Here is a 54,671-nt window from a genome sequence, read left to right as displayed (position 1 = left end):
CTGGCCATCCTGCTTGACGGTCTTGAGGTGCACGCCGTCGGGCGTCTGGCGCACCAGTTCGTCGAGCAGGTACACCGGCTGGTTGCGGTCGCCTTGTAAATCTTCGACCGCCTGCTGGCGTGCTTGCAGGGCGGCGATTTCTTCCTTCAGCGTCGTGATCTCGCCGATCTTCTTGTCGAGCTCGGCGCTGGCCTGCTTGAGCACCTCGTTGCGCTGGTTCTGTACCGAAATCTGGCTGGCGTTGTAGCCGCCGACCAGCAGCACGATGCCGGCGCCGACCAGGCCGCCCAGCGCCATCAGTGCCACGAACGCCGATTGCTTCTGCTTGCGTTTTGCCTCGCGGTGAGGCAACAGGTTAATGCGGATCATCAGCCGAACCTCCGCAATGCCAGGCCGCACGCGACCAGATAGGCCGGCGCCTCCTGGCGCAGCTGGTGTTCACGCACGCCGGGGCCGAATGCCATATTGTCGAACGGCGAGGCCAGGCTGGTGGCGATGCGGGTGCGGCCGGCCACGATCTCCATGATGCCCGGCAGCAGCGCGCAGCCGCCGGCCAGGTAGATGCGATCAATCCGCGTGTACGGCGTCGACGTGTAGAAGAACTGGATTGCGCGCGTGACTTCCAGCGCCGCGTTTTCCAGAAATGGCGCGAGCAGGTCGGCGCGGTAGTTTTCCGGCAGCTCGCCCGCCTTCTTGCGCGTTTCGGCTTCTTCGAAGGCCATGCCGTAGGCGCGCACGATGTCTTGCGTGAGCGTGTTGCCGCCGAACGGCTGTTCGCGCTCGTAGACCGCTTCGCCGTTGAACAGCACCGACACGTGGGTGGCCTGGGCGCCGATCTGGAACAGCGCCACGATCTGGTCGCGCATCAGGCCGGCGGCGTTTTCCAGCGCACTGCGCGCGGCGTACGATTCGATGTCCATCACGGTGGCCAGCAGGCCGGCCCCTTCGGCGATGGCGATGCGGTCCTCGACTTTTTCGCGGCGCGCGGCGGCCAGCATCACTTCCATGTCGTCTGGCGAATTGGGCGCCGGGCCGATCACGTCGAAGTCGAGGCTGACTTCATCGAGGGCGAACGGAATGTACTGGCTGGCTTCGGACTCGACCTGCACTTCGAGCTGGTCTTCCGACAAACCGGCCGGCAGGATGATTTTCTTGGTAATCACGGCGGCCGGCGGCATGCCCAGCGCGACGTGCTTGGCGCGGGTGCCGCTCTTTTTCCAGACCCGGCGCACGGCGTCGGCGACCTGGTCCATGTTTTCGATGTTGCCGTCGACCACGGCGCCGCGCGGCAGCGATTCGGTCGCATAGCGCTCGAGACGCACGAGTCCCTTGCCGGCGTCGGCCAGCTCGACCAGGCGGACGCCGGACGTGCTGATATCCAGTCCGATCATTGGCGGACTCGACTTTCCAAACAAGGAACCCAGATTGATCACCAAAACACTCCTTGACACCGATTGGGGCAGAATCTGGCTTGTGGACGCCCTTACAAGGGTCGTTGTCGTTAACCAAACACCTGTTAATTTCTTATAAAAATCCGATACTTACGTGAAAGCACCGTCTCGGATCGTAGCAATAAAGGATGATGCGGGACAAGATATTTCTACTTGGGAACATCAGAATGCGGGGCATGCGCACCACACTTTCCCGATTCATTGCCAGCTAAATATTGCTCTGTGGTTCGATTAAGCCTCGGCCAGTATCGGGTGCCAAACTGCTGTCTTATAATGAGGCGGATCAACAAAGCGAAAGTCAGCATGAAAGAGAAACAGGCAGCACCTTCTTCCTCCTCGAAGTTCAGCCCCAAGCGCCTGATCCTCATCGCATTCGCCAGCCTGTTCGGCCTGGGTGCGATCGGCGTACTCGTGCTGGTGTTCGCCCTGGCCATGGCGTACCCGAACCTGCCGGCGCTGGACACGATCACCGATTACCGGCCCAAGATGCCACTGCGGATCTTCACGGCCGATAACGTGCTGATCGGCGAATTCGGCGAAGAGCGCCGCACGCTGGTCCACTTCAAGGACATCCCCGATGTCATGAAAAAGGCCGTGCTGTCGATTGAAGACGACCGCTTCTATGAACACAGCGGCATCGATTACCTGGGCATCATGCGCGCGGCCTTCCGCAACGCCACCGGCGGTGCGCGCCAGGGCGCCTCGACGATTACCCAGCAGGTGGCGCGCAACTTCTTCCTGTCGTCGGAACAGACCTTCAAGCGCAAGGCGTATGAAGCGATGCTGGCCTGGAAGATCGAGAAGAACCTGTCCAAGGACCAGATTCTCGAGCTCTACATGAACCAGATCTACCTGGGTCAGCGCGCCTTCGGTTTCCAGTCGGCGGCCCAGATCTATTTCGGCAAGAACCTGAGCGAGATCACCGTGGCCGAAGCGGCCATGCTGGCCGGCCTGCCGAAAGCGCCGTCGGCCTACAACCCCGTGGTCAATCCGACCCGCGCCAAGACGCGCCAGCAGTACATCCTGGTACGCATGCACCAGCTGGGCTATATCAGCGACGCCCAGTTTGCCCAGGCCAAGGTCGAACCACTGAAAATCAAGACCGACAGTGCCGCCTTCGGCGTACACGCCGAATACGTGGCCGAAATGGCGCGCCAGCTGGTCTATGAGCAGTTCAAGGAAGACACCTACACGCGCGGCCTGAACGTGTTTACCACCATCACCAAGGCCGATCAGGACGCGGCCTATCTGGCGCTGCGCCGCGGTGTGATGGACTATGAACGCCGCCGTGCCTACCGCGGCCCGGAATCGTTCATCGATCTGCCATCGGCCAAGGCGGCCGCCGACGAAGCGATCGAGGCCGAGCTGGCCGAGCATCCGGACAGCGACAACATCATCGCGGCCGTCGTGCTGCAAGCCTCGAGCACGCAAGTCCAGGCAACGATTGCGTCGGGCGAGACGATCACGCTGACGGGCCCGGGCGTGGCGTTCGCGAAAGCCTGGCTCTCGGACAAGGCTGCGCCGAACCGGCGCGTGCGCCGCGGCGCCGTGATCCGCGTGATGCAGGACGACGAATCGAAATGGCTGATCACGCAGATGCCCGAAGTGGAATCGGCCTTTGTTGCCGCCAGTACCGACGACGGCGCGATCCGCGCGCTGGTGGGCGGCTTCGACTTCAACCGCAACAAGTTCAACCACGTCACGCAAGCCTGGCGCCAGCCCGGTTCGTCGTTCAAGCCGTTCATCTATTCGGCCTCGCTCGAGCGCGGGCTGTCGCCGGCCACCATCATCAACGATGCGCCGATCAGTTTCGATGCCGGCCAGACCGGCGGCCAGGCGTGGGAACCGAAGAACTACGACAGCAAGTACGACGGTCCGATGACGATGCGGCGCGGCCTGCAGCAGTCGAAGAACATGATCTCGATCCGCATCCTGAACAAGATCGGCGCGCGCTATGGCCAGGAATACGCGGCCCGCTTCGGCTTTGATCCGGAGCGCAATCCGGCCTACCTGACGCTGGCCCTGGGCGCGGGTGCCACCAATCCGCTGCAAATGGCCGGCGCCTACGCGGTGTTTGCCAACGGCGGCTACCGCGTCAGCCCGTACCTGATCTCGAAGGTCACCGACAGCGACGGCAAAGTGCTGTCCGAAGCACGGCCGGCGCGCGCGGGCGATGAAGCGAATCGCGTGATCGATGCGCGCAATGCGTTCCTGATGGACAGCATGCTCAAGGACGTGGTCCGCCACGGCACCGCGAACAAGGCGATGGCCCTGAAGCGCACCGACCTGGCCGGCAAGACCGGCACCACCAACGACTCGATCGACGCCTGGTTCGCCGGGTATCAGCCAAAGCTGGTGGGCATTGCCTGGATGGGCTACGACAAGCCGCGCAACCTGGGCGCGCGCGAGACCGGTGGCGGCCTAGCCCTGCCGATCTGGATCGGCTACATGCAAAAGGCGCTGAAGGACCAGCCGATGGTTGAACGCGAAGTGCCGCCCGGCCTGGTGCAGTACGGGTCCGAGTACTACTACGCCGAGACGCCGCCTGGCAGAGGGGTCGAAGCGCTCGACGTCGGCCAGCCGCCGCCGGCGCAGCAACAGCAGGAACGCGACGCGGTGAGGAACGAGTTGTTCTGATCAGCAGCCGGTAAGCCATTGTTCATTGAAAGGTAGGGTGGACGGCTACGCCGTCCACGCGTTCAAACGAGGCTGGCTTCGTGGCACGGCATTGTTCGTTGAACGCGTGGACGGGATACCCGTCCCCCCTACCGGACCAAATGAAAAAGGCGGCCAATGGCCGCCTTTGTTTTATTGCGAGACTGCGTTACACCAAGGTGACTGGCGCCCCGCCCTGCTCGCTCGCATAGCGCCCGAGCGCCTCGAAGAACTCGCTGTCGTCGCGCGTGTTGCGCCATTCGTCACCCACGCGCTTGTAGTGGTAGCCGCCCGAGCGCGCGGCCAGCCACATCTCTTGCAGCGGCGCCTGACTGTTGATGATGATCTTCGTGCCGTTGTCGATGAACTCGATTTCGAGCACGTTGCCGCTGCGCTTGCACTCGACGTCGACGACGTCCTCATCGTTCAGGCGGTCAAAGGCAGTTTCGATCCGTTTCAGGGTCAGGTCGGCCAGGTCCAAAAATTCGGTTTCGGTCATGCTACACTCCAAATCTGCTAATCAAACCCTGATTCTAATCGTGAAGTCCTCCCTCGCGCTTCCTTTCGGCGCTGCGCTGCTCGCCTCCGTCGTTGCAACCTCACTTGCTGGCTGCGGTCAGACCGGCCCGCTGTACATGCCCAACCCGCCCGCCAGGCCCGTGCCGGTCGTCGTCGACCAGCCAGCCCAGCCCGTCCCGTCGAACAACGCGTCCACCCCGGCGCCGTACCGCTAACCGTCCGCTTCCACCTTAGTTTCCACCTTATGCCCCATTTCTTGTACCAGGACGGCGTGCTGCACGCCGAAGGCGCTTCCCTGTCAGCCATCGCCGACGAATTCGGCACGCCGACCTATGTGTATTCAAAGGCCACGCTGCTCGAGAACTTCAACGCCTACCAGGATGCCTGCGCCGGCCGCGACGCGCTGGTCTGCTACGCGATGAAGGCCAACTCGAACCTCGCCGTGCTCGATCTGCTGGCGCGCCAGGGCGCCGGCTTCGACATCGTCTCGGGCGGCGAACTGCTGCGCGTGATCGCTGCCGGCGGCGACCCGGGCAAGACCATTTTCTCGGGTGTGGGTAAAACCGAAGCCGAGATGACGCTGGCGCTGGAAAAAGGCATCCTGTGCTTCAACGTGGAATCGATCCCCGAACTGCACCGCCTGAACGCCGTGGCCGGCAAGCTCGGCATGCGCGCGCCGGTGTCGCTGCGCGTGAATCCGAACGTGGACGCCAAGACCCACCCGTACATCGCCACCGGCCTGAAGGCCAATAAATTCGGCGTCGCCTTCGACGAAGCGCTCGACACCTACCGCGCAGCCGCCGCTCTGGCGCACCTGGACGTGGTCGGCATCGACTGCCATATCGGCTCGCAGCTGCTGGACGACGCGCCGCTGCTCGAGGCGCTCGACAAGCTGATCGACCTGATCGACACGCTGCACGCCGAAGGCATCCATCTGCACCACCTGGACATCGGCGGCGGCATCGGCGTCGACTACGGCGTGGCCGGCGACGCGCCGCCGGTGCCGGTGGGCGACTACCTGGGCCGCCTGTTCGCGCGCATCGACGCCTGGCGCGCGGCGAAGTACGACGGCCAGCCGCTCAAGGTCATCTTCGAGCCGGGCCGCTCGATCGTCGCCGAGGCCGGCGTGCTGCTCACGCGCGTGGAATACCTGAAGCCGGGCACCGAGAAGAACTTCTGCATCATCGACGCCGCAATGAACGACATGATGCGCCCGACGCTGTACGGGGCCTGGATGGGCCTGCAGGCAGTGGCACCGCGCGAAAGCGCCGCGCTGCTGTGGGATGTCGTGGGGCCGATCTGCGAATCCGGTGACTGGCTGGCGCGCGAGCGCGAGCTGGCGTTGGAGGCGGGCGACCTGCTGGCCATGATGACGGCCGGCGCCTACGGCATGACGATGGCGTCGAACTACAACACGCGCGGCCGCGCGGCCGAAGTGATCGTCGACGGCGACACCATCCACCTGGTGCGGCGCCGCGAAACGCCAAGCGAGACCTTCGCGCTCGAGACGCTCATCAAATAAAAAAAGCCCGCGCGATGCGGGCTTTTCTTATGGGCGTACCGGTTGCGACTTGCCCCTGACATTCCACCAGACGCGCCAAGCAAGCAGCAGCGCAATGATCGACCCGAAGATGATCGGTCTGACAAAGTCGTTCTTGCCCTCTTTCATCCACCAGAAGTGCAGGATCGACAGCGGCGCGATCACGTAGATCAGGCGGTGCAGCCACTGCCAGCGCTTGCCGCCCAGCCGCTTGATCATTGCATTGGTCGAAGTTGCCGCCAGCGGAATGAGCAGCACGAAGGCGATGAAGCCGACCAGGATGAACGGCCGCTTGATGACGTCGGCCAGCATCGCCGGCACGTCGAAGAAATGGTCGAACCACAGGAATGCGGTGAAGTGCACGAGCGCATAGAAAAACATGAACAGCCCGATCATGCGGCGCAGCTTGACGAGCCAGTTCCAGCCTGTCAGGCGTCGCAGCGGCGTCACCGCCAGCGTGATGCACAGGAAGTACAGCGCCCATTCGCCGCTGCCCTTGGTGATCGCCGCCAGTGGATCCGAAAAACTGCCGCTGGCGGTGCCCCACACCAGGCGCGCGAAGGGGATCAACGCCAGCACGAACACCAGCGCCTTGACCCACCCGACCTGTTTGCTGTTCAACCCCGCCATCAGAAATAACGCTTCAGATCCAGGCCGGTATACAGCGACGACACCTGGTCGTAGCCATTGAACATCAGGGTCTTGCGTTTTGGTGCGAACAGGCCCGATTCACCGATGCGGCGCTCGCTGGCCTGCGACCAGCGCGGGTGGTCCACGTTCGGATTCACGTTCGAGAAGAACCCGTATTCGCGCGGCGCCATGTCATTCCAGGCAGTCTTCGGCTGGCGCGATAACAGGCGGATGCGCACCAGCGACTTGGCCGATTTAAAGCCGTACTTCCATGGCACGACGAGGCGCACCGGCGCGCCGTTCTGGTTCGGCAGCACCTGGCCATACATGCCCATCGTGAGCATCGTCAATGGGTGCATGGCTTCGTCGATGCGCAAGCCCTCGACGTATGGCCAATCCAGCACGCCACTACGCAGGCCCGGCATCTGCTTGGCGTCGGCCAGCGTCGTGAATTCGACGAACTTGGCGTTGCCGGTCGGTTCCACCTGCTTGAGCAGGCTCGACAGCGAATAGCCGACCCATGGAATGACCATCGACCAGCCTTCGACGCAGCGCAGGCGGTACACGCGCTCCTCTAACGGGGCGAGCTTCAGCAGGCTGTCGATGTCGAGCGTCAGGGGTTTCTTGACCTCGCCCTCGATGCGCACGGTCCAGGGCCGGGTGCGCAGCGTGTGCGCGTTCTCGGCCGGATCGTCTTTATCGAGGCCAAATTCGTAGAAGTTGTTGTAGCCGGCAGCATCCTTGAACGGGGTCTGCTTTTCGTCGGTGGACAGCGCCACGTTGGCGCGCGCCGCGAGCTTCTGGCCGGCGGTCTGGGCAAAGGCTTCGCGATTGGCCATCTCCCAGACGCCGCTGCCAACGGCGGCCGTGGCGGCCATGCGGGTGATGAACTCACGCCGACCGGTATAAATCTCTTGCGGCGTGATTTCGGATGGGTACGGAAGATCGAGTCCGTTGGGATTGCGTTTGAAGAGCATGGCTGGCCTCGCGAGCTTGGGAAGCTTCAGATTACACGAAGTTCCCTTAAGCTGGCGTTAGGGTGGATCGGCTCCGCCGTCCACGCAGTGATCGTTAGCAGCACGCTCACACGGACAGCGAGCGCCTCTGACTCATCAAAGCTCGCCGTACGAGTGCAGACCCGACAGGAACATGTTCACGCCCAGGAATGCAAACGTGGTCACCAGCAGGCCGACCACTGCCCACCAGGCCGCGACACGGCCACGCAGGCCCGTCATCAAGCGCATGTGCAGCCACGCCGCGTAGTTCAGCCACACGATCAGTGCCCACGTCTCTTTCGGATCCCACGACCAGTAGCCGCCCCAGGCTTCCGCCGCCCACAGCGCGCCGAGGATGGTGGCAACGGTGAAGAACGCAAACCCGACCGAAATCGACTTGTACATCACGTCGTCCAGCACCTCGAGCGGTGGCAGGCGGTCGACCAGCATGCCGTGCGACTTGAGCAGGTAGGCCGACGCGACCATCGCGGCCAGCGCAAAGGTGCCGTAGCCGATGAAATTGGCCGGCACGTGGATTTTCATCCACCAGCTCTGCAGTGCCGGCACGAGCGGCTGGATCTGGGCAGCGTCGCGCGAAACCGTGTACCACAGCAAGAAAGCGACGGCGGCGCCGATGATCAGCATCACGAACGGCCCCAGCTGGCGCGTGGCGTAGTGCTCTTCGTAATACAGGTGGAACAATGCTGTGATGATGGCAAACAGGATGAACACTTCGTACAGGTTCGACACCGGGATGTGGCCGACGTCCGGGCCGATCAGGTACGACTCGTACCAGCGCACCATCATGCCAACCGAACCAATCACGACCGCAGCCCAGCACAGCGAGGCGCCCACGCCGCCGCCGAACTTGCCGCGACTTAACAGGCCAACCCAGTAGAACACGGTCGAGAACACGAACAGCGCACTCATCCACAGAATGGCCGACTGGCTCGACAACATGTACTTCAGGAAGAATTTTTGCTCGGCAGCGGCCAGGTTGCCGTCGTACAGCGCGATCGCGCCGAGCGACAGCACGGCCACCAGCGGCAATAGCCAGCGCATCGGTTTCCAGTACCAGCCCAGCACGGCAAACACGGGCGCCGTGCACACCAGGATCACCTCTTCATAGATGTCCATGAAGTGACCATACCGGTTCAGTGCGAACAGCGCGGCGGCGCACAGGGCGAGCGCGTACAGCCAGTCGAGCGGACCCAGGCGGCGGAAATAGCCGGGCGCTTCCTGGTATTGGTCGGTCGAGCGCGCTGCGACGCCAGTCTTTGGTTGTGACAGTTCCATTGTTTTCTCCAAGCCCACGCAGCTTACGCCGGTTGTGGCAGCTTTACTGACAAGTCTTCGTACTCGCGCTCGAAATCGAGCGTCTTGCGTTGCGTGCTCATGGCCATCAACGCCTCGGCGCCAGCCCCGGGGTTGCCAGGCACGTCGCGCACCCAGATCCAGACGCGCCGCTCACGGATGTAGAACATCGCGAACACGCCCAGCACGAGCAGGACACAGCCGAAGTAGACCACGTTCTTGCCCGGCGAGCGCGTCAATTGCAGCACCGAGGCCTTCACTTCGGTGAAATCGTCGAGCTGCAGATAGACCGGCGCGCCGTACAGATAACTGTCCGACAACGCATTGGTGGCCAGTTGCAGGAAACGGCCATTGGCGTCGGTTGGCGCGGCCGGGGCGTCGCCATGCTTTTCGCGCGCCACTTGCCACAGTTCCCACAGGGCGCCGTTGAGCATCTTCATGAAGATGCCGGCCGCTTTTTCCTGTTCGGCTTGCGGAATTTTTTCAAGGAACTGGGCCACGCCGACGAAGCCGCCGCGGCCGTCACCGCCGGCGAAGATGCCTAGCGTGCGCGCGGCCGACTCTTGCAACTGGCCAGCAAGCTCGCTGTTGCTCTGGTTGGCGCCCAGTGCCCGCGCGGCATAGCGGCGCGCGGCCACGGTGCGCGCGTCGGGATCGGCCAGCGCCGCGCGCAGGCGCATCCAGTCGCCCACGCCAAAGCGTTCGTCGACGGGAATGCGCAGGAAGCTGAAGCTTTCCGACGGGTTCGCGCGCACGCCGGCCAGATAGACTTGCGCGCCATCCAGCAGCATCGGCTGCATGTAGTTCATGTATTCGCGCGCCTGGCCGCTGGCGTCACGCAGCTTGTATTGCACGCTGGGGCCGACGTTCTTGAGGTCTTTCGTGGCATCGAGCTTGGCGGCCGCACCCGAGGCCTTGCCCAGCGTAGCGGCGAACTGTTCGTTGAACGACGTGCCCTTGCTCACCGCGCGCACGTCATTGCCCTGGCTGATGTTCTCGACGTTGAACGGGCGGAAACCCGACCACTCGACGGCATAGGTTTCGCCGCCGATCTTCAGTTCGGTGGCGCCATTGACTTCACCTTCGATCGGGAAACTGGCGCTGCCGGTACCGTTCATCGGGAACCCCGTCAGCCGCAGTTTGCTGCCGCCATCGTCAAAGCTCGACTGGTAGACGGCGATGCCTTTGTAGATCAGCGGATGATTGACCTTGATGGTCGATTCGAACGTGTGGCCGGTTTCCAGGTCGCGCACGACCACGTCGCTGGCAAACAGTTTCGGCATGCCGGTCGAATAGAACTCGATATGGAATTTCTTGAGCTGCAGCGAGAACGGCAGCTCTTGTACCAGCACGCCCGATGGCTGGTTCAGGATCGCCGTGCGGCTGGCCTGTCCTTCGGCAATGGCCGTGTTGCCACGGAAGGTCGGGTTGCTCGTGCCCAGTCGATGCTGGGCGGGAATGTCCGCGATCACGCCGCTGCCGGTGAACGGCGTCTTGTCGAACAGCCACTGCTGAATGCGCACCGGCAAGTCGGAGTCGAGCGTGCCGCCCACCAGGATCACGATGATCGACGAGTGCGCGAAGATGTAGCCGAATTTGTTGCCGGCGCCCTTCTTGGCCGTGACCAATGTGCCGCCGTCCTTCTCGACAATCCTGGTGGCATAGCCGGCGTGGCGCAGGCGCAGTGCGCTCTGCTCGGCCAGCGCGTTTTTCGACAGCGGCGCCTGCCATTCGAGCTTGTGGTGGAAGTTGCGCAGCGAATCGAAGCGCACGTTCTCGCGCCAGCTGCGCATGTCGCGCATCATTTTCGGCGCATTGCGGATCAGGCACAGCCCGGTGGACGTGACCAGCACCACCAGGATCACGAGGAACCACCAGCTGGAGTACACGCTGTACAGGCCGAACTTGCTGAAAATTTCGAACCAGAACGGACCGAACTGGTTGACGTAATTCGACATCGGCTCGGCCTGCTTGAGCACGGTGCCGATGATCGACGAGATGGAGATGATGGTAAGAAGACTGATCGCAAAACGCATCGATGAGATCAGTTCGACCGCCTCGGCCAGACCACGGCGGCGGGTGTTCAGTTCAATTCCGGTGGTGCTCATGCTGTACGACTTTCTTCCTGCGCGGCGGGTAGCCGCTTGCAGAAAAGGGGGCAGCCCGTCGCTGCCGCCCTTCCTGCGTTCAATATTGCTTATGCGAGATCGTGGAGTCTCTTAGCGCAAGCCGGCGATATAGTCGGCCACCGCGCGCATTTCAGCCGTCGACATGCGCTGCGAGAGCGTGGTCATTTGCGGGCTGTTGGCGCGGGTGCCACTCTTGAATGCTTCAAGCTGGGCGGTCGTGTAATCCTGGTGCTGACCTGCAAGGCGCGGATATTGCGCGGGGATGCCGCTGGCGTTGGCGCCATGACAGCTGGCACAGGCCGCCACGCCACGCTCGGCGATGCCGCCGCGATAGATCTTGCGGCCCAGTTCAACGGTGTCCTTGTTCTTGGCCGTGCCCGGCTTGTGCACCTGCACTGCCAGCCAGGCCGCGATGTCTTTCTTCTCGGCGTCGGTGAGCATCTTGGCGTAGGTCGTCATGATCGGCTGCTGGCGGTTCGGGGTCGTGAAATCGACGAGTTGCTTGTGCGTGTAGCTGGCGAACTGACCCGACAGCTTGGGATTGGCAACGATGGACGAATTGCCCGCCGCGCCATGGCACGACACGCACGATGGAAGACCGCGCGCGGGATCGCCCGCATCGTACAGGGCGCCGCCCCTGGCCGGATCGGCCTTGGCGGCAGGTGCCGCTGCGGGCGCCGCTGCTGTCGCCGCCGGGAGTCCCCCGAAAACAGTTAGTGTGACCAACAATGTTTTGAGCAGGGAGGACGACAAGCGGTTCATACTAGCACCTTGAAAAAGTCAATAATTGAAGGTTCAGTGCAGCGCTCTTGATTGCTTGGGCGATGGGACCGGCAGGCAGCAATCAACCCCTTATTGTACAATAGCTTTGTTTCTCCAACGCCATTTCGTAGTCCTCTTATACCTTCTCCCCAATGTCCAGATTATGGCAAGCCCGGTTCTTTACGACCGTGAATCAGTTGCGCGACCTTCCCGACACCAGTGTGCCGGAAATCGCCTTCGCCGGGCGCTCCAACGCCGGCAAATCCACAGCGATCAATATCCTCACGAACCAGAAGGGTCTTGCCTTCGCGTCGAAGACGCCCGGTCGCACGCAGCACATCAATTATTTCTCGATCGGTGGCGCCCATGTGGGCCAGCACCGCAAAGATGCGGTCCGACTCGATGAAATCGAAGCGCTGCTGGTCGACTTGCCGGGCTACGGCTACGCCGAAGTGTCGGGCACGGCCAAGCTGCACTGGCAAAAGCTGCTGGGCGACTACGTCCAGCGCCGCGACCAGCTCGCTGCGCTCATCCTGATCATGGATTCGCGCCGTCCGTTCACCGACCTCGACGTCCAGATGCTCGAATGGTTCGCCCCCACCGGCAAGCCGATCCACTGCATCCTGACCAAGGCCGACAAGCTCAACCGCAACGAATCGACCAATGCCCTGCGCGAAGCGCGCGGCGTGCTCGAAAGCTACGTCGATGAAGATGGCGTCGGCTTCCCGTTCACGGTGCAGCTGTTCTCGGCGCTCAAGCGGATCGGCATCGAAGAAGCCGATGCCAAGATTCTGGCGCTGGCCGGGCTCGATGGCGTTGCTGGCGAGTACGAGGGTGAGGAAGACGAGCACGAAGAACCTGGCGCGCCGTCGGCGGACGACGATCAAACCTCCGCCTGATCTTGCAAGGAGCCACTCGATGAGCATCATCACTTCCGCCTATCCGGCGGCCCGGCCGCGCCGCATGCGCCGCGACCCGTTCTCCCGCGCCATGATGCGCGAGAACACGATTACCGCATCCGACCTGATCTATCCAGTGTTCGTTCTGGAAGGCCAGAACGTGCGCCAGGAAGTCGGCTCGATGCCGGGCGTGGCCCGCGTCTCGCTCGACCTGCTGCTGAAGGTGGCCGAAGAATGTGTCGCGCTCGGGATTCCGGCGCTGGCGCTGTTCCCGCTGGTCGACCAGTCGGTGAAAACCTATGACGGCATCGAAGCAACCAACCCGGACGGGCTGGTGCCGCGCGTGGTTCGCGAGCTCAAGCGTAACTTCCCGGAGCTGGGCATCATCACCGACATCGCACTCGACCCGTACACGACCCACGGCCAGGACGGCCTGCCGGACGAGAACGGCTATATCGTCAATGAAAAGACGATCGAGATGCTGGTCAAGCAAGCGCTCACCCACGCCGATGCTGGCGTGGACATCGTTGCGCCGTCGGACATGATGGACGGGCGCATCGGCGCGATCCGCACCGCGTTCGAGGCGCAGGGCCATATCCACACGCGCATCATGGCGTATTCGGCCAAGTATGCGTCCGCGTTCTACGGGCCGTTCCGCGATGCGGTGGGCTCATCGGCCAATCTCGGCAAGGCCGACAAGAACACCTACCAGATGGACCCGGCCAACAGCGACGAAGCGCTGCGCGAAGTGGCGCTGGACCTGGCTGAAGGCGCCGACATGGTGATGGTCAAGCCGGGCATGCCGTACCTGGACATCGTGCGCCGCGTAAAAGATGAGTTCAGGGTGCCAACGTTTGCCTACCAGGTCAGCGGCGAGTACGCGATGCTCAAGGCGGCCGCGCTCAATGGCTGGCTGGACCATGACAAGGTCATGATGGAATCGATGATGGCGTTCAAGCGCGCCGGCGCCGATGGGGTGCTGACCTACTTCGCGCTGGATATTGCCCGGAAATTGAAGGCAAGCTGATTCTTCCCATTCCGAAAGAAACCGTGCCATGTTGAGTGGCACGGTTTTTTTTCGCCCCGACAATATCTAGCCACATCAATGACTGGTCAATGGATGATTTTTAACATTCATTTCTATATGTTGCCTATCGCAATACTTCCAGTCACCCGTGACAAACGGCACAGCCGGGGTCAGGTCTGACATTCAGACACGACCTCAGCCTTCGCCACATCAACTGGTGCCTTGCCCAGTCTTGGCATGGCCCGCTGCCAGCTGGTTCCGACTGCACGCCTGCACGACTGCCCGACTGCCCGACTGTCGAGATCGTGTCCGAATGTCAGACCTGACCCCCGCTTTTCACGGTTTTTGAAGTTGCCTATCTGCCTGGCGGCGGCCGGTACTCCGGGAACATCTCTTTGTACAAGAACTCGGTAAGACGGGCATCGTCTGCTGGCCGCGCGCTGAGCTTGACCACGCGTCCCAGGCGGTGCGAATCCCATTCGAAGTCGCCGTTCTTTTCCTTGCGGATCAGCTCGATCATCTTTCTGATGACAGCCGTTTCGATGTCGCGCTCGCTGCCCTGCTCCACCGTCACCGCCGTCAGCCAGCGCCGCTTGAAGCTCGGGTTCCAGCCGCGGAACTTCAGGTCCATCGTGTTGAACGTCTTGTTCGACACCGAGAAGATGCCGCCCGACTCGTTGCTGTCGTCGCGGCCGCGGCCGTTGATGGCGGCGATGTTCGCCAGCGCGTTACGGTTGCCGCGCACGGCGTCGCTTTCCGGCGTTTCCACTTCACTGCCGGTCGGCGCGCCGCGGCGCTCGCGTTGGGCTTTGACGTAGGCGGCCATGTCCATGTCGGGCGGGACCTCGGTCTTCGGCTGTGGTGGCTGGGGCGGCTGTGGCCTGCGCTCGACCGGTTTTTCGTCAGGAATCGTGATCGTGTCCGGCAGGCGCTGGACGAAGACGCGCTCCGGCGGCGTCGGCCGCGGCGTTTCGCGCCGTGGTGTTGGTTTCGGCGCCGGCTTGGGCTTTTGCTCGCGCTGCGCCTTGGTCGGCTGCTGCAGCGGCTGGACAAAGAAGACGTCGGTTTCCCGGTCGGATGCCGGGCGCGCTGTCTTTTGCTCTTTTTCGGGCGGCTTGAAGATGAAGATCGCAAGCAACAGCAAGTGCAGCGCGATTGTGCCGATCAGGCCGCCGCGCTTGGAGCCCTCGCGCTCGTAGTGCGGCCCCGGGCGTACCAGTGGCTGTCCGCAGTGGGAGCAAACTTCGCTGTCCTGATCGTAGGAGTGGGGATGGTCACGCAAGGTAGATCGGTATCCTGGAAGCGACGTCTAAAAAAACAGCAGAGAGCCGCAGTCTAACCGTTTTAGAGTACCTGCGCATCACGCCAGCAAGCGGACTGCAGCGCCGCTGGCGTTGATGGTTGTTACCAAATGTTTCCAACATTAAGCATGCTGGGCAACCGGGACATCGTCGGCCTTCGCGAGCTGTTCGTCCGTCATCGGCCCCGTGCCGCTGAAACGGTCCAGGTACAGGTAGATGACCGGTGTGATGTACAGCGTAATGACTTGCGAGAAGATCAAGCCGCCGCACACCGCCAGGCCCAGTGGCTGGCGCAGCTCGGCGCCGGCGCCGATGCCCAGCGCAATGGGCAGCGCGCCCATCAGTGCCGCCAGCGTCGTCATCAGGATCGGCCGGAAGCGCAGGATGCAGGCTTCGCGGATCGCCTCTTGCGGGCTCATGCCGAGCGTGCGCTGCGCATCGAGCGCGAAGTCGATCATCATGATGGCGTTCTTCTTGACGATACCGATCAGCATCAGGATGCCGATCATCGCGATCAGCGTCAGGTCCTTGTCGAAGATCCATAGCGTCAACAGCGCGCCAACCGCTGCCGACGGCAGGCCGGCCAGAATGGTCAGCGGGTGGATATAACTTTCGTACAGCACGCCCAGCAGCACGTAGATGACGCCGATGGCCGTCAGGATCAGGATCAGCTGGCTCGACTGCGTGTCCTGGAACACCGCCGCGTCGCCCCCGTAAGTGGCAATCACCGAGGCCGGCAACTTCATCCCCGTGCGCATCTGCTCGATGGCGGCGGTGGCGTCGCCCAGCGGCACGCCCGGCGCCAGGTTGAATGACAGCGTGATCGCCTGCAATTGCCCCTGGTGATTCACTTGCAGCGGGCCGACCGTGCGGCGCACGGTGGCAATGCTCGACAGCTTGACCAGGTCGCCCGACTTGCTGCGCACCGACACGCGCGACAGCGCTTCGTCGTAGTAGCGGTCGCTGGCGGCCGCCTCCAGGATCACGTAGTAGCTGGCGGCCGTCGAGTAAATGGTCGACACCTGGCGCTCGCCGAACGACGCGTACATCACGGTGCGTATATCGTCCATTTCCAGGCCCAAGAGCGCAGCCTTGTCCCGGTCGATGTCCACCGTGGCTTGCAGCGCCTTGTTCTGCGAGTCGCTGTTGACGTCGCGGAAGCGCGCATCCTGACGCATGCCTTCCAGGAACCGTTCGGCCCAGCCGCCGATCTCGCCACCCGACACGCTTTGCAGCGTGTACTGGTAGCGCGCCTTGCTCTGGCGTCCGCCCAGTTGCAGATTCTGCTGGGGCGACATGAACACCTGCACGCCCGGCACCGCGCGCGTGGCCTTGCGCAGGTCGTCGATCACCAGGTCCATCGGTGGCCGCTCGCCGCGGGGTTTGAGCACCAGGAACATGCGGCCCGTATTGCCGCCGCCGCTGAACGAGGTCGTATCCTGCACGTACGGATTGGCGCGGACGATGTCGACCACCTTGCCCTGCAGTTCTGCCAGCGCAGCCGACGATGTGTCTTCGGACGCTTCGACGTTCACGCGGATCTGGCCGATGTCTTCTTCCGGGAAGAAGCCCTTCGGCATGGTCATGTACAGCACGGCAGTCAGCACGAAGGTGCCCAGCGCCAGCATCAACACCAGAAAGCGGTGGCGCAACGCCGTGTCGAGCGTGCGGCCATAGCTGTTGCGCACACTGGTGAACATGGCTTCGAAGCGGCGGCCGATCCACGACATGTCCTTCGGATCGACGTGGCCGCCATCCTTGAGCAGGCGCGAGCACAGCATCGGCACGAGGGTCAGCGAAACGACCGCCGACACCATCACCGCCAGACCGACAATGACGGCAAATTCGCGGAACAGCAGGCCGATCACGCCCGGCATGAAGAAGATCGGAATGAACACGGCCACCAGCGAAATCGAGATCGAGATGATGGTAAAGCCCATTTCGCGCGCGCCGACGAGCGAGGCGTGCATCGGCTTCTTGCCCATCTCCATGTGGCGTACGATGTTTTCCAGCACCACGATCGCATCGTCGACGACCAGGCCGACGGCCAGCGTGATACCCAGCAGCGAGATATTGTCGAGGCTATAGCCCAGCCAATACAACAGCGAGAGCGCGCCCAACAGCGAAATCGGCACCGTCACCGCCGGGATGAACGTGGCGGCCGCGCGATGCAGGAACAGGAAGATCACCAGGATCACCAGCATCACCGTGCCCAGCAAGGTCAGGTTGACGTCGTGGATCGCTTCGCGGATCGACAGCGAACGGTCGTTGACGAGTTCGATCTTGATCGAGGCCGGCAATTGCCCTTCGAAGCGCGGGATCAGCGCGCGCACGGCGTCGACCACTTCGACCGTATTAGCGTTCGGCTGGCGCTGCACCATCAGCGAGATCGAGCGCTCGCCGTTCAGGCTACCCATGGCCTTGACCGACTGGTAGCTGTCCTGTACGTCGGCGATGTCTCGCAGGCGCACCGGCATGCCTTCGCGCGTGGCGACGATCAGGTTGGCAAAATCGGCCGCCTTCATCAGCTGGCCGCCGCCCTGGATCGTCAGCGCCTGCGTTGGGCCATCGAGGATGCCCAGCGGGGTGTTCGAGTTGGCCGCACGCAACGCTGCCGCCAGCTCGTCCATGGAGATATTGCGCGCGTTCATCAGGTCGGACTTGGCGCGCACGCGCACGGCGAAGCGCTTGCCGCCGTTGATCGAGACTTGCGAGACGCCCTGCACGGTCGAAATCGCCGGCGAAATCAGATTCTCTGCGTAATCGTTCAGCTCCGACAAATCCATCGACGGCGACGTCAGGTGCATGAACAGGATCGGGGCGTCGGCCGGGTTGACCTTGCGGTAGGCCGGCAATTCCGTCATCTCGAGCGGCAGCCGGCGCTGCGCGACCAGCAGCGCCGCCTGGACGTCGACCGCGGCCTTGTCGACATCGATCGCGGTGTCGAATTCAAGGGTGATATTGGTGTCGCCTTGGGTGCTGCTCGACGTGATCAGCTTGATGCCGGCAATGGTCGAGAATTGTTTCTCGAGCGGCAGCGCGACCGACGAGGCCATCGTCTCGGGACTTGCGCCCGGCAGATTGGCCGAGACGTTGATGACCGGCGTGTTATAGCTCGGCAGCGCAGCGACCGGGATCTTCATGTACGACAGGATGCCCACCAGCACGAGGCTGATCGACAGCAGCACCACCATCACCGGCCGGCGGATACACAGTTCGGACAGGTTCATGCCTGTTCACCCTGCTTCGGTTGCGGTGCGACGGCAGGCTTGGCCGCCTGGGCCAGGCGTACCTTGCCACCGGGGCGCAGGTTCTGCTTGCCTTCGGTAATCACTTGCTCGGCCCCGCTCAAGCCCGTAACGGCGGCTTGATCGCCAAATGCATACACGCGCTTGACCGGCACCTGGCGGGCCGAATTGCCTTCAGCCAGCACGTAGACAAAAGTGCCGTTGGTCGACGTGATGATCGCCGTTTGCGGGATCACGACGGCGTCCTTGAGCGTTTGCACGACCACACGCGCGGTGACGTACTGGCCTGGCCACAGGTTGGTGTCGTTGTTGGAGAACTCACCCTTGACGCGAATGGTGCCGGCCTGTGCATCGACGGCGTTGTCGATGAAGCTCAGGCGCCCGGCAACCGGCTTGGCGTCGGCGCCGCTTGTCACGTGCACGTCGACGTTCCCGGCTTTCTGGGCGCCGAGCAGCGCGCCGAGGGTCGATTCCGGCAGCGTAAACGAGACATTGATCGGGTCGAGCTGGGTCACGGTGGTGAGCGACGTCGTCATCTGCACCAGCGCGCCCGGATGGACGTCGATGGCGCCCACGCGGCCTGACATCGGCGCGCGGATCGACGTATAGCTGGCGCTGACCTGCGTGGCGCGCATCGCGGCCTGGTTCGACTGCACCAGCGCGCGCTGGGCTTCCACCTGGCTCAGCAGGGAGTCGAGCGCGCTCTGGGCCAGGAAGTTCTGCGACACCAGTTCCTGGCTGCGCTTGTACTGGCGGTCGAGGTCGGCCAGCGTGGCACGGTCGCGCGCCACCTGCGCCTGGGCCTGCGCGACATTGGCCAGGTCGGCGCGGTCGTCGAGCGAGAACATCAATTCGCCTTCCTTGACGAACTGGCCTTCGCGGATATGGACCTTGCGGATGGTGGTGACGGTCTGCGGATGCAGGTTCACGGTGCGCAGCGGGGTGACGGTGCCGTTGGCAAACAGCTCGACGCCGACATCGCGCCGCTCGGGCTTGACGACATTGACGGTGACCGGTGGCTGGCCGCCGCCGGCCCCTTTGGCGCCCGGCGCCTGTGCCTTGGCCTCATGACCCTGATTGAAGTACCAGCCGCCGGCGACGACCAGCGCCGCCACGACGGCGATGACGCCGACATTCTTCTTGTTCATGCTTGTCCCTTGCCGCCAGTGCCGACGGCTCTTTCCAGTGAGGCTGCTTGTTGATGTGGCCATTGCGCGCGCGCATTGTCCCACACTGTCATTACGGCTTTGTTTTTGCTTGTTGGTTTTTTTCGCTATTTGTTCGGGTAGTACGTCGGCAGCATCAGCGTCACTTCCAGCCCGCCTTCGGGATGGTTGGCCAGGCTGATGCTGCCGCCGTGCTGCTCCGTGATATTGCGTGCGATCGTCAGGCCCAGGCCCGTGCCGCCCGATTCGCGCGAGCGCGATGTCTCTATGCGGTAGAACGGATCGAACACGCGTACCAGCTCGCTGCGCGGAATGCCCGGCCCGCTGTCGCGGATGCGGATGCGTGCGGTGCCGTTGGTGCGGTCGACGCAGACGCGCGCATCGCGCCCGTACTTGACCGCGTTGTCGATCAGGTTGACCAGGCAGCGGCGCATGTCGATCGGCCGACCCAGCACCGCGATCGAGGCCTTGCCGGCGAGCGTCACGGTTTGGCCGGCATCGGTCGCATCGGCGCACACGGCCTCGAGCAGCGAATCGAGATCGAGCATCTGCATCGTCTCGGTCGTGTCCATGCTGCGCGCCAGTAACAGGCCTTCGCGCACCATTTCCTGCATCGCCGACAGGTCGCCGATCAGGCGGTCCTGCAGTTCGGTGTCGCCCACCTTTTCGAGCCGAAGGCGCATGCGCGTGAGCGGCGTTTGCAGGTCGTGCGTAATCGCGGCGAGCATCTGCGTGCGCTGGAAGATGTACTGGCGGATACGCGCCTGCATCGCATTGAAGGCGGCGCTGGCCTGGCGGATCTCGATCGCGCCGACCAGGTCGAGTGGCGGGCGGTTGATGTCCTGGCCCAGGTCTTGCGCGGCTTGCGCGAGCTGCTTGAACGGGAGCGCGGTCATGCGCGCCACGAAGTAGGCCAGCACGGCGATGCTGACCAGGAACATGCCGACGATGATGCTGGTGTCGACATCTTTGCCGGAAAAGCGCGGCGGCAGCACCGACAGTTGCAGCTCGGCGCCATCGCGCAGCCGCACGTCGATGGACTCGCAGGCTCCTTCCCACTTCATGCTCAGCAAGCCGTACATCACCGGCTGCGATTGCACGACGCCGCAGGCCGTCGGGCGCGTGCTGCGTGACGTGACGACATAGCCCTTGCCCAGGCGCTTGGCCAGCGACGCGGCAAACGGCGTCAGGGGCGCCGCTTGCCGCAACATGTCGCCCACCTCGAGCTGCAGGCCGGGCCGGTTGGCGACATCGAGGTAGATCGAGCGGGCCGATGCCGGCACGATCTCGGTGGCCATGATGAGTTGCTCGGCGCGTTCGAGCACGTGCGCATCGCGCTGGGTTTCAAAGTCGCGCAGGCGCTGGTAGTCGGCTGCCAGTTGGGTGAGCGCCGCCGAGGTCAGAATGCCCAGCAGCAGCGTGAGGAACACGCGCCCGGTCATCGACCCGAAGAACGCTTTCACGCCGCCGGCTCCACGGTGACCTGGCCGGCCAGCACGTAGCCGCCGTTGCGCACGGTTTTGATGATCTGCGGCATGCGCGCGTCTTCGCCGAGCTTCTGGCGCAGGCGACTGATCTGGATGTCGATCGAGCGGTCGAATGGATCGGCGTCGCGGCCCTGCGTGAGGTTGAGCAGCTGGTCGCGATTGAGCACGCGGTTCGGGTGTTCGAGGAACACGCGCAGCAGGCGGAACTCGGCGCCCGAGAGCATGATGACGATGCCGTCCGGGTTGAGCAGGTGGCGCGCGGTCAGGTCGAGCGTCCAGCCTGAAAAGCGCATCTGCTGCACGTTTTCGGACGGCGTGTTCGACGGCATCGCGTGCGAGCGGCGCAGCACGCTGCGAATGCGCGCCAGCAGCTCGCGCGGCTCGAACGGTTTCGGCAGGTAGTCGTCGGCGCCCATTTCCAGGCCCAGGATGCGGTCGAGCGGCTCGTTGCGGGCGGTGAGCATGATGACGGGCAGGCTCGAGGTGGCGCGCAGCTTGCGGCACAGCGTCAGGCCGTCGTCGCCAGGCATGTTCAGGTCGAGCACGATGAGGTCGGGACGCGTTTCGTCGAGCGTCTTCCACATCGCGGTGCCGTCGGCGGCGCCGAGCGTCCGGTAGCTGTTGGACTCGAGGTAGTCGGCCAGCAGCGTGCGAATGTCGCGGTCGTCGTCGACGATCAGAATCGTAGAGGGATTATCCATAACCGCAATTATCCGAATTTATGACAAGCCCGGAGGAAGTATTTGTATCGCTGTGTATATGCCGATGGGCGCGAAACATATGGATACAAAGTGTCCGGCAGGGGAAATCCCATGGTTACAGTTTTGACTCAGCATGGGTCCTGTGCAGCGAGCGTTTCGGATGCACAGCCACCAGACTCTCACACAAAGGATTTATCATGAACACCCTTCGCAAACACCTTGTGATCGCTTTCACCGCCGCCGGCCTGTTCGGCGCCACCGTCGGGGCCCAGGCCCAGAGCGCCGCGCCGGTCGAGGGCCGCCAGGCGTCGACGCTGACTGCCGAACAACGCCTGGCCAAGAAGGCCGAGTGGCAAGCCAAGGCAGGCGAGCGCCATGCCAAGATGGCGCAAAAGCGCGCCGAACATCAGGCCAAATTGCAGGCGTCGCTGAATCTGACGGCCCAACAGAAGCCAGCCTGGGATGCATTCGTGGCCAGCCGGGCACCCGTAAAACATGGTGAGCGCGCCGGCCGTGGCGACCGCGCAGCCTGGGCCAGCCTGAGCGCGCCGCAGCGCATGGAAAAGCAGATCGCCATGCAGAAAGCGCGCACCGCGCACATGGAATCGCGCCTCACCGCCCTGAACAGTTTTTACGCGGTGCTCACGCCAGAGCAGCGCAAGACGTTCGATGCGCAGGCCCAGCACCGCAAGGGCGGGCGTCATCATCAGCAGCATCGCGCCAATGCGTAACTGATTGACTCGCCTGGCGTCGGCGGCCAGGCCGCCGGCGTTCATTTGGCCAGCCGCTCCAGCGACGTCGAAAACTTTTCTGCATTCTGGTAGCCGATCACCCGGCTATCGACAATCTCCTTGCCTTGAGCGTCAAACAGGATGATGCCTGGCGGGCCAAACAGGCCGAAGCGCTTGAGCATCGCCTTGTCGGCCGCATCGTTGGCGGTTACGTCGACCTGCAGCAGCGCGGTGTTGGCCAACTTTGCCTGCACCTTTGGATCCACAAACGTGAACTTCTCCATTTCCTTGCACGACACGCACCAGTCGGCATAGAAGTCGAGCATGACGGTCTTGCCGGCATTGGCGGCCAATGCGGCGTCGAGCTGGTCGACTGTCTTGATGCGGGTGAACACCAGCCCGTGGTGCTGCGGCGTGCCGCTCAGGTGCGCCAGTGGTGCGAATGCATCGCGCCCGCCGCTGGCAACACCGACCAGCTGCATGCCGCCCATCAGCGCAAACGCCGCGCCGAAGGCCATCGAGGCCCAGTGACGCGTGTGGCGCAGCAGATAAAAACCATAACCCAGCAGCAGTGCGGCCCACAGCAGCATCTGCGCGACCGCCGGGATGACGGGCGAGACCAGCCAGATCGCCATCGCGAGCATCAGCACGCCAAACAGACGCTTGACCGACTCCATCCATGCCCCCACGCGCGGCAGCAGCGAGCCGGCCGAGATGCCCACCAACAGCAGCGGAATGCTCATGCCCACCGCCATCGAGAACAGCGCGGCGCCACCCAGGAACACGTCGCGCGTCTGGCTGATGTAGACGAGCGCGCCAGCCAGCGGGGCGGCCACGCAGGGCCCGACGATCAGGGCCGAGATGGCGCCCATCGCAAATACGCCGGCCAGCTTGCCGGACTGCTGGCGGTTCGACACATTGCTCAGACTGGTCTGCAATGCGCCTGGAAGTTGTAACTGATAGAAACCGAACATCGACAGCGACATCGTCACGATCAGTAATGCGAAGGTGCCGAGCACCCAGGGATTCTGCAGCGCTGCGGCCAGGCCTTCGCCGGCCAGGCCTGCTCCCACGCCCAGCATTGTGTAGACGATCGCCATGCCCAGCGAGTACGTCACCGACAGCAGGAAGCCGCGCGCACGGCTGACGTTCTTGCCTTCACCCACGATGATTGACGACAGAATCGGCACCATCGGCAGCACGCATGGCGTGAAAGCCAGGCCCAGGCCCAACAGGATGAATGCTGGCACGATGGCCAGCAGGCTGCCGCCGCCCAGGATGCCGGCGATGTTGGAGAGGTCGGATTGGGCTTGCGGTGCTGTCGGAGTGGCGGGCGCTGCCGACGTCGCCAGGGTGGCAGGGGCTGACTGCGCGCTGTCGGCCATTGGCGAGGATGACAGCGGCGTCGACATGCCCCCCTGCGGCGCTGCAGCGCCGATCGGCAGCGCCGGTGCGGCGCCACCCTTGCCCGCGCTCAGGCTGGCGGTGTGATCCTGCGGCGGGTAGCACAGGCCGGCGTCGGCGCAGCCCTGGCTGGTGGCCGTCAACGTGAACGCGCCGTCACCCTCGACCGGAATGCGGATCGTCAATGCGCCCTTGTAGGTTTCCACGTCCTTCTCGAACGTCTGGTCATACTTCACGGTCCCGGGCGGGATCGCCGGGGTACCCAACTTGACCGCCGGGTTGCTCGACTTGAAGGCAAAGCGCTCGCGGTACATATAGTACCTCGGCGCGATGGTGAAGGTCACTTCGGCCGTCTGCGGATCGGCCATGCGCGCTTCGAACTTGAAGGCGATGGCCGGATCGAGAAATTCCTCGGCAGCGCGGCCTGGCGCGGTAACGAACAGCGTGAAGATGGCAAACAGCGTCAGGCAGGCAGCAAGCCAGTGCCGTGCGGGGAGTCGGAGCATGGAGGTCAAGTCAGTTGTAATAAGGCACGGGCATGGTACACCGGCTGCCCGAGCCGCGCTGAGCACGCTCGATCGCCAGACGAAAAAAAACCAGGCCGAAGCCTGGTCTTTTCTACGACAGTCGATTACTCGGCGGTCGGTGCTTCTTCTTCCGAAGTCACTTCTGGACGATCCAGCAGTTCAACGTAAGCCATTGGTGCATTGTCGCCAACGCGGAAACCCATCTTCAGGATACGCAGGTAGCCGCCGTTGCGGTTTGCGTAGCGTGGACCCAGCTCAGCGAACAGCTTCAGGACCATTTCGCGGTCGCGCAGGCGAGCGAAGGCCAGGCGCTTGTTTGCCAGGGTGTCGGTCTTGCCCAGGGTCAGGATCGGTTCGATGACGCGACGCAGTTCCTTGGCTTTTGGGACGGTGGTCTTGATGGCTTCATGACGCAGCAGCGAAACAGTCATGTTGCGCAGCATTGCCAGACGGTGGGACGAGGTACGATTCAGCTTACGAAGGCCGTGACGGTGACGCATGGTAATTCCTTTCGGGTGTTTTCAATGCCAGTTCTTCGATCGTTCGTGCCCTGTTGCCAAGGCATGTCCGCGGACCGGTTCAGTTAGGGTTGTTTTACTACGCTTTTTCATCCAAGAAAGATCTGGCTCTGCCAGTCCTTTTTGGCTGTTCCACCCGAAAGTAGGTGTGTACTTTCGGGTGAATATTCTTACTTTTCCAGACCGGCTGGTGGCCAGTTTTCGAGCTTCATGCCCAGGGTCAAGCCACGCGAAGCAAGGACTTCCTTGATTTCGTTGAGCGACTTGCGGCCCAGGTTTGGCGTCTTGAGCAGTTCGTTTTCCGAACGCTGGATCAGGTCGCCGATGTAGTAGATGTTTTCTGCTTTCAGGCAGTTGGCCGAACGGACGGTCAGTTCCAGGTCGTCGACTGGACGCAGCAGGATCGGATCGACCAGCGGTGCGCGCGATGGCGCTTCCGCGGCGGCTTCGGTGCCTTCCAGAGCAGCGAACACGTTGAGCTGATCGACCAGGACGCGGGCCGACTGGCGGATCGCTTCTTCTGGCGTGATGACGCCGTTCGTTTCGATGTTGATGATCAGCTTGTCCAGGTCGGTACGCTGTTCGACACGGGCCGATTCAACAGCGTACGACACGCGGCGAACTGGCGAGAACGATGCGTCCAGGATGATGCGGCCGATGGTCTTGTTGGTGTCTTCCGACAGGCGACGGACGTTGCCCGGCACGTAGCCACGGCCTTTTTCGACCTTGATCTGCATGTCCAGCTTGCCACCGGCGGTCAGGTGAGCGATCACGTGATCCGGGTTAACCAGCTCAACGTCGTGCGGCAGGTCGATGTCCGATGCCAGGACTGGGCCTTCGCCTTCCTTTTTCAGGGTCAGGTTGACCGAGTCACGGTTGTGGACTTTGAAGACCACGCCCTTCAGGTTCAGCAGCAGGTCGACGACGTCTTCCTGAACGCCATCGAGCGACGAGTATTCATGCACGACACCAGCGATCGTCACTTCGGTTGGCGCGTAGCCAACCATCGACGACAGCAGCACGCGACGCAGTGCGTTGCCGAGGGTGTGGCCATAGCCACGCTCGAACGGCTCCATCACGACTTTCGCGTGGCCGGCGCCCAGTGCTTCGACGTCGATGATACGTGGCTTCAACAAACTATTTTGCATGAACGTAGTCCTTTTCAATACCCTCGGCTCGTTACACCGATAAGGCTGATGGCTTGATGGAAAACGCCTGCTAGAGCAGGCGGTAAAACGAATTGGGTTACGACAGTGATGAGGAAACTTTGATTCCGGGGAATTCGCTGTTCTTTGCAAGTGCCGATCCTGGATCGCTGCGCTTGCACAACCACCACGTCGTCGCCGCGCAGGTGGGACCAGGTTTTGCGATGCTGCATGCCCAACCGGAATCCCGCCTGCGCGGACACGACCGTCAGGCGCCGAACTTGTCGACGCCGTCGCGATCGATTAACGCGAGTACAGTTCGACGATCAGCGCTTCGTTGACGTCAGCAGCGATTTCGTTACGCTCTGGGAACGAACGGAAGGTGCCTTCCAGCTTCTTGGCATCGACCGACACCCAGCTTGGGAAACCGATTTGCTCAGCCAGCGACAGGGCTTCAGCGATACGCACTTGCTTCTTGGCTTTTTCGCGCACAGCGACGACGTCGCCGGTCTTGACCTGGTACGAAGCGATGTTCACGACCTGGCCGTTGACGGTGAAGGCTTTGTGGCTGACCAGCTGACGTGCTTCAGCGCGGGTCGAACCGAAACCCATGCGGTACGTCACGTTGTCCAGACGCGCTTCCAGCAGCTTCAGCAGCGTTTCGCCGGTGTTACCCTTGCGACGCGAAGCTTCTGCGAAGTAGCGACGGAACTGGCGTTCCAGGATGCCGTACATGCGCTTGACTTTTTGCTTTTCGCGCAGTTGGTTACCGTAGTCCGAGGTGCGGGCACCCGACTTGACACCGTGCTGACCTGGCTTGATGTCCAGTTTGCACTTCGAGTCGAGCGAGCGACGTGCGCTCTTGAGGAACAGGTCAGTGCCTTCACGGCGCGACAGTTTTGCTTTTGGTCCGATGTAACGTGCCACGTTAGATTCCTTTAATAATTGATCACGCCCCAGAGTGCAAAAGCACCCAGGCGCTAGTCCAGCTCTGGAAAGTCAGGCCGGACGTGGCTTGCATCGCCCACCGCTAGAGCGCCAGGCGACAAGAGCCGGGCAGTATATCCCATTTATGGGCAACTGCACCGGCTTTTCTTGAAAACACAACGGGGCTACGCGCCCCGAGCATCGATTACCAAGTACATGGGCTGACGGCAAGCCGCCCTCCCCTGCAACTTAGATACGGCGACGCTTTGGTGGACGGCAACCGTTGTGTGGAACTGGGGTGACGTCCTGGATCTCGGTGATCTTGATGCCGAGGTTGTTCAGTGCGCGCACAGCCGATTCACGGCCTGGGCCTGGGCCCTTGATACGCACTTCCAGATTCTTCACGCCCGATTCCTGAGCGACCTTGCCAGCAGCTTCGGCAGCAACCTGCGCTGCGAACGGGGTCGATTTGCGCGAACCCTTGAAGCCGGCGCCGCCGGAAGTTGCCCACGACAGAGCATTGCCCTGACGATCGGTGATCGTGATGATCGTGTTGTTGAAGGACGCGTGCACGTGGGCGATGCCCTCGGCAACGTTCTTCTTGACTTTCTTGCGGACGCGCGCTGCTGCGGCGCTGCTTTGTTGCTTGGCCATAGTCGGTTCCTAGATTATTTCTTGAGCGATTGTGCTGCCTTGCGCGGACCCTTACGGGTACGAGCATTGGTGCGGGTACGCTGACCGCGGACCGGCAGGCCCTTACGGTGACGCATGCCGCGGTAGCAGCCCAAGTCCATCAGTCGCTTGATGTTCATGGACAGTTCGCGGCGCAGATCGCCTTCCACGACAAACTTCGCGACTTCGTCACGCAGCTTCTCGAGTTCGTTATCGTCCAGGTCCTTGACTTTTTTGCTTGTCGCGATACCGGTTGCATCGCAGATTTTCTGCGAACGCGGACGGCCAACACCGTAGATCGCCGTCAGGCCGATAACAGTGTGCTGATGATTTGGGATGTTAACCCCTGCAATACGTGCCATTCGTTATTCCTCGAAATTAACCTTGACGCTGCTTGTGACGCGGCTCGACGCAGATCACACGGACCACGCCCTTGCGCTTGATGATCTTGCAGTTGCGGCAGATCCGCTTGACTGAAGCGTTAACTTTCATTTTGCACTCTCTTCGGTTCGTTTACTTGATGATGTGTTTTTACTTGGTGCCGAATACGATGCGGGCCCGGGACCACGACAACGGGGTCAACTTCACCGTTACCGGGTCACGCGGGCAGAAGCGAACACGCATTCTACCCGAGATCGACCCCAGGCTCACATTTCGTTTTCCAGCTTCACGCGGAACGTCGCGTTTGGGAGATCCTTTCGAACCTCCCCTTGCATTCGGATGACATCGTCTTCTGCCATTCGCGCCATGCACCCGACTACTTATCGCGTCGGGACGCCACCCTTGAAGTTCGCCTTGCGCAGCAGTGAATCATATTGCTGCGACATGACGTAGTTCTGCACTTGTGCCATGAAGTCCATCGTCACCACAACGATGATCAGGAGCGACGTGCCACCGAAGTAGAAGGGAACCTTCCACTGGGCGGTCATGAACTCCGGCACCAGGCACACCAGGGTGATGTAGACAGCACCAGCCAGGGTCAGGCGCATCAGGATCTTGTCGATATAGCGAGCGGTTTGATCACCCGGACGGATGCCCGGAACAAACGCGCCACTTTTCTTCAAGTTGTCCGCCGTTTCCTTGCTGTTAAATACCAGCGCGGTATAGAAGAAGCAGAAGAACACGATCGCCACCGCATACAGCAACGCGTGGATTGGTTCGCCCGGCGCCATCGACGCCGCCAGATCCTTCAGGAACCCGATCACCGGGCCGCTGGAATCCTTGCCACGGGTGAACCAGTCGACAATCGTCGCCGGGAACAGAATGATCGACGACGCGAAGATCGGCGGGATCACGCCTGCCATGTTCAGCTTCAAGGGCAGGTGGCTGGTTTGGCCACCGTAGATCTTGTTGCCGACCTGGCGTTTCGCGTAATTCACCAAAATCTTGCGCTGTCCGCGTTCCACGAACACCACCGCATACGTCACCGCAGCAATCAGCAGAACGATCAGGATGGCCGAGAAGCTGCCGATCGAACCGTTTGACACCAGGGTGAACAAGCCACCCAGCGCCGACGGCAAACCTGCTGCGATACCGGCAAAGATGATGATCGAAATGCCATTGCCAAGACCACGCTCGGTAATTTGCTCGCCCAGCCACATCAGGAACATGGTGCCGGTCAAGAGGGTCACGATGGTGACGAAACGGAAGCCGAGGCCAGGGTCGATGACCAGGCCAGGCTGCGCTTCGAGCGCGACAGCGATACCGAACGCCTGGAACAGTGCCAGTGCAACCGTGAAATACCGGGTGTACTGGGTGATCTTGCGGCGGCCGGACTCGCCCTCTTTCTTCAACGCCTCGAGTTGCGGCGAAACGATCGATGCGAGCTGCATGATGATCGAAGCCGAAATATAAGGCATGATGCCGAGCGCGAACACGGTAAAGCGGGACAAGGCGCCACCCGAGAACATGTTGAACATGCCCAGGATGCCGCCTTCGTTCTGCTTGAACAGCGCAGCGAGCTGCACCGGGTCAATCCCGGGGACCGGAATATGAGCACCGATGCGGTACACGACCAATGCGCCAAGCAAAAACCACAGCCGGGCCCATGGGAATCCGGAAGCGGCGCTTTTACCAAGTTGTGAATTAGTCGCCAATTTTTGCTCCGATCAGGCAGCGATCGCTTTACGCGACCGAGCCGCCAGCTGCTTCGATTGCCGCTTTAGCGCCGGCGCTCACTTTCAGGCCTTTGAGGTTCACCGCTTTGGTGATCTCGCCGGACAGGATGACGCGCACGTCACGTGCCAGAACCGACAGGACGCCAGCCGCTTTGAGCACCAGGATGTCGACTTCGCCGACGGCCAGGTTGTTCAGATCGGACAGACGCACTTCAGCCTTGAACGTTGCGTTCAGCGATTTGAAACCACGCTTTGGCAGACGACGCTGCAGAGGCATTTGACCGCCTTCGAAGCCGACTTTGTGGAAGCCGCCCGAACGCGACTTTTGACCCTTGTGACCACGGCCGGCAGTTTTGCCGATGCCGGAGCCGATACCGCGGCCGACGCGACGCTTGTAGTGCTTGGCGCCGTCAGCTGGTTGAATGGTATTGAGTTCCATTGATTTCTCCGTTCGCAAGCCCGAGGGCTTACGAAACCACTTTCACGAGGTACGATACTTTGTTGATCATGCCACGCACGGACGGGGTGTCTTGCAACTCGGAGACCGAGTTGACGCGACGCAGACCCAGACCGCGCACGGTGGCACGGTGATCCTGACGGGTACCGATCAGGCCCTTGACGAGCTGAACTTTAACGGTGTTAGCCATGTGATTTCCCCTTAACCCAGGATGTCTTCGACCGACTTGCCGCGCTTGGCGGCGATGTCGGAAGCAGTGCTCATTTTCGACAGACCGTCGAGAGTTGCGCGCACCAGGTTGTATGGATTCGACGAGCCGGTCGACTTAGCGACCACGTCCGTCACACCCATCACTTCGAAGATAGCGCGCATTGCGCCACCAGCGATCACGCCGGTACCAGGCTTAGCTGGCATCATCATGACGCGCGAGGCGCCGTGACGACCGGACACGGTGTGATGCAGGGTACCGTTCTTCAGTGGCACCTTGATCAGGTTGCGGCGGGCTTCTTCCATCGCTTTTTGCACGCCGACTGGAACTTCCTTCGACTTGCCTTTGCCCATGCCGATGCGGCCATCGCCGTCACCGACAACGGTCAGCGCTGCAAAACCCATGATACGACCACCCTTGACCACTTTGGTCACGCGGTTGATCGCGATCATTTTCTCGCGCATGCCATCATCCGGCTTGTCGCTTGCCATTTTCGCTTGCATTTTTGCCATGACGATTCTTCCTTAGAACTTCAGACCGGCTTCACGCGCGGCTTCCGCCAGCGCCTTCACCCGACCGTGGTAACGGAAACCGGAGCGATCGAACGCGACTTCGGTGATTCCTGCTTTCAGTGCTTTTTCTGCGACGCGCTTGCCGACCAGAGCGGCTGCAGCAGCGTTGCCGCCGGCGCCAGTCTGACCTGCCAGCTCGGCGCGCACTTCAGCTTCCAGAGTCGAAGCCGACACCAGTACTTTTGCGTCCGGGCTGATCAGGTTCGCATAGATATGCAGGTTGGTGCGGTGAACCGACAAACGGTTCACGCCAAGCTGCGAGATCTTGATGCGGGTCTGACGTCCACGACGCAGACGTGATTCTTTCTTGTCCATGTCAGCTCCGATTATTTCTTCTTGGTTTCTTTAAGCTTCACCACTTCGTCCGAATAACGGACACCCTTGCCTTTGTAAGGCTCAGGCGAGCGGTAAGCGCGAACTTCAGCGGCAACCTGGCCGACCTTTTGACGATCGATACCTTTGATCAGGATCTCGGTCGGGGTCGGAGTTGCTGCAGTAACGCCTTCTGGCATTGCGTGCAGCACCGGGTGCGAGAAGCCCAGCGACAGGTTCAGGGCATTGCCCTGCACTGCTGCCTTGTAGCCCACGCCGACCAGGTTCAGCTTCTTCTCGAAGCCCTTGGTCACGCCGGTTACCATGTTGTTGACCAGAGCACGCAGGGTGCCGGACATGGCGTTCGATTCACGCGAATCATCGACTACGTCGAAGGTCAGCGTGCCATTGTTGTTTTCCACTTTGACCAGGCCGTTCAGGGCCTGGGTCAGGGAGCCCAGCGGGCCCTTGACGGTGATCGACGACGCGTTGATCGCGACTTCGGCACCGGCAGGGACGGCGATAGGCATCTTAGCTACTCGAGACATCGTCTACTCCTTAAGCCACGTAGCAAATCACTTCGCCACCGACACCGGTAGCGCGCGCTTTGCGATCAGTCATGACGCCTTGCGGAGTCGACACGATTGCCACGCCCAGGCCGTTCATGACGGTTGGGATTTCGTCTTTGCCTTTGTAGATACGCAGGCCTGGACGGGACACGCGCTCAAGGCGCTCGATGACCGGACGGCCAGTGTAATACTTCAAACCGATTTTCAGTTCCGCTTTACCACCTTCGGAGGTGACAGCGAAATCCTCAATGTAACCCTCGTCCTTCAGGACGTTGGCAATGGCAACCTTGACTTTTGACGACGGCATTGCGACCGTGGTTTTCTGAACAACTTGTGCGTTGCGAATGCGGGTCAGCATATCGGCGATAGGATCGCTCATACTCATTGCATATTCTCCTATTACCAGCTTGCTTTGGTCATACCAGGAATTTCGCCCTTCATGGCGAATTCGCGGACTTTGGTACGTGCCAGACCGAATTTACGGAATGTGCCACGTGGACGGCCAGTGATGGCGCAGCGGTTACGCTGACGGGTCGGCGCCGAGTTGCGCGGCAGAGCCTGCAGCTTCAGACGCGCTTCGTAGCGTTCTTCTTCCGTCTTCGACTGGTCGTCGATGATCGCTTTCAGAGCGGCACGCTTCGGGGCGAATTTCTCCACCAGGTCTGCACGCTTCTTTTCGCGGTTAATCAGTGAAAGTTTTGCCATTGCTCTTAGTTCCTGAACGGGAATTTGAAGGCGGCGAGCAGCGCTTTGGCTTCTTCGTCGGTCTTAGCAGTCGTGGTGATCGAGATGTTCATGCCACGCAGTGCATCGATCTTGTCGTAGTCGATCTCTGGGAAGATGATCTGTTCCTTGACACCGATGTTGTAGTTGCCGCGACCATCGAACGATTTGCCATTGACACCGCGGAAGTCACGCACGCGCGGCAGAGCCACGGTGATGAAACGGTCCAGGAATTCGTACATGCGGGCGCCGCGCAGGGTCACCATCGTGCCGATCGGGTAGCCTTCGCGGATCTTGAAACCAGCGATTGCCTTGCGTGCCTTCGTGATCACTGGCTTCTGGCCGGCGATCTTCGTCAGGTCGCCAGTGGCGTGCTCGATGATCTTCTTGTCAGCGACTGCTTCCGACAGACCCATGTTCAGGGTGATCTTGGTCAGACGTGGCACTTCCATCACCGACTTGTAACCGAATTTCTCGGTCAGTTCGGCGACGACTTTTTCTTTGTAAATTGCTTGGAGACGGGCCATTTATTCTTACCCCTTCACTACTTCGCCGCTCGACTTGAAGACGCGGACTTTTTTACCGTCCTGGTCTTTGAAGCCAACGCGGTCTGCCTTGCCGGTCGCTGCATTGAACAGCGCGACATTCGACACGTGAATCGGCATTGTCTTGTCGACGATACCACCAGTAACACCGGTCATCGGGTTAGGCTTGGTCGCTTTTTTAGCGACGTTGATGCCTTCGACGATGACGTGTTCAGCGTCTACACGCTGTTGAACGACACCGCGCTTGCCCTTGTCTTTCCCGGCCAGAACGATGACTTCGTCGTTTTTACGAATCTTATCCATGTCGTATCCTTACAGAACTTCAGGTGCCAGCGACACGATCTTCATGAACTTTTCAGTGCGCAGCTCGCGCGTCACTGGTCCGAAGATACGGGTACCGATTGGCTCCAGCTTGGCGTTCAGCAGGACAGCGGCATTGCCGTCGAACTTGACCAGGGAACCATCCGGGCGGCGCACACCTTTAGCGGTGCGCACAACCACGGCATTGTAAATTTCACCTTTTTTGACGCGACCACGAGGGGCTGCGACTTTAACGGTGACCTTGATGATGTCGCCAATGCTCGCGTAACGGCGCTTCGAGCCGCCCAACACCTTGATGCACAGAACTTCCTTTGCACCCGTGTTGTCGGCTACTTCGAGCCGGCTTTCGGTTTGAATCATAGTATTTTCTTTCCCAACTTAAGCCGAAGAAACCCCACAATTTGTGGGCCTGCGGTCAGTCTTGGTCCCGCCGTAACGCCCCTGCTGGAGCACCACGATTGGGTGATTGGACTTTCCAATAACGCTTTCGTTACAGGCCGCACTTGCCGAGGGGGACAAACTGCGGCAACACATGAACGAAGCCCGCTAGTATCTCAGATACCAGCGGGCCACGCAAGACAAATTTTTAAAGCTTAGAGGACTGGTGCTACCAACAGCACCTGGGTGACCGTCCAGGCTTTCGTCTTCGAGATCGGGCGACCTTCTGCGATCTCGACGGTGTCGCCAATTTTCGCTTCATTCGCTTCGTCGTGCGCGTGATACTTGTTCGAGCGCACGATGATCTTGCCGTACAGCGGATGCTTGACGTGACGTTCGATCAGTACGGTTACCGTCTTGTCCATTTTGTCGGACACGACTTTACCGACCAGCGTACGCTTCAGCGCCGTTTTAGTGGTGTCGTTCATTTGGCTTCCTTCGTGTTCATCACAGTCTTCACACGCGCGATATCGCGACGTACTTTCTTGAGCTGCGAGGTATTCCCGAGCTGCTGGGTGGCGACTTGCATGCGCAGACCGAATTGGGCCTTGAGCAGCTCGTTCAGCTCCTTCTGCAGCGCGTCCTGGTCCTTGCCGCGGAGTTCCGATGCTTTCATATACAACTCCTGTTATTGACCGACCTGGCGAACCACGAACGTGGTTGCCAGTGGCAGTTTGGCAGCGGCCAGGCGGAATGCTTCGCGCGCCAGGGTTTCATCAACGCCGTCCATCTCATACAGGACTTTGCCTGGCTGGATTTCAGCGACGTAGTATTCTGGGTTACCTTTACCGTTACCCATACGAACTTCAGCTGGCTTGTTCGAAATCGGCTTGTCCGGGAAGATACGGATCCAGATACGACCGCCACGCTTGATGTGACGGGTCATGGCACGACGTGCCGCTTCGATCTGACGTGCCGTGATACGGCCGCGGGCAATTGCCTTCAGACCGAATTCACCGAACGAGACCGCGGTGCCGCGGGTGTGCGAAATGCCGGTGTTACGGCCTTTCTGCTCTTTACGATACTTCCTGCGCGATGGTTGCAGCATGCTTATTCTCCTGCTTTCTCAGCTGGGGCAGCAGCAGGTGCAGCGGCAGCCGGGGTCGCCAGCTTGACAGCTGGACGAGCGCGGACTACTGGCGCTGCGGCTGGACGTGCGCCGCCTGCTGGGCGTGGGCCGCGCGATGGCTTGCCATCGTCACGACGTGGGCCGCGTGGCTTCTTGTCGTCCGGCGGGGTGTCGATGACTGGTGCTTCGCCGGTGACCGAACGGTCGCCCTTGTAGACCCAGACCTTGACGCCGATGATGCCGTACGTGGTCGATGCTTCGCTGGTGCCGTAGTCGATATCGGCGCGCAGGGTGTGAAGTGGCACGCGACCTTCGCGGTACCATTCGGTACGTGCGATTTCGATGCCGTTCAGACGACCCGACGACATGATCTTGATGCCGACAGCGCCCAGACGCATTGCATTTTGCATCGCGCGCTTCATTGCACGACGGAACATGATGCGCTTTTCGAGCTGTTGCGAGATCGAATCGGCGATCAGCTGCGAATCGATCTCAGGCTTGCGGATCTCTTCGATATTGACGTGCACTGGCACGCCCATGATCTTCGCCAGCGACGACTTCAGCACTTCGATGTCTTCGCCTTTTTTACCGATCACGACACCAGGACGCGACGAGTAAATGGTGAAACGCGCGTTCTTGGCAGGACGCTCGATGACGATGCGACCGACCGAAGCGTTCTTCAGCTTCTTTTTCAGGAAAGCGCGTGCTTCCAAGTCTTCCAGCAGCATGGCTGCGAAGTTGCCGTTACCAGCATACCAACGCGACGACCAGTTACGGGTGACCGCCAGGCGGAAGCCGGTTGGGTGGATTTTCTGACCCATTCTGTGACTCCTTAGTTACCGACAGTCACGTAAATGTGACAGGATTGTTTAGAAATACGATCGCCGCGGCCTTTTGCACGTGCCGTGAAACGCTTCAGGATCGGGCCCTTTTCGACATAGATCTGAACGATTTTCAGTTCATCGATGTCCGCGCCATCATTGTGTTCCGCGTTGGCGATTGCCGACTCGAGAACCTTCTTGATGATCGTCGCGCCCTTTTTAGGGCTGAATTGCAGAATGTTGAGTGCTGCGTCAACTTTCTTGCCGCGGATCAGATCGGCCACCAGGCGGCCTTTTTGTTCCGACAGGCGCACGCCTTTGAGGATAGCTTTAGTTTCCATTATTTTTTCGCCTTCTTGTCAGCGGCGTGGCCCTTGAACGTACGGGTCAGCGCGAACTCGCCGAGCTTGTGGCCGACCATGTTCTCCGACACATACACAGGAACGTGCAGCTTGCCGTTGTGAACAGCGATCGTCAGACCGATGAAGTCTGGGGAGATCGTCGAGCGGCGCGACCAGGTTTTGACTGGCTTTTTGTCTTTGTTCGCTTGCGCGGCTTCGACTTTTTTCACCAGGTGGGCGTCAATAAACGGCCCTTTTTTCAATGAACGAGTCATTTTTTATCCTTATTTCTTGCCGCGGCGCGAAACGATCATCGACGAAGTACGCTTGTTCGAACGCGTCTTCTTACCCTTGGTCTGCTGGCCCCATGGGGACACTGGGTGACGACCGGCTGCAGTTTTACCTTCACCACCACCGTGCGGGTGATCGACAGGGTTCATGACCACACCGCGAACGGTTGGACGAACACCACGCCAGCGCATCGCGCCAGCTTTACCGATCTTGCGCAGGCTGTGTTCGGCATTACCGACTTCGCCAACGGTCGCACGGCACTCGATGTGCACGCGACGCACTTCACCCGAGCGCAGGCGAACCTGAGCGTAGGTGCCGTCACGGGCCATCAGCACGACGCCGGCGCCGGCGGTACGGGCCATCTGGGCACCCTTACCTGGCAGCATTTCGACGCAGTTCATGACGGTACCGACCGGGATGTTGCGGATCGGCAGGCAGTTACCGGCCTTGATCGGCGCTTCCGAGCCGTTCATGACGCTATCGCCGACAGCCATGTTCTTGGTGGCGATGACATACTGACGCTCACCGTCCGCGTAGCACAGCAGTGCAATGTGCGCGGTGCGGTTTGGATCGTATTCGATACGCTCGACCTTGGCAGGGATGCCGTCCTTCTGGCGCTTGAAGTCGACCAGACGGTAATGCTGCTTGTGACCGCCGCCCATGTGACGGGTGGTGATGTGACCGTTGTTGTTACGGCCGGCAGTTTTCGATTTCTTTTCAACCAGGGCTGCGAATGGACGACCTTTGTACAGGCCTTCAGTCACAACCTTCACCATGCCGCGACGGCCTGGGGAGGTTGGCTTCATCTTAACGAGTGCCATTATTTAGCCTCCTCGACAAAATTGATTTCCTGGCCTGGCTTCAGGCACACGAAAGCACGCTTGGTGTGGTTGCGACGACCGTTGAAACGGCCCGAACGCTTCTGCTTGCCTTCACGGTTCAGGGTCTGGACCGATTCGACCTCGACCTTGAACAGCAGTTCGACAGCAGCCTTGATTTCTGGCTTGGTCGCGTCAGGCATGACCTTGAACACGATCTGCTCGTTCTTTTCCGCGACGAAGGTAGCCTTCTCGGAAATGATCGGAGCCAGCAGCACCTTCATCAGGCGCTCTTCGCTAAATTTGATTGCGGCGCTCATGCGTACATCTCCTCGATCTTGGCCAGAGCAGCTTTCGTGACCAGGATTTTCTTGTAGAACACCAGCGACATCGGGTCAGCGTGCTTAGGCTCAACGACCAGAACGTGCGGCAGATTGCGCGATGCCAGCTCGAGGTTTTCATCGATGGTATCGGTGATCACCAGGACCGAGTCCAGACCCATGCCCAGCAGTTTCTGCGACAGCAGCTTGGTCTTTGGTGCTTCGATCGACAGGTTCTCGACGACACTCAGACGGCCTTCGCGGGCCAGTTGCGAGAAGATTGAGCAGATACCTGCGCGGAACATCTTCTTGTTAACTTTGTGCGTGAAGTTTTCTTCTGGGCTGTTCGGGAAGATACGACCACCGCCGCGCCACAGTGGCGACGACGACATACCAGCACGAGCACGGCCGGTACCTTTTTGGCGCCATGGCTTCTTGGTCGTGTGGTGGACTTCTTCACGATCTTTCTGCTTGCGGTTACCGCCACGTGCGTTAGCAGCGTAGGCGACGACGACTTGGTGAATCAGGGCTTCGTTGTATTCACGACCGAACACTTCATCGGCGGCTGCAACGTTTGCGCCGTCTTGACCTTGCTCATTCAGGAGCTTCAGTTCCATGGCTTACGCTCCTTTCTTGAGTTTGGTTTTGACAGCAGGCTTGACGACCACTTGGCCGTTCTTCGCGCCAGGTACGGCACCTTTGATCAGCAGCAGCTGACGTTCGGTGTCGATGCGAGCCACTTCCAGGTTCTGGGTGGTGACGGTGACGTCGCCCATGTGACCGGTCATGCGCTTGCCTGGGAACACGCGGCCTGGATCCTGGGCCATACCGATCGAGCCAGGAACATTGTGCGAACGCGAGTTACCGTGGGTAGCACGGCCAGATGCGAAGTTGTGACGCTTGATGGTACCGGCGAAGCCTTTACCGATCGAGGTGCCTTGCACGTCGATTTTCTGGCCCACTTCGAACAGCGAAGCAGCGATGATGTCACCGGCTTTGAGTTCGGCGGCTTTGGTGGAATCGATGCGGAATTCTTTCAGCATCGTACCGGCTTCGACGCCAGCTTTGGCGTAGTGACCGGCAGCGGCTTTCGTCACGCGCGAAGCACGACGTTGACCGTAGACGACCTGAACTGCGGTGTAGCCATCAGTTTCAGGGGTTTTGATTTGTGCGACACGGTTGTTCGACACATCCAGCACGGTGACAGGGATTGAATCACCCTCGTCCGTGAAGATACGCATCATGCCAACCTTGCGACCGAGAAGGCCCAAGCTCATTTTTTCTCCATTCCCACCTACGATTGGGCGGGGGTAGTTGAACTACTAAATAATACGGGCAATAAAAGACGCACCCGTACCGAAGCCGGCTAGTATAGCGCGCAAACGGCAACGGCGCAACAGGAAAGATCGGCATCGAAACCGGTCCTGTTGCGCTTTTCGCAGTATCTGGAGAATGAAGAATCCGTTCGAGCTGAACGGCACAGACAGGCACAGCATCGTGCACCTTGTCTCTACAGGCATCAACCATTGCTGGGAGCCTGCGACTTGAATTTCTGGTGGGCGGTGCAGGATTCGAACCTGCGACCCCTTGGATGTCGACCAAGTATTCTAACCAACTGAACTAACCGCCCGGGGAGCCGAATTATACGAGGCATGCCGGAACTTTTGCAATAGCTTTTTTCGGCGATTCAACTTTCCGACAGAACATTGGCATGCAGCAAACGGCGGCCGTAGCGAGCTGCCGGTTGTCATCGCTGCCTCAAAATGCTATCGTGCAAATGTATTTCGAGGACTGGCTTCGTCGTGTGCACCTTGCGCACGTGATCTCCGGCAACCATGCCGGCGCTCCCTGTCCTCCTCCGCCTGGCGGCTCCGGCCCTGTCGAACGCGCAATTTTTAGTACAACAAAGCACGCTTCACGCCGTCCGCCTTTCCCCGGCCCGCGCGCCTCCCCGGCGACTTCGCGGGCCCCGACCTGCGCCGTCAGTCCACACCTGGTCTGCTGGCGGCCGCATTGCTGCAAGGATTTACCCATGTCTGTCATTGATACACAACGCTGGCCGCGCCTGCTCGACCCTTCCCGCCTTGTCCTCGCTACCGATCTCGACGGCACGCTGCTGGCCGGCACCCACGAAGCGCGGCGCCGTATCCGCGAACTGTTCTCCGGTGCCCTGCCCGGCGCCAGACTGGTCTTCGTCACCGGCCGTGGCCTCGAAACCGTCATTCCGCTGCTGAGCGATCCGACCGTCCCGCGCCCCCATTACATCATTGCCGACGTTGGTGCGACAGTGGTCGACGCCGACCTGCGCCCGGTCGAGCCGATCGCGCACCAGATCGCTGCCACCTGGCCCGGTACCCATGAGGTGCTGCGCGCGCTCAGGGGCTTTGCGCAACTGGTGCGCCAGCTCGTGCCGCAGGAGCGGCGCTGCTCGTTCTATGCGAGCGAGTCCGCGATCACGCCGGCACTGCGCGCTGCGGTCGACGCCCTCGGCTGCGACCTGCTGTTCTCGGCCGGGCAATACCTGGACGTGCTGCCGCGCGGCGTCGGCAAGGGCGCCGCCGTGCGCCGCCTGGCCGAGGTGGCCGGGTTCGATCCGGCCCATATCCTGGTGGCGGGCGACACGCTGAACGACCTGTCGATGTTCGAGGCGGGCTTTCGCGGCGTGGTCGTGGGCGCGGCCGAACCGGCACTGGTCGAAGCCGTGCGCAAGTTGCCGCGCGTGGTCGTGGCCGACGCCGCCGGCTGCGGCGGCATCCTCGAAGCCTTTGGCCGCCATGGCCTGCGCTTCGATGGCGATGACGGCCCCGCCGCTGCCCCGGCCTGCGGCGACGCCGAGCTGGTGATGGTGTATCACCGGCTGCCGTACGATGAAGTGCTCGAGGATGGCGTCACGCACGCGCGGCGCCCGAAAAGCCCGAACGGCATCATGCCCACGCTGCTCAGCTTTTTCGCCGGTGGGCGCAAGGGGTCATGGGTTGCGTGGTCGCAGCAGGACCGCCGCACGCCGCCTGGCTTCGTCCCGCACGTCGCGGTCGATCCGGCCCACTACCCGCACCTGAAAGCGGCCCGCATCGCGCTCACGCCGGACGACATCGACCAGTTCTACAAAAAGTTCTCGAAAGAGGCGTTCTGGCCAATCATCTTTTCGTTCCCCGACAAGGCCGTGTTCCGCCAGGACCACTGGGAACGCTACCTCGAGATCAACCGCCTGTTCGCCGAGCAGACCGCGCGCGAAGCGGCGCATGGCGCCACCGCCTGGATCCACGACTACAACCTGTGGATGGTGCCGGCCTTCCTGCGCCCGCTGCGCCCCGACCTGAAGATCGCCTTTTTCCACCACACTGCCTTCCCGTCGAGCGATGTCTTTAACATCCTGCCCTGGCGGCGCGACATCATCGGCAGCCTGCTGCAGTGCGACTACGTGGGCTTTCATATCCCGCGCTACGTCGAAAACTTCGTCGACGCTGCCCGTTCGTGTGCGCCGGTGCAGATCGTCGAGGGCGTGGGCTGCGCGCCGCGCTTCCTGACCTTCGGCTGCGCGCTGGGGGTCGATCACATGACCACCGCGCTCGCGGTGAATGGGCGCCGGGTCGCGCTGGGCGCGCATCCGGTCGGCACCAACACGGACCTGATCAGCGCGCTGGTCGAGACCGACTCCGTGCAACAGCAGATCACCGACATCGATGCCTACCTGGGCGACACGACCGGGATCGTCTCGATCGAGCGCCTCGACTACGTGAAAGGCTCGCTGGAAAAGCTGCAGGCCTATGAACGCATGCTGGAACAGCACCCGGAATTGCTGGGCAAGGTCACGCTGCTGAACATCGTCACGCCGGCCGCCAGCGGCATGGATATCTATGACAGCCTGCGCGAAGACCTGGACCGCATCGTCGGGCGCATCAACGGGCGCTTTTCCACGATGGACTGGGTGCCGGTGCGCTACTTCTACCGCAGCCTGCCGTTCGAGCAGGTGGTCGCCCACTACGCCGCCTGCGACATCGCCTGGATCACGCCGCTGCGCGATGGCCTGAACCTGGTGGCCAAGGAATACGTCGCCACGCGCCACGCGACGGGCCGGCCCGGCACGCTGGTGCTGTCCGAATTCGCCGGCGCTGCCGTCGAACTGCATGGCGCGCTGCTGGTCAACCCGTACGACGCCCATGCCATGAGCGCCACGCTGTACGACGCGCTGACGATGGGCGCCGACGAAGTAGCGTACCGCGCCGGGCGCATGGCGGCGATCGTGCGCGGTCACGACGTGAACCGCTGGGGCGACGACTTCCTGGCCGCGCTGGCGGCATTGCCGGCGCCGGGTAACGAACAACCGATCGAAGAACGCGCCGCGGCCTGACATGAACTACATCATCCTTGCCAATCCTGTCGCCGACTGGCTGATCGCCCTGGCGGCCATGGCGGCCGTGACCATCGGCCTGGACGCCCTCAAGTCGATCGTCGCGCGGCGCCTGGATGCGGGGGCCACGCAGACCGAACCGGGCACGCCCGCACTCCTGCAAAGCATTGCTGCTGCCACGCTACGCTCGACGAAGCTGGTGGTGCTGGGTGGCGGCCAGCCTGGGTATCGGCGGTATCGCCATCGCGCTGGCGGTGCAGAGCATCCTGGGCGACCTGTTCGCGTCGCTCTCGATCGTACTCGACAAGCCGTTCGTCGTGGGTGACTTCATCATCGTCGACACGATGCTCGGCACGGTCGAGAAGATCGGCCTGAAGACCACCCGCGTGCGCAGCCTGGGCGGCGAGCAGATCGTGTTCTCGAACAACGACCGGCTCAAGAGCCGCATCCAGAACCTGCGCCGGATGGCATCGCGCCGCATCGTGTTCGGGTTCGGCGTGTCGCACCGCACGCCCGAACCGATCCTGCGCGCGCTGCCACAGGTACGCTTCGACCGCGCCCACCTGAGCGGCCTGGCCGCGCCGAGCTTCAACTACGAAGTCGTGTATTGCGTCGATAACACCGACTACACGATCTACATGGATATCCAGCAGGAGATCTACCTGCGCATCGTGGCGCTGCTGCAGGCGCAGGACGTGGCGCTGGCCTTGCCGGTGCAGACCGTGCAGCTGACGCGTGAAGCGCGGCCGCACAACAGCGCGCAGGCAGGCAATGACGCCAATTCATCGCTCGGGAAGGCTGCCTGACGCGGCATCCTCGCGTTACACTTGGCGCATGCACACGCCACTTCTCGCCAGCGTCCTGCGCTACGCAGCCCTCCAGGCCGACCATGACGGCAGAGCGCCCACGCCGATCGCCGGCCTGGTCGCGATCCGCGCGAACGGGCGCAGCGCCTTGAACAGCCAGATCGCCCGCCCGCTGGCCTGCCTGGTCCTCCAAGGCAGCAAGCAGGTCAGCACGGGCGGGCAAACGCTCACGTTCCATGCGGGCGATTCTCTCCTGATCATGGCCGACGTGCCCACCGTCAGCCAGATCACGCAGGCCAGCAGCGCGGCGCCCTATTGCTCACTCGTGCTCGACCTGAATCCGGCCGTGATTGCCGATCTGGCCACCGACATGGCGACGATCGAAGAAGCCGCCGGCGCGCCGGTGCGCAGCGCGCCGACCGATGCGCACCTGACAGACACCGCCCTGCGCCTGATGGGGCTGATCGAGCGGCCCGCCGCGCTGCCGGTACTGCAGGCCGCGCTGGTGCGTGAATTTCATTACTGGCTGCTGGCCGGCCGCCATGGGGCGGCGGTGCGGCGCCTTGGCCTGCCCGACAGTCACGTGCGGCGCGTGGCGCGCGCCGTCGCGCTGCTGCGCACCGACTATGCACGCCGGCTCCCGGTGGAACAGCTGGCCGGCCTGGCCGGCATGAGTCCTTCATCGTTTCACCAGCACTTTCGCGCGGTGACCTCGCTCACGCCGCTGCAATTTCAGAAGCAGCTGCGCCTGATCGAGGCGCGCCGCCTGATGCTCGCCGAAGGCATCAACGCCAGCACGGCTTCCCATGCGGTCGGCTATGAGAGCGTGCAGCAATTCACGCGCGAGTACGGGCGCATGTTCGGGCTGCCGCCGGTGCGCGACGTGTGCGCCGCGCACGAGCGCCTGCACGCCGCCTGAGATCAAACCCTCAAATCGCCTGCCCGCCCGAGACTTCGATGCGCTGGGCGTTGATCCAGCGGTTGTCCTGCCCCAGCAGGTTGGCGATCATCGGCCCGATGTCGTCCGGCACCCCGACCCGGCCCAGCGCCGTCATCCCGGCAAACACACCGTTCAGGTCCGGTGTATCGCGCACCGCGCCGCCCAGGAAATCCGTCTCGATCGCACCGGGCGCCACGGTATTGACCGCGATGCCGCGCCCGCCCAGTTCCTTGGCGAGATAGAGGCTCAGGATCTCGACCGCGCCCTTGACGGCCGCATACGCACCGAAGCCCGGGAGCGCGAAACGGGTCAGGCCGGACGACAGGTTCACGATGCGCCCACCATCGGCCAGCAGCGGCAGCAGCACCTGGGTCAGGAAGAACACGCCCTTGAAGTGGACATCGACCAGGTGATCGAACTGCGCCACGGTAGTGTCGGCGATGGACGCCATCGCGCCGTGGCCGGCATTGTTGACGAGGTGGTCGAACTGCTCGCGCCCCCAGGTAGTGGCCAGCGCCGTGCGCAGGCTGACGGCAAACGCGGGGAAGCTGGCGACGTCGCCCACATCGAGCTGCAGCGCCAGCGCCTGGCGGCCCAATGCGCGTACCTCGTCGACCACGGCCAGGGCCTCGGCTTCGCGGCTCTGGTAGGTGATGATCACGTCGCCGCCGCGGCGGGCGATGTGCAGTGCGGTGTTGCGTCCCAGGCCGCGGCTGGCGCCGGTAACGAGAGCGATCGTGGTCATGATGGTGAATCCTTGTCTGTTGGAGAGAGCAGCCAGTATGTGGGCCGGTCCACCCGCGCCGTTGCCGGAAGCTGGCCGGTGTTTGCCTGATCCTCCAGAACACAATGCCGCCTGGCGAGCGTGACTTTTGTTGCCGCAAGTACGTACATCCTCCTATGAAAACGGTTGAAATCGGCGCGCCGTGGCCCCATGTACAATTGATCAATTAACGCCTATATTGGCGAGACCATCCACGAAGGTTCGCCAGTTCAGCGGCGGCCAGTCAACCCTCAACGGAATTAGGAGTTCGTATGGCAATCAGTCTGCAAAAAGGCGGCAACGTCAACCTGAGCAAGGAAGCACCGGGCCTCACCAAGGTCATCATCGGCCTGGGCTGGGATCCCCGCTCGACCGACGGTTCCGCCTTCGATCTGGACGGCAGCGCCTTCCTGCTCAAGACCGACGCCAAAGTGCGCGGCGATACCGACTTCATCTTCTACAACAACCTCAAGTCCACCGACGGTTCGGTCGTCCACGCAGGCGACAACACCACGGGCCAGGGCGAAGGCGACGACGAAAAGATCGCCGTTGAACTGAACCGCGTGCCGGCCGACATCGACAAGATCTCGTTCTGCGTCACCATCCACGATGCCGAGGCGCGCCGCCAGAGCTTCGGCCAGGTCGGCAAGGCGTATATCCGCTGCCTGAACGCTGCCGGCGAAGCCGAGATTGCGCGCTACGACCTGTCCGAAGACAGCTCGACCGAAACCGCAATGATCTTCGGTGAACTGTACCGCCACGGCAGCGAATGGAAATTTCGCGCCGTCGGCCAGGGCTTCAAGGGCGGCCTGGGTCCTCTGGCCCGCTCGTTCGGCGTCAACGTCTGAGTCGTTCGCCTCGTCGCACACCATGTCGTCCCCCGGGCCCGCGCCACATGCGGGCCCTTTCTGCAACAATTTCAGGAACTAGCGCATGCGCGTTTGGTACAACAGGACTTTTTCGTCCGTCAATGCTGCGATCAAGCTGATTCGCGAGGCCGACACCGACGGCCGTTTCACCATCGTTCACAGCAACGCCAATCGCCATGCACCTGCTGCGCGCCTGGCCCACGAATTCCATATCGAGCCGGTCGGCCTGAAAAGCGAGGCCTATATCGACTGGTGCCTCGCCTTCTGCCGCGAGCAAAAGATCGACATCTTCGTGCCCGGCCGCGAAGCGACGCTGCTGGCATCCGAGCTGGGGCGCTTTGCCGAGGTTGGCACGCGCGTGCTGTCGGCCGCGCCGCCGGCCGAACTCAAACGCATCCACGACAAGGCCGACTTCTACGCCGAGACCGTGCTGCCCGACGCGCCAGTGGCCGAGTTTCGCGTCTTTGAAAACATCGCCCAATTCGACGCCGCCTGGGCCGAACTGCGCCCGCGCCATGCCAAGCTGTGCGTCAAGCCGTCGCATTCGATCTATGGTCTGGGCTTTGCCATCGTCGATGAAGCGCGCAGCAGCGCCGCGCTGCTGCTGGCCGGCGCCGAATACCACGTCGGCTACGACGACCTGCGCCGCGGCCTGGCCGAGATGGGCGAATTTCGCACGATGCTCCTGATGGAGTTCCTCGAAGGCCCCGAATACAGCGTCGACTGCGTCGGCGACAACGGCCGCCTGGTGGCCGCCGTCGTGCGCCGCAAACTGCCACAAGCGGGCAGCGGCCAGTTGATCGACATGCGTCAGGACATATTGGACGCCACCACGCGCCTGTGCGCCGACTACCGCCTCAATGGCGTGTTCAACGCCCAGTTCCGCGAAGGCGGCGGCCGCCCGCGCCTGCTGGAGATCAACCCGCGCATGTCGGGCGGGATTGCCATGGCGTGCCTGGCCGGCCCTAACCTGCCGTACATCGCGCTACGCTGCTTCGCCGACGGCTTTGACAGCGTCACCGTACCGCCAGTGGCTAACGGCATGCGCGTGGCCGAAGTCAGCGTCGCAACGGAACTGGCATGACCATGTCGTCGCCTTCATCCGGCCTGCAGCGTATCGAACTGCCCACCGGCACGCTCGAATTGCGCATCGACAGCGGCGCGCCCGAGCTCAATGACCTGCTTGGCTTTGCCGCGCGCGCCAATGCCAAGCGCGGGTTCCTCTTTTTGAGCAAGGTGCTGGGCAAGCACTGGCCGGCGTCGCCCCGCGCGATGCTGGCCGTGCATGAGCGCCTGGCGGCCACCGTGCCGCCGGTCGACGGGCCGGTGGTCTTCATTGCGATGGCTGAAACCGCGATTGGCCTGGGCCAGGGCGTGTTCGAAGCCTGGCTGCGCGCGCATCCGGCGCAGCAGGCGCTGTTCCTGTACACCACGCGCTACCGCGTGGGCGCCGGGCCGCTGATCGAATTTTCCGAGGCGCACAGCCACGCACCGCGCCAGTTCCTGCACGAGCCCACCGATCCGGCGCTGCATGCGCTATTCATGGCGGCGCGCACGGTCGTGATGGTCGACGATGAAGCCAGTACCGGCAACACCTTCGTCAACCTGGCCGCGGCCTGCCAACGCCTGAATCCCGGCATCGAACGCGTGCACCTGGCGACGATCACCAATTTCATGGGCCCGGCCGCCCCCGGCGCGCTCGATGCGCGCTTCGGCCTGCCGGCCACCATCGGCGCGCTGGTCGATGGCCAGTTCACGTTCGCGCAAGGCCCGCTGCCGCCGGACCAGGGCGCGGCCCAGCGTTACGAGCACGACGCCGACCGCGGCGCCAGCAGCACGTTCGGCCGCCTGGGGATCGATCACGCCGTGCAAGCGCCGAGCGAGCTGGCCACGCGCCTGGCCAGCGAGTTCGCGCCCGGCAGCCGCGTGCTGGTGCTGGGCACCGGTGAATTCATGCACGCGTCCACGCTGCTCGGCGCAGCCCTGCAGGCGCGCGGCGTCGACGTGGTCGTGCAATCGACGACCCGCTCGCCGATCCTGACCTGGGGCGCGGTGGGCCACGCCTTGCGCTTCCCCGACAACTACGGCGAAGGCATCGCCAACTACCTGTACAACGTCGCACCCGGCCAGTACGACCATGTCCTGCTGTGCTTTGAAACCGCCCCCGGCCCCGCGTTGTTCGCGCTGGCCGATACCCTGCGCGCGCGCCTGTTCCACTTCCAGTCCGAGGACCACGTTGAAGAAGTTCCTGTTCGCTGACCTGGACGACACGCTGTTCCAGACCTTCGGCAAGTGCGGCGCGCACCGGGATGCCCCCGATGCGCTGCAGCCTGCTGCGTACTACAAGGATGGCAGCATCTGTTCATACACCACCCCGGCCCAGCGCTCGTTTCTCGCGCTGCTGCAAGACGGGATGACAATGATCCCGACCACCGCGCGCGACCTGGATGGCCTGCGCCGCGTGCACCTGCCGTTCGACAGCTACGCCGTCATCAACTACGGCGGCGTCGTGCTCGAACCGGGCGGCGCGGTCGACCGGCCCTGGCTCGAGGGCGTGCGCACGGCGATGCACACTGCCCTGCCCGGCCTGCTGGAGCTGGCGGCCCACATCAACGCCCATGGCGCACGCACCGGTTACGCCGGCCGCGCGCGCATGATCGAGGATATCGGCACGCCGTTCTTCCTCGTCGTGAAAGACCCGGACAAGCTGAGCGAGCGCCTCGCGCCGCTCGAAGAGCACGTAGTGCGGCCGTGGATCGCGGATGGCAACCGCGACTACGCCGTACACCGCAACGGCAACAACCTGGCGATCCTGCCCAAGGCGCTGGACAAGGCCCATGCGGTCGCGCACATCACGGCGCGCCTCAAAGCCGAACACGGCGAGATCGTCACCTTCGGCATGGGCGACAGCCGCTCGGATGCCCGCTTCATGGCCGCCTGCGACTACGCGATCATCCCGCGCGGCACGCAGCTGGCCGGCGTTACCGTGGGGGCGCTGTGACCGAACATGCGCCCTTCCCGGGCAGCTATCGCATCGGCGACGTCGACTTTTTGCTGCGCCGTCTGCCGCAGCAGGACTTCGTCGACGTCGCCGCAAAGGAAGCACTGATCCAGAGCGGCCAGCGTCACTACAGCCAGATGCTGTCGCCGGAGTCGGCACCGTCCGGGCGCTACATGCGCCTGTTCGACGCCGCCTGCGCCGCCAACAACCCGCGCATGGCGCAGGACTGCGTGCGCCTGGCGGGCCTGATCGCGGGGCGCCGCGCGCAGCAGGTCACGATCGTCTCGCTGGCGCGTGCCGGCACGCCGGTGGGCGTGGTCGTGGCGCGCCTGCTGCGCGAACGGTTCGGGCGCGACGCCGTGCATTACTGCGTGTCGATCGTGCGCGACCGCGGCATCGACACCGCCGCGCTGCGCCACATCCTGGCTCAGGGTTATGCTCCTGAATCGATCGTGTTCGTCGACGGCTGGACCGGCAAGGGCGTCATAACGCGCGAACTGGCCGGCTCGGTCGACGCGTTCAACATGCGCCACGGCGTGGCGATCGACACGGGCCTGTACGTGCTGTCGGATCTGGCCGGCGCGGCCGCCTGCGCCGCCTCGTGCGACGATTACCTGATCTCGTCGAGCATCCTGAACGCCACCGTGTCGGGCCTGGTGAGCCGCACCGTCATGCCCGACGAGTTGGGCGCGGACGATTTCCACGGCTGTGTGTTCTATGCGGGGTTTGCCGGCATAGACCGCTCGCAAGCGTTCGCCGATGACCTGACCGCGCTGGCGCTGGCGGCGGATGTCGCCGAGGCGCCGCCAGTCGATGCACACGCGGCGCGCGAGCGCTCGCAAGCCTATCTCGGCGCTGCGATGCGGCGCTATGGCGTGGCCGACGTCAACCTCATCAAGCCGGGCATTGGCGAAGCCACGCGCGTGCTGCTGCGGCGCGTGCCGCGCCTCTTGGTACTGCGCGATGCGGATGCGCCGGATGTTGCGCACCTGGCCGCGCTGGCCGAAGAAAAACAGGTCCCGGTCGAGATCGACCCGAACCTGCCCTACCACGCAGTATCCCTGATCAGGAGTGCATCCGATGGCTAAATCACTGGGCGCGTCGTTGTACGTGCCGGCCAATCACAAGGACCTGGCGGAGATCGCCAACGGCGACCTGATTCCGCAGGCGCGGTCGCTGATCTTCTGCACGGAGGACGCCATCGCCGACCGGGAGCTGAGCTATTCGCTATTCAACCTGTCGGTGGTGCTGGCCAATATGCGCGTGGACGTGGCGGCCGACCGCTTCGTCCGGGTGCGTAATGCCGAAGTGCTCGAGCGCGTGCTGGCCATGCCGGGCGCCGACAAGCTCACCGGCTTCGTGCTGCCCAAGATCACGCGCCACAATTTCGACAGCTACTACCGGCTGCTGCGCCACACCGCGCATATGTTGATGCCGACGCTGGAAACGGCCGAAGCCTTTGACGACCACGAGATGCAGGGACTGCGCACATTGCTCGAAGCGCCCGGTGTGCGCCATCGCATCCTGGCGCTGCGCATTGGCGGCAACGATTTGCTGGCGCTGCTGGGCCTGCGCCGGCCGCGTGGCATGACGCTGTACCGCACGCCGCTCGGCCCCGTCATCTCGCGCCTGGTCACCACGTTCCGGCCCTACGGTTTCATGCTGACCGCGCCGGTATTCGAATACCTCGACCTGCCCGCACTGCTGGACCAGGAAGTTCTCGAAGACCTGGCGCACGGCATGATCGGCAAGACGGCCATCCATCCGACCCAGATCGCGCCGATCGAACAGCACTTCAAGGTGTCGCCGCAAGACCTGGCGGTGGCGCGCGCGATTCTCGACCAGTCGGCACCGGCCGTGTTTCGCATGAACGACGCCATGTGCGAAGTCGCCACCCATCGCGCCTGGGCCGAACGCACCGTCGAGCAATCGCGTCTGTTCGGTTTCCACGGCGCCGAACTGGATCACAAACCATTCCTGGAAGGGGAACCCTCATGAACCAATTTTCGCGCGGCCAAAAAGGCAAGCTGGCCGATCTGGGCAGCGGCCACATCTTCAACGTCGACGTCGAGATTGCCGCCAATGGCACCTCGGTCGATGTCTCGTGCTTCGGCCTGGACGCCAACGACAAGCTGTCCGACGACCGCTACATGGTCTTCTACAACCAGCTGGCGAGCCCGGAAGGTGCGGTGCGCCTGAACCAGTCGCCGGGCCGCGCCAGCTTCGCCGTGAACCTCGACCAGCTGCCCGCATCGATCGCCAAGCTGGTATTCGTCGCCGCGATCGACGGCGCGGCCAGCATGCGCACGCTGGGCGCGAGTTCGCTCACGCTGGGCAGTGCGCTGCGCTTCCCGTGGTCGGGCGCCGACTTCGGCGACGAGAAAGCCGTGATCGTGGCCGAACTGTATCGCCGCGACGGCCAGTGGCGCTTCGGGGCGGTTGGCCAGGGTTTTGCCGGTGGCCTGTCGACGCTGCTCGCACACTTCGGCGGCGCTGAAAGCGGATCAACGTCGAAATCTGCTGCGCCAGTGCCGGCACCGGCGCCTGCTCCCATTGCTGCGCCCGCCGCGCCACGCGTCTCGCTGTCGAAAATCACGCTCGACAAGCGTGGCGACAAGGTCTCGCTCGACAAGCGCGCCGGCGGCGGCTATGGCCGCATCCACGTCAACCTGAACTGGAACCAGGCGGCGATCGCGCCGCCGCCGGCGCCATCCACGCCGCCACCCGCCGCCGCCGCCAAGGGCAGCGGCTTCCTCGATCGCCTGACCAGCATGGCGGGCGACCTCGCGCACAAGGCGGGCGAGATGGCCAACAAGGCGCAAGCCTCGCGCAAGGGCCGCACCGGCATCGACCTCGACCTGGGCTGCATGTATGAGCTGACCGATGGCCGCCGCGGCCTGGTGCAGGCATTGGGCAACACGTTCGGCGACTACGAGCGCGATCCATTCATCAAGCTCGACGCCGACGACCGTACGGGCGCCGCTGCAAATGGCGAGAACCTGTTCATCAATGGCGAGCGCTTCGACCAGATCAAGCGCGCCGTGATCTTCTCGTTCATCTACGAAGGCGCAGCCAACTGGAGCGTGACCAATGGCGTCGTGACGATCGCGGCGCCTGGCCAGGCACCGGTCGAAGTGAAGCTCGACGGCGGCGACCGCCAGATCATGTGCGCGATCGCGCTGATCGAGAACCGCAGCGGCCAACTGGTGATCACCAAACTGGCCGAGTACTTCCAGCAGCAAGGCACCACCAGCGCGCACGAACTGATGGATCGTCACTTCGGGTTTGGCATGCGCTGGAAAACCGGCAGTAAGTAAGGAAAAGCTGGGGTCAGGTCTGACATTTGGACACGGCCTCAGCTTTAGTCAATGTTTTAGGGATCGGTTGGGTAACTCCGCCAGCGAGCACGCATTTACTCCTGTCATCGACGACTGACAATGTCAGGTAGAGGTCGTGTCCGAATGTCAGACCTGACCCCGGCTGTGACCTTGGCTGCGTCGGAACCGCTCCCGTAGGCGCTGGCTTCGAGGATCGCTGCTGGATCGCGCAGTTCGATCAATGCGTCCATGGCGACGCGCTTGTCGGGCGAGCGGGCGACGTATGCTTCGGCGATGCGCATACCGATCCAGTACCCGGCCTCGCTGGGCCAGCCCTCGGGAGCGGCGCCATAGTTGGTAAACCAGCGCTTGAAGCGCGGGCTGTCAGGGTCGGTCAGCAGCGCCTGGCGGTCACGCTGAAATTCGCGCCACAACCATGCTTCGCGTCCACGAGCCCATTGATCGCGATCCGCGCCTGGTACCTCCCCCGTGACCACGCTGGCAAGGTAGTCGGCAACGCCTTCGAGCAGCGACTGGGTTAGCAGGGGATCGGCCTGCGCTTGCGGCGTCGCATCGCGCTGCCAGGTATGGACCGTTTCGTGTGCAAAGAACCCACGCATTGTGGTGCGGAACTGTTCGGGCCTGGCACCCAGTGCGCACGTCACTTCCAGACCAATGACTTGCGCTTCGGCGCTGGCGGTGCCGCCGGAATTGCCGGCGCCGAAGACCACCATGATGGGCGGCAGCGGACGTTGCGGCAGCAGACCGGCAAAGGCCAGGTAGATCGCCCGCAGATCACTGCGCAAGGCCGGCAACTGCGGCAGGCAATCCCGGATTGCCTGCCGATACAGATCGGGTTGTTTGGCGACCACGCGCGCCAGGCGGTTGGCGTCGACGATCCGCATCGGCGTGAAGATCTTCACACCCAGTCCGGCCCCGTCGAGATAACCACGTTGCAGGTCGGCTGCCCTGGGCACTGTCCCATCCTTCATCAGCTGCGCAAAGCGCAGTGCGTCGATTGCATCGATGTCGACAGTCAGCGGATCGACGGCACCGGCAACTACGGCGCTGCTCCAGCACATTAACAGCGGTAAAAGGAAACACCGGATGGTCATTGCGTCTCTTCCTCGTATGGTGGCTACCAGTTGCAGCCGGTACCCGTGATCGTGTCGATGGCCAGCGGGATCAGAAGGATCAGGTTGAGCTTGTCGCCGCCAGAGTACTTTTTCTGACAATCCGGACGCTTCGCCTCGTTGATCGCGCGTGACAGGTTGCTATCGTCGCGCGCGCGCAGTCGTTCAGCGGTGCGCAGGCGTTCCAGTGGCGTCGGCACCCGCTCTTTTTCCAGCTGCCGGGCCAGGCCGCGCAGCGATTCCATGTCCAGTTTTCCGGTTGGCGCCGATGCTGGTGCCGATGCCGGCGCTGTCACGCTCTCGGTGGGCGTGGCCGATGCAGCTTGCTCCGAAGGCGTGATGATCATCATCGGCTCAGGCGACGCTGGCATCGCACGCGGTGTGGCGATGCGGGGTGGCCGCACGGCAGGCGTGGCAACTGGTGGCGGCGCGCTGCGCGCCTGCGGCACCGGCACCGGCTTTACCGGCGCCACGATGAAAGCAAACGCGATGTAATCGACCAGCATGCTGTGGCTGTCGGGCTTGGGACTGGCGTAGTGCACCAGTGCGAGTACGAACAGCACGTGCGCCAGCACGATCAGCGCGCCGGATCCGGCGCGCGTCGTTGCGCCCTGCTTTTGCATCAGCATGACATGCTGACGATCGGCGTCACAACATCGCGCCCGCTCCCGATGCGCGAGCGCTCCAGTACCCGGCCGAGCGAGTACTGCGCAGCAATCGCCACGCCAGCGAGATCGCGCCAGGTCGTGGCGCGCAAAAGGGAAACAACGTGCATCTGACGCATGGGCGGGCAATCGAACAAGCAAACCAGTCGATTACATCACGCCCTGCGGGTGCCGACAATGCCTGATGGCGGCGACGGCGCAGATCATGCGCGCGGCATGATGAAAGGCGCATCCAACAATGACAAAAGCCAGATTGCCCGCAATGCGGTCAACCTGGCTTCTTGCAGCGTCGACGGCCAATGCCGCCAACACTTAAATGCGATTACTGCAGTTTGATTTCGACATCGACGCCAGCTGGCAGGTCGAGCTTCATCAGTGCGTCAACGGTCTTGTCGGTTGGGTCCACGATGTCCATCAGACGCTGGTGCGTACGGATTTCGAACTGGTCGCGCGAGGTCTTGTTCACGTGTGGCGAACGCAGCACGTCGAAACGCTGGATACGGGTTGGCAGTGGGACTGGGCCTTTGACGACGGCGCCGGTGCGCTTCGCGGTCTCGACGATTTCCAGGGCCGACTGGTCGATCAGCTTGTAGTCGAATGCTTTCAGGCGAATACGGATTTTCTGGTTAGCGGACATGCGATTTCCTTTAAAAGAACGTTCCGGCTTGGTGCCGGCAATGTGGTCGAGATACTTCGTTACTGCACAAGAGGCGGGAGTATAACATCGTTCCCACCCAAACAGATGGGGACAGACCGAAAAGTCTGTCCCCATCGTTGTATCAATCAGACTCTCCCGAAAGAGAGCCGATCGACAATCTTGCCCTGATTAGTTAGGCAGGATTTTTGCAACAACGCCGGCGCCGACGGTACGGCCGCCTTCGCGGATTGCGAAGCGCAGACCTTCTTCCATCGCGATCGGGTTGATCAGCTTGACGGTGATCGACACGTTGTCGCCTGGCATGACCATTTCTTTGTCTGCTGGCAGCTCGATCGAACCGGTCACGTCAGTCGTACGGAAGTAGAACTGTGGACGATAGTTGTTGAAGAACGGAGTGTGACGGCCGCCTTCATCTTTCGACAGAACGTAGATCTCGCCGGTGAAGTGGTTGTGCGGCTTGATCGAGTTTGGCTTCGCCAGAACCTGACCACGCTGGAC

The 54,671-nt window shown here is 62.3% G+C and carries 64 protein-coding genes, 1 tRNA gene and 2 pseudogenes (1 of these 67 running past the window's edge); 18 read left to right on the top strand and 49 right to left on the bottom strand.

The features are described 5' to 3' along the window. Both RCH14_RS12765 and RCH14_RS12760 read right to left on the bottom strand, forming a co-directional pair. A protein-coding gene (locus RCH14_RS12765; protein WP_343026479.1) for a PilN domain-containing protein crosses the window boundary here: on the bottom strand, window positions 1–369 show its 5' portion. It extends 249 nt beyond the left edge of the window; the window shows 369 of its 618 coding nt (coding positions 1–369); the start codon lies at window positions 367–369; its stop codon lies off the left edge, out of view. Further along, window positions 369–1,391, bottom strand: coding sequence for a pilus assembly protein PilM (locus RCH14_RS12760; RefSeq protein ID WP_407070075.1), 1,023 nt, complete (start codon window positions 1,389–1,391; stop codon window positions 369–371). The genes RCH14_RS12765 and RCH14_RS12760 overlap by 1 nt, the downstream gene beginning before the upstream one ends. Before the next feature lie 363 nt (window positions 1,392–1,754). Here RCH14_RS12760 and RCH14_RS12755 point away from each other — a divergent pair, with 363 nt between their 5' ends. Then, the gene (locus RCH14_RS12755; RefSeq protein WP_343026477.1) at window positions 1,755–4,088 is read left to right on the top strand and encodes a penicillin-binding protein 1A; all 2,334 of its coding nucleotides are present in this window, start codon (window positions 1,755–1,757) and stop codon (window positions 4,086–4,088) included. A 187-nt stretch (window positions 4,089–4,275) separates the two neighbouring features. Here RCH14_RS12755 and cyaY read toward each other — a convergent pair whose 3' ends face one another. After that, complete coding sequence (gene cyaY / locus RCH14_RS12750; RefSeq protein ID WP_343026476.1) at window positions 4,276–4,605, bottom strand: iron donor protein CyaY; 330 nt, start codon at window positions 4,603–4,605, stop codon at window positions 4,276–4,278. 40 nt (window positions 4,606–4,645) lie between these two features. On the opposite strand from cyaY, the gene RCH14_RS12745 reads away from it, so the two are divergent. Then, window positions 4,646–4,840: an LPS translocon maturation chaperone LptM gene (locus tag RCH14_RS12745; RefSeq protein WP_343026475.1), complete on the top strand. Its 195-nt coding sequence runs from the start codon at window positions 4,646–4,648 to the stop codon at window positions 4,838–4,840. Between the two features lie 29 nt (window positions 4,841–4,869). Next, window positions 4,870–6,147 (top strand): diaminopimelate decarboxylase, encoded by a 1,278-nt coding sequence (lysA, locus tag RCH14_RS12740; RefSeq protein WP_343026474.1) that lies wholly within the window; start codon window positions 4,870–4,872, stop codon window positions 6,145–6,147. A gap of 27 nt (window positions 6,148–6,174) precedes the next feature. Here lysA and RCH14_RS12735 read toward each other — a convergent pair whose 3' ends face one another. The 5 genes from RCH14_RS12735 to RCH14_RS12715 form a co-directional block, all read right to left on the bottom strand. Further along, window positions 6,175–6,795, bottom strand: coding sequence for a protein-methionine-sulfoxide reductase heme-binding subunit MsrQ (locus tag RCH14_RS12735; RefSeq protein WP_343026473.1), 621 nt, complete (start codon window positions 6,793–6,795; stop codon window positions 6,175–6,177). Next, complete coding sequence (gene msrP, locus RCH14_RS12730) at window positions 6,795–7,772, bottom strand: protein-methionine-sulfoxide reductase catalytic subunit MsrP (protein ID WP_343026472.1); 978 nt, start codon at window positions 7,770–7,772, stop codon at window positions 6,795–6,797. The genes RCH14_RS12735 and msrP overlap by 1 nt, the downstream gene beginning before the upstream one ends. A 135-nt stretch (window positions 7,773–7,907) precedes the next feature. Further along, window positions 7,908–9,086 (bottom strand): c-type cytochrome biogenesis protein CcsB, encoded by a 1,179-nt coding sequence (gene ccsB, locus RCH14_RS12725; protein WP_343026471.1) that lies wholly within the window; start codon window positions 9,084–9,086, stop codon window positions 7,908–7,910. Window positions 9,087–9,109: 23 nt separating this feature from the next. Further along, on the bottom strand, window positions 9,110–11,212 hold the full coding sequence (locus tag RCH14_RS12720) for a cytochrome c biogenesis protein ResB (protein ID WP_343026470.1): 2,103 nt from the start codon (window positions 11,210–11,212) through the stop codon (window positions 9,110–9,112). Window positions 11,213–11,323: 111 nt separating this feature from the next. After that, window positions 11,324–11,995 (bottom strand): c-type cytochrome, encoded by a 672-nt coding sequence (locus tag RCH14_RS12715; protein WP_343026469.1) that lies wholly within the window; start codon window positions 11,993–11,995, stop codon window positions 11,324–11,326. A 152-nt stretch (window positions 11,996–12,147) separates the two neighbouring features. Between RCH14_RS12715 and yihA the strand changes: the two genes are divergently transcribed. Together yihA and hemB are read left to right on the top strand one after the other, a co-directional pair. Continuing rightward, window positions 12,148–12,894 carry a ribosome biogenesis GTP-binding protein YihA/YsxC gene (gene yihA / locus RCH14_RS12710; protein ID WP_343026468.1) on the top strand — a complete coding sequence of 249 codons (747 nt, stop codon included), beginning with the start codon at window positions 12,148–12,150 and terminating at the stop codon, window positions 12,892–12,894. A gap of 19 nt (window positions 12,895–12,913) precedes the next feature. Next, window positions 12,914–13,921, top strand: coding sequence for a porphobilinogen synthase (gene hemB, locus RCH14_RS12705; RefSeq protein ID WP_343026467.1), 1,008 nt, complete (start codon window positions 12,914–12,916; stop codon window positions 13,919–13,921). Between the two features lie 355 nt (window positions 13,922–14,276). On the opposite strand, the gene RCH14_RS12700 is transcribed toward hemB, so the two are convergent. The 5 genes from RCH14_RS12700 to RCH14_RS12680 form a co-directional block, all read right to left on the bottom strand. After that, on the bottom strand, window positions 14,277–15,203 hold the full coding sequence (locus tag RCH14_RS12700) for a hypothetical protein (protein ID WP_343026466.1): 927 nt from the start codon (window positions 15,201–15,203) through the stop codon (window positions 14,277–14,279). Between the two features lie 141 nt (window positions 15,204–15,344). Further along, the gene (locus RCH14_RS12695) at window positions 15,345–18,452 is read right to left on the bottom strand and encodes an efflux RND transporter permease subunit (RefSeq protein WP_343026465.1); all 3,108 of its coding nucleotides are present in this window, start codon (window positions 18,450–18,452) and stop codon (window positions 15,345–15,347) included. Continuing rightward, window positions 18,449–19,618 carry an efflux RND transporter periplasmic adaptor subunit gene (locus RCH14_RS12690; protein WP_343026464.1) on the bottom strand — a complete coding sequence of 390 codons (1,170 nt, stop codon included), beginning with the start codon at window positions 19,616–19,618 and terminating at the stop codon, window positions 18,449–18,451. Before RCH14_RS12690 ends, RCH14_RS12695 begins: the two co-directional genes overlap by 4 nt. Window positions 19,619–19,743: 125 nt before the next feature. After that, the gene (locus tag RCH14_RS12685; protein WP_343026463.1) at window positions 19,744–21,099 is read right to left on the bottom strand and encodes an ATP-binding protein; all 1,356 of its coding nucleotides are present in this window, start codon (window positions 21,097–21,099) and stop codon (window positions 19,744–19,746) included. After that, on the bottom strand, window positions 21,096–21,824 hold the full coding sequence (locus tag RCH14_RS12680) for a response regulator (protein ID WP_183554216.1): 729 nt from the start codon (window positions 21,822–21,824) through the stop codon (window positions 21,096–21,098). The genes RCH14_RS12685 and RCH14_RS12680 overlap by 4 nt, the downstream gene beginning before the upstream one ends. Before the next feature lie 197 nt (window positions 21,825–22,021). Here RCH14_RS12680 and RCH14_RS12675 point away from each other — a divergent pair, with 197 nt between their 5' ends. Further along, window positions 22,022–22,555 (top strand): Spy/CpxP family protein refolding chaperone, encoded by a 534-nt coding sequence (locus tag RCH14_RS12675; RefSeq protein WP_343026462.1) that lies wholly within the window; start codon window positions 22,022–22,024, stop codon window positions 22,553–22,555. Between the two features lie 41 nt (window positions 22,556–22,596). Here the strand turns inward: RCH14_RS12675 and dsbD are convergent, their stop codons facing one another. The 30 genes and pseudogenes from dsbD to RCH14_RS12525 all read right to left on the bottom strand — a co-directional run bounded on the left by dsbD (window position 22,597) and on the right by RCH14_RS12525 (window position 39,300). After that, window positions 22,597–24,465 carry a protein-disulfide reductase DsbD gene (dsbD, locus tag RCH14_RS12670; RefSeq protein WP_343026461.1) on the bottom strand — a complete coding sequence of 623 codons (1,869 nt, stop codon included), beginning with the start codon at window positions 24,463–24,465 and terminating at the stop codon, window positions 22,597–22,599. A 125-nt stretch (window positions 24,466–24,590) separates the two neighbouring features. Next, window positions 24,591–24,986 carry a 50S ribosomal protein L17 gene (rplQ, locus tag RCH14_RS12665; protein WP_183554222.1) on the bottom strand — a complete coding sequence of 132 codons (396 nt, stop codon included), beginning with the start codon at window positions 24,984–24,986 and terminating at the stop codon, window positions 24,591–24,593. A 188-nt stretch (window positions 24,987–25,174) separates the two neighbouring features. Beyond that, window positions 25,175–26,152, bottom strand: a complete 978-nt coding sequence (locus tag RCH14_RS12660) for a DNA-directed RNA polymerase subunit alpha (RefSeq protein ID WP_332530665.1) — start codon at window positions 26,150–26,152, stop codon at window positions 25,175–25,177. Window positions 26,153–26,452: 300 nt separating this feature from the next. Then, window positions 26,453–27,076 (bottom strand): 30S ribosomal protein S4, encoded by a 624-nt coding sequence (gene rpsD, locus RCH14_RS12655; RefSeq protein ID WP_183554224.1) that lies wholly within the window; start codon window positions 27,074–27,076, stop codon window positions 26,453–26,455. Window positions 27,077–27,325: 249 nt separating this feature from the next. After that, the gene (gene rpsK / locus RCH14_RS12650) at window positions 27,326–27,730 is read right to left on the bottom strand and encodes a 30S ribosomal protein S11 (protein WP_005663404.1); all 405 of its coding nucleotides are present in this window, start codon (window positions 27,728–27,730) and stop codon (window positions 27,326–27,328) included. Window positions 27,731–27,744: 14 nt separating this feature from the next. Beyond that, window positions 27,745–28,110, bottom strand: coding sequence for a 30S ribosomal protein S13 (gene rpsM / locus RCH14_RS12645; protein WP_343026460.1), 366 nt, complete (start codon window positions 28,108–28,110; stop codon window positions 27,745–27,747). Between the two features lie 16 nt (window positions 28,111–28,126). Further along, window positions 28,127–28,240: a 50S ribosomal protein L36 gene (gene rpmJ / locus RCH14_RS12640; protein ID WP_005663407.1), complete on the bottom strand. Its 114-nt coding sequence runs from the start codon at window positions 28,238–28,240 to the stop codon at window positions 28,127–28,129. A gap of 39 nt (window positions 28,241–28,279) precedes the next feature. Beyond that, window positions 28,280–28,488, bottom strand: a pseudogene (gene infA / locus RCH14_RS12635) (translation initiation factor IF-1). Between the two features lie 21 nt (window positions 28,489–28,509). Beyond that, a complete protein-coding gene (secY, locus tag RCH14_RS12630) occupies window positions 28,510–29,844 on the bottom strand; it encodes a preprotein translocase subunit SecY (protein ID WP_183554228.1) in 1,335 nt (444 codons plus the stop codon). A gap of 28 nt (window positions 29,845–29,872) precedes the next feature. Then, the gene (gene rplO / locus RCH14_RS12625) at window positions 29,873–30,304 is read right to left on the bottom strand and encodes a 50S ribosomal protein L15 (protein ID WP_183554230.1); all 432 of its coding nucleotides are present in this window, start codon (window positions 30,302–30,304) and stop codon (window positions 29,873–29,875) included. A gap of 28 nt (window positions 30,305–30,332) precedes the next feature. Beyond that, entirely contained in the window at window positions 30,333–30,512 is a 180-nt protein-coding gene (gene rpmD / locus RCH14_RS12620) for a 50S ribosomal protein L30 (protein ID WP_123069947.1), read from the bottom strand. A gap of 11 nt (window positions 30,513–30,523) precedes the next feature. Further along, window positions 30,524–31,042, bottom strand: coding sequence for a 30S ribosomal protein S5 (gene rpsE, locus RCH14_RS12615; RefSeq protein WP_183554232.1), 519 nt, complete (start codon window positions 31,040–31,042; stop codon window positions 30,524–30,526). A 12-nt stretch (window positions 31,043–31,054) separates the two neighbouring features. Continuing rightward, window positions 31,055–31,417 (bottom strand): 50S ribosomal protein L18, encoded by a 363-nt coding sequence (gene rplR, locus RCH14_RS12610; protein WP_183554234.1) that lies wholly within the window; start codon window positions 31,415–31,417, stop codon window positions 31,055–31,057. Between the two features lie 11 nt (window positions 31,418–31,428). Continuing rightward, on the bottom strand, window positions 31,429–31,962 hold the full coding sequence (gene rplF / locus RCH14_RS12605; protein ID WP_183554236.1) for a 50S ribosomal protein L6: 534 nt from the start codon (window positions 31,960–31,962) through the stop codon (window positions 31,429–31,431). A gap of 10 nt (window positions 31,963–31,972) precedes the next feature. Then, window positions 31,973–32,368 carry a 30S ribosomal protein S8 gene (rpsH, locus tag RCH14_RS12600; RefSeq protein ID WP_183554237.1) on the bottom strand — a complete coding sequence of 132 codons (396 nt, stop codon included), beginning with the start codon at window positions 32,366–32,368 and terminating at the stop codon, window positions 31,973–31,975. A gap of 14 nt (window positions 32,369–32,382) precedes the next feature. After that, entirely contained in the window at window positions 32,383–32,688 is a 306-nt protein-coding gene (rpsN, locus tag RCH14_RS12595; protein WP_183554238.1) for a 30S ribosomal protein S14, read from the bottom strand. 5 nt (window positions 32,689–32,693) lie between these two features. Beyond that, on the bottom strand, window positions 32,694–33,233 hold the full coding sequence (gene rplE, locus RCH14_RS12590) for a 50S ribosomal protein L5 (RefSeq protein ID WP_123069942.1): 540 nt from the start codon (window positions 33,231–33,233) through the stop codon (window positions 32,694–32,696). Window positions 33,234–33,239: 6 nt separating this feature from the next. Then, entirely contained in the window at window positions 33,240–33,554 is a 315-nt protein-coding gene (gene rplX / locus RCH14_RS12585; RefSeq protein WP_343026459.1) for a 50S ribosomal protein L24, read from the bottom strand. Between the two features lie 9 nt (window positions 33,555–33,563). Beyond that, the gene (gene rplN, locus RCH14_RS12580; RefSeq protein WP_183554239.1) at window positions 33,564–33,932 is read right to left on the bottom strand and encodes a 50S ribosomal protein L14; all 369 of its coding nucleotides are present in this window, start codon (window positions 33,930–33,932) and stop codon (window positions 33,564–33,566) included. Between the two features lie 233 nt (window positions 33,933–34,165). Beyond that, window positions 34,166–34,438: a 30S ribosomal protein S17 gene (gene rpsQ / locus RCH14_RS12575; RefSeq protein ID WP_183554240.1), complete on the bottom strand. Its 273-nt coding sequence runs from the start codon at window positions 34,436–34,438 to the stop codon at window positions 34,166–34,168. After that, window positions 34,435–34,626: a 50S ribosomal protein L29 gene (gene rpmC, locus RCH14_RS12570; RefSeq protein WP_183554257.1), complete on the bottom strand. Its 192-nt coding sequence runs from the start codon at window positions 34,624–34,626 to the stop codon at window positions 34,435–34,437. Before rpmC ends, rpsQ begins: the two co-directional genes overlap by 4 nt. A 12-nt stretch (window positions 34,627–34,638) precedes the next feature. Then, window positions 34,639–35,058 (bottom strand): 50S ribosomal protein L16, encoded by a 420-nt coding sequence (rplP, locus tag RCH14_RS12565; protein WP_343026458.1) that lies wholly within the window; start codon window positions 35,056–35,058, stop codon window positions 34,639–34,641. A gap of 2 nt (window positions 35,059–35,060) precedes the next feature. After that, window positions 35,061–35,900, bottom strand: a complete 840-nt coding sequence (gene rpsC, locus RCH14_RS12560) for a 30S ribosomal protein S3 (RefSeq protein WP_332530667.1) — start codon at window positions 35,898–35,900, stop codon at window positions 35,061–35,063. A gap of 11 nt (window positions 35,901–35,911) precedes the next feature. Further along, window positions 35,912–36,244 (bottom strand): 50S ribosomal protein L22, encoded by a 333-nt coding sequence (gene rplV / locus RCH14_RS12555; RefSeq protein WP_183555278.1) that lies wholly within the window; start codon window positions 36,242–36,244, stop codon window positions 35,912–35,914. Next, window positions 36,241–36,516, bottom strand: a complete 276-nt coding sequence (gene rpsS / locus RCH14_RS12550; RefSeq protein WP_119811777.1) for a 30S ribosomal protein S19 — start codon at window positions 36,514–36,516, stop codon at window positions 36,241–36,243. Before rpsS ends, rplV begins: the two co-directional genes overlap by 4 nt. Window positions 36,517–36,525: 9 nt before the next feature. Next, complete coding sequence (rplB, locus tag RCH14_RS12545) at window positions 36,526–37,353, bottom strand: 50S ribosomal protein L2 (protein WP_343026457.1); 828 nt, start codon at window positions 37,351–37,353, stop codon at window positions 36,526–36,528. Further along, window positions 37,353–37,670, bottom strand: a complete 318-nt coding sequence (gene rplW / locus RCH14_RS12540; protein ID WP_183554264.1) for a 50S ribosomal protein L23 — start codon at window positions 37,668–37,670, stop codon at window positions 37,353–37,355. Before rplW ends, rplB begins: the two co-directional genes overlap by 1 nt. Beyond that, a complete protein-coding gene (rplD, locus tag RCH14_RS12535) occupies window positions 37,667–38,287 on the bottom strand; it encodes a 50S ribosomal protein L4 (RefSeq protein WP_183554266.1) in 621 nt (206 codons plus the stop codon). Before rplD ends, rplW begins: the two co-directional genes overlap by 4 nt. Before the next feature lie 3 nt (window positions 38,288–38,290). Beyond that, a complete protein-coding gene (gene rplC, locus RCH14_RS12530; RefSeq protein WP_343026456.1) occupies window positions 38,291–38,947 on the bottom strand; it encodes a 50S ribosomal protein L3 in 657 nt (218 codons plus the stop codon). 276 nt (window positions 38,948–39,223) lie between these two features. Further along, a tRNA-Val gene (locus RCH14_RS12525) sits at window positions 39,224–39,300 on the bottom strand. Between the two features lie 402 nt (window positions 39,301–39,702). Between RCH14_RS12525 and ggpS the strand changes: the two genes are divergently transcribed. The 4 genes from ggpS to RCH14_RS12505 are packed head-to-tail and all read left to right on the top strand — an operon-like array spanning window position 39,703 to window position 43,746. Then, a complete protein-coding gene (ggpS, locus tag RCH14_RS12520; protein ID WP_343026455.1) occupies window positions 39,703–42,021 on the top strand; it encodes a glucosylglycerol-phosphate synthase in 2,319 nt (772 codons plus the stop codon). A gap of 1 nt (window position 42,022) precedes the next feature. Next, the gene (locus RCH14_RS12515; protein ID WP_343026454.1) at window positions 42,023–42,346 is read left to right on the top strand and encodes a hypothetical protein; all 324 of its coding nucleotides are present in this window, start codon (window positions 42,023–42,025) and stop codon (window positions 42,344–42,346) included. Beyond that, window positions 42,231–42,827: a mechanosensitive ion channel domain-containing protein gene (locus RCH14_RS12510; protein ID WP_343026453.1), complete on the top strand. Its 597-nt coding sequence runs from the start codon at window positions 42,231–42,233 to the stop codon at window positions 42,825–42,827. The genes RCH14_RS12515 and RCH14_RS12510 overlap by 116 nt, the downstream gene beginning before the upstream one ends. A gap of 28 nt (window positions 42,828–42,855) precedes the next feature. Further along, window positions 42,856–43,746 (top strand): AraC family transcriptional regulator, encoded by an 891-nt coding sequence (locus RCH14_RS12505; RefSeq protein ID WP_343026452.1) that lies wholly within the window; start codon window positions 42,856–42,858, stop codon window positions 43,744–43,746. Between the two features lie 10 nt (window positions 43,747–43,756). On the opposite strand, the gene RCH14_RS12500 is transcribed toward RCH14_RS12505, so the two are convergent. Continuing rightward, a complete protein-coding gene (locus RCH14_RS12500) occupies window positions 43,757–44,512 on the bottom strand; it encodes an SDR family oxidoreductase (protein WP_343026451.1) in 756 nt (251 codons plus the stop codon). 290 nt (window positions 44,513–44,802) lie between these two features. On the opposite strand from RCH14_RS12500, the gene RCH14_RS12495 reads away from it, so the two are divergent. From RCH14_RS12495 to RCH14_RS12465, 7 genes are all read left to right on the top strand, one after another. Then, entirely contained in the window at window positions 44,803–45,378 is a 576-nt protein-coding gene (locus RCH14_RS12495) for a TerD family protein (RefSeq protein WP_343026450.1), read from the top strand. An 85-nt stretch (window positions 45,379–45,463) separates the two neighbouring features. After that, window positions 45,464–46,483, top strand: a complete 1,020-nt coding sequence (locus RCH14_RS12490) for an ATP-grasp domain-containing protein (RefSeq protein ID WP_343026449.1) — start codon at window positions 45,464–45,466, stop codon at window positions 46,481–46,483. After that, complete coding sequence (locus tag RCH14_RS12485) at window positions 46,480–47,658, top strand: phosphoribosyltransferase domain-containing protein (protein WP_343026448.1); 1,179 nt, start codon at window positions 46,480–46,482, stop codon at window positions 47,656–47,658. The genes RCH14_RS12490 and RCH14_RS12485 overlap by 4 nt, the downstream gene beginning before the upstream one ends. Next, entirely contained in the window at window positions 47,636–48,400 is a 765-nt protein-coding gene (locus RCH14_RS12480) for a hypothetical protein (RefSeq protein ID WP_343026447.1), read from the top strand. Before RCH14_RS12485 ends, RCH14_RS12480 begins: the two co-directional genes overlap by 23 nt. Beyond that, window positions 48,397–49,488: a cysteine protease StiP family protein gene (locus RCH14_RS12475; RefSeq protein ID WP_343026446.1), complete on the top strand. Its 1,092-nt coding sequence runs from the start codon at window positions 48,397–48,399 to the stop codon at window positions 49,486–49,488. The genes RCH14_RS12480 and RCH14_RS12475 overlap by 4 nt, the downstream gene beginning before the upstream one ends. Continuing rightward, window positions 49,481–50,398, top strand: a complete 918-nt coding sequence (locus RCH14_RS12470; RefSeq protein WP_343026445.1) for an HpcH/HpaI aldolase/citrate lyase family protein — start codon at window positions 49,481–49,483, stop codon at window positions 50,396–50,398. The genes RCH14_RS12475 and RCH14_RS12470 overlap by 8 nt, the downstream gene beginning before the upstream one ends. Beyond that, a complete protein-coding gene (locus tag RCH14_RS12465; protein ID WP_343026444.1) occupies window positions 50,395–51,717 on the top strand; it encodes a TerD family protein in 1,323 nt (440 codons plus the stop codon). The genes RCH14_RS12470 and RCH14_RS12465 overlap by 4 nt, the downstream gene beginning before the upstream one ends. A gap of 104 nt (window positions 51,718–51,821) precedes the next feature. On the opposite strand, the gene RCH14_RS12460 is transcribed toward RCH14_RS12465, so the two are convergent. Genes RCH14_RS12460 through RCH14_RS12450 form a run of 3 tightly spaced genes read right to left on the bottom strand, consistent with a single transcriptional unit; the run spans window position 51,822 to window position 53,634 of the window. Then, complete coding sequence (locus RCH14_RS12460; protein ID WP_343026443.1) at window positions 51,822–52,832, bottom strand: DUF2268 domain-containing putative Zn-dependent protease; 1,011 nt, start codon at window positions 52,830–52,832, stop codon at window positions 51,822–51,824. Between the two features lie 23 nt (window positions 52,833–52,855). Next, window positions 52,856–53,479: a hypothetical protein gene (locus tag RCH14_RS12455; RefSeq protein WP_343026442.1), complete on the bottom strand. Its 624-nt coding sequence runs from the start codon at window positions 53,477–53,479 to the stop codon at window positions 52,856–52,858. Continuing rightward, complete coding sequence (locus RCH14_RS12450; protein ID WP_343026441.1) at window positions 53,473–53,634, bottom strand: hypothetical protein; 162 nt, start codon at window positions 53,632–53,634, stop codon at window positions 53,473–53,475. The genes RCH14_RS12455 and RCH14_RS12450 overlap by 7 nt, the downstream gene beginning before the upstream one ends. Between RCH14_RS12450 and RCH14_RS12445 the strand changes: the two genes are divergently transcribed. Continuing rightward, a complete protein-coding gene (locus tag RCH14_RS12445; RefSeq protein WP_343026440.1) occupies window positions 53,633–53,851 on the top strand; it encodes a hypothetical protein in 219 nt (72 codons plus the stop codon). The two genes, RCH14_RS12450 and RCH14_RS12445, sit on opposite strands and share 2 nt — an antisense overlap. Here RCH14_RS12445 and rpsJ read toward each other — a convergent pair. Together rpsJ and tuf are read right to left on the bottom strand one after the other, a co-directional pair. Next, window positions 53,838–54,152, bottom strand: coding sequence for a 30S ribosomal protein S10 (rpsJ, locus tag RCH14_RS12440; RefSeq protein WP_183554295.1), 315 nt, complete (start codon window positions 54,150–54,152; stop codon window positions 53,838–53,840). The genes RCH14_RS12445 and rpsJ overlap by 14 nt on opposite strands. A gap of 189 nt (window positions 54,153–54,341) precedes the next feature. Next, window positions 54,342–54,671, bottom strand: a pseudogene (tuf, locus tag RCH14_RS12435) (elongation factor Tu); the annotation flags it as partial.

It is taken from the genome of Massilia sp. MP_M2 (genome assembly GCF_039123635.1).
Lineage (GTDB): Bacteria > Pseudomonadota > Gammaproteobacteria > Burkholderiales > Burkholderiaceae_D > Telluria.
This window is presented reverse-complemented; position numbering and strand designations above follow the sequence as displayed.

Coding starts and splice junctions, on each gene's coding strand:
- RCH14_RS12760 (WP_407070075.1), bottom strand. CDS start 1,391: ATGATCGGACTGGATATCAGCACGTCCGGCGTCCGCCTGGTCGAGCTG.
- RCH14_RS12755 (WP_343026477.1), top strand. CDS start 1,755: ATGAAAGAGAAACAGGCAGCACCTTCTTCCTCCTCGAAGTTCAGCCCC.
- cyaY (WP_343026476.1), bottom strand. CDS start 4,605: ATGACCGAAACCGAATTTTTGGACCTGGCCGACCTGACCCTGAAACGG.
- lysA (WP_343026474.1), top strand. CDS start 4,870: ATGCCCCATTTCTTGTACCAGGACGGCGTGCTGCACGCCGAAGGCGCT.
- RCH14_RS12735 (WP_343026473.1), bottom strand. CDS start 6,795: ATGGCGGGGTTGAACAGCAAACAGGTCGGGTGGGTCAAGGCGCTGGTG.
- msrP (WP_343026472.1), bottom strand. CDS start 7,772: ATGCTCTTCAAACGCAATCCCAACGGACTCGATCTTCCGTACCCATCC.
- ccsB (WP_343026471.1), bottom strand. CDS start 9,086: ATGGAACTGTCACAACCAAAGACTGGCGTCGCAGCGCGCTCGACCGAC.
- RCH14_RS12720 (WP_343026470.1), bottom strand. CDS start 11,212: ATGAGCACCACCGGAATTGAACTGAACACCCGCCGCCGTGGTCTGGCC.
- RCH14_RS12715 (WP_343026469.1), bottom strand. CDS start 11,995: ATGAACCGCTTGTCGTCCTCCCTGCTCAAAACATTGTTGGTCACACTA.
- yihA (WP_343026468.1), top strand. CDS start 12,148: ATGTCCAGATTATGGCAAGCCCGGTTCTTTACGACCGTGAATCAGTTG.
- hemB (WP_343026467.1), top strand. CDS start 12,914: ATGAGCATCATCACTTCCGCCTATCCGGCGGCCCGGCCGCGCCGCATG.
- RCH14_RS12695 (WP_343026465.1), bottom strand. CDS start 18,452: ATGAACCTGTCCGAACTGTGTATCCGCCGGCCGGTGATGGTGGTGCTG.
- RCH14_RS12690 (WP_343026464.1), bottom strand. CDS start 19,618: ATGAACAAGAAGAATGTCGGCGTCATCGCCGTCGTGGCGGCGCTGGTC.
- RCH14_RS12680 (WP_183554216.1), bottom strand. CDS start 21,824: ATGGATAATCCCTCTACGATTCTGATCGTCGACGACGACCGCGACATT.
- RCH14_RS12675 (WP_343026462.1), top strand. CDS start 22,022: ATGAACACCCTTCGCAAACACCTTGTGATCGCTTTCACCGCCGCCGGC.
- dsbD (WP_343026461.1), bottom strand. CDS start 24,465: ATGCTCCGACTCCCCGCACGGCACTGGCTTGCTGCCTGCCTGACGCTG.
- rplQ (WP_183554222.1), bottom strand. CDS start 24,986: ATGCGTCACCGTCACGGCCTTCGTAAGCTGAATCGTACCTCGTCCCAC.
- RCH14_RS12660 (WP_332530665.1), bottom strand. CDS start 26,152: ATGCAAAATAGTTTGTTGAAGCCACGTATCATCGACGTCGAAGCACTG.
- rpsK (WP_005663404.1), bottom strand. CDS start 27,730: ATGGCCAAGCAACAAAGCAGCGCCGCAGCAGCGCGCGTCCGCAAGAAA.
- rpsM (WP_343026460.1), bottom strand. CDS start 28,110: ATGGCACGTATTGCAGGGGTTAACATCCCAAATCATCAGCACACTGTT.
- rpmJ (WP_005663407.1), bottom strand. CDS start 28,240: ATGAAAGTTAACGCTTCAGTCAAGCGGATCTGCCGCAACTGCAAGATC.
- rplO (WP_183554230.1), bottom strand. CDS start 30,304: ATGGAACTCAATACCATTCAACCAGCTGACGGCGCCAAGCACTACAAG.
- rpmD (WP_123069947.1), bottom strand. CDS start 30,512: ATGGCTAACACCGTTAAAGTTCAGCTCGTCAAGGGCCTGATCGGTACC.
- rpsE (WP_183554232.1), bottom strand. CDS start 31,042: ATGGCAAAAATGCAAGCGAAAATGGCAAGCGACAAGCCGGATGATGGC.
- rplR (WP_183554234.1), bottom strand. CDS start 31,417: ATGGACAAGAAAGAATCACGTCTGCGTCGTGGACGTCAGACCCGCATC.
- rplF (WP_183554236.1), bottom strand. CDS start 31,962: ATGTCTCGAGTAGCTAAGATGCCTATCGCCGTCCCTGCCGGTGCCGAA.
- rpsH (WP_183554237.1), bottom strand. CDS start 32,368: ATGAGTATGAGCGATCCTATCGCCGATATGCTGACCCGCATTCGCAAC.
- rpsN (WP_183554238.1), bottom strand. CDS start 32,688: ATGGCAAAACTTTCACTGATTAACCGCGAAAAGAAGCGTGCAGACCTG.
- rplE (WP_123069942.1), bottom strand. CDS start 33,233: ATGGCCCGTCTCCAAGCAATTTACAAAGAAAAAGTCGTCGCCGAACTG.
- rplX (WP_343026459.1), bottom strand. CDS start 33,554: ATGGATAAGATTCGTAAAAACGACGAAGTCATCGTTCTGGCCGGGAAA.
- rplN (WP_183554239.1), bottom strand. CDS start 33,932: ATGATTCAAACCGAAAGCCGGCTCGAAGTAGCCGACAACACGGGTGCA.
- rpsQ (WP_183554240.1), bottom strand. CDS start 34,438: ATGAACGACACCACTAAAACGGCGCTGAAGCGTACGCTGGTCGGTAAA.
- rpmC (WP_183554257.1), bottom strand. CDS start 34,626: ATGAAAGCATCGGAACTCCGCGGCAAGGACCAGGACGCGCTGCAGAAG.
- rplP (WP_343026458.1), bottom strand. CDS start 35,058: ATGCTGCAACCATCGCGCAGGAAGTATCGTAAAGAGCAGAAAGGCCGT.
- rpsC (WP_332530667.1), bottom strand. CDS start 35,900: ATGGGTCAGAAAATCCACCCAACCGGCTTCCGCCTGGCGGTCACCCGT.
- rpsS (WP_119811777.1), bottom strand. CDS start 36,516: ATGACTCGTTCATTGAAAAAAGGGCCGTTTATTGACGCCCACCTGGTG.
- rplB (WP_343026457.1), bottom strand. CDS start 37,353: ATGGCACTCGTTAAGATGAAGCCAACCTCCCCAGGCCGTCGCGGCATG.
- rplW (WP_183554264.1), bottom strand. CDS start 37,670: ATGAGCGCCGCAATCAAATTTAGCGAAGAGCGCCTGATGAAGGTGCTG.
- rplD (WP_183554266.1), bottom strand. CDS start 38,287: ATGGAACTGAAGCTCCTGAATGAGCAAGGTCAAGACGGCGCAAACGTT.
- rplC (WP_343026456.1), bottom strand. CDS start 38,947: ATGAGCTTGGGCCTTCTCGGTCGCAAGGTTGGCATGATGCGTATCTTC.
- ggpS (WP_343026455.1), top strand. CDS start 39,703: ATGTCTGTCATTGATACACAACGCTGGCCGCGCCTGCTCGACCCTTCC.
- RCH14_RS12515 (WP_343026454.1), top strand. CDS start 42,023: ATGAACTACATCATCCTTGCCAATCCTGTCGCCGACTGGCTGATCGCC.
- RCH14_RS12505 (WP_343026452.1), top strand. CDS start 42,856: ATGCACACGCCACTTCTCGCCAGCGTCCTGCGCTACGCAGCCCTCCAG.
- RCH14_RS12500 (WP_343026451.1), bottom strand. CDS start 44,512: ATGACCACGATCGCTCTCGTTACCGGCGCCAGCCGCGGCCTGGGACGC.
- RCH14_RS12495 (WP_343026450.1), top strand. CDS start 44,803: ATGGCAATCAGTCTGCAAAAAGGCGGCAACGTCAACCTGAGCAAGGAA.
- RCH14_RS12490 (WP_343026449.1), top strand. CDS start 45,464: ATGCGCGTTTGGTACAACAGGACTTTTTCGTCCGTCAATGCTGCGATC.
- RCH14_RS12485 (WP_343026448.1), top strand. CDS start 46,480: ATGACCATGTCGTCGCCTTCATCCGGCCTGCAGCGTATCGAACTGCCC.
- RCH14_RS12470 (WP_343026445.1), top strand. CDS start 49,481: ATGGCTAAATCACTGGGCGCGTCGTTGTACGTGCCGGCCAATCACAAG.
- RCH14_RS12465 (WP_343026444.1), top strand. CDS start 50,395: ATGAACCAATTTTCGCGCGGCCAAAAAGGCAAGCTGGCCGATCTGGGC.
- RCH14_RS12460 (WP_343026443.1), bottom strand. CDS start 52,832: ATGACCATCCGGTGTTTCCTTTTACCGCTGTTAATGTGCTGGAGCAGC.
- RCH14_RS12455 (WP_343026442.1), bottom strand. CDS start 53,479: ATGCTGATGCAAAAGCAGGGCGCAACGACGCGCGCCGGATCCGGCGCG.
- RCH14_RS12445 (WP_343026440.1), top strand. CDS start 53,633: ATGGGCGGGCAATCGAACAAGCAAACCAGTCGATTACATCACGCCCTG.
- RCH14_RS12450 (WP_343026441.1), bottom strand. CDS start 53,634: ATGCGTCAGATGCACGTTGTTTCCCTTTTGCGCGCCACGACCTGGCGC.
- rpsJ (WP_183554295.1), bottom strand. CDS start 54,152: ATGTCCGCTAACCAGAAAATCCGTATTCGCCTGAAAGCATTCGACTAC.